At 48.2% G+C, this 57,671-nt stretch carries 49 protein-coding genes and 1 tRNA gene (2 of these 50 cut by a window edge); 34 read left to right on the top strand and 16 right to left on the bottom strand.

Annotation, left to right across the window (positions count from 1 at the left end):
- Positions 1-430: the 3' end of a hypothetical protein gene (locus M0L20_RS09595; RefSeq protein ID WP_248476729.1), read on the top strand. The gene continues 851 nt to the left of window position 1, outside the view; the window shows 430 of its 1,281 coding nt (coding positions 852-1,281); its start codon lies off the left edge, out of view; its stop codon occupies positions 428-430.
- Between the two features lie 29 nt (positions 431-459).
- Here M0L20_RS09595 and M0L20_RS09600 read toward each other — a convergent pair whose 3' ends face one another.
- The 7 genes from M0L20_RS09600 to M0L20_RS09630 all read right to left on the bottom strand — a co-directional run bounded on the left by M0L20_RS09600 (position 460) and on the right by M0L20_RS09630 (position 13,294).
- On the bottom strand, positions 460-1,983 hold the full coding sequence (locus tag M0L20_RS09600) for a GH3 auxin-responsive promoter family protein (protein ID WP_248476731.1): 1,524 nt from the start codon (positions 1,981-1,983) through the stop codon (positions 460-462).
- Between the two features lie 72 nt (positions 1,984-2,055).
- Positions 2,056-2,946: a glycerophosphodiester phosphodiesterase family protein gene (locus tag M0L20_RS09605; protein WP_248476733.1), complete on the bottom strand. Its 891-nt coding sequence runs from the start codon at positions 2,944-2,946 to the stop codon at positions 2,056-2,058.
- Positions 2,947-2,985: 39 nt separating this feature from the next.
- Entirely contained in the window at positions 2,986-6,507 is a 3,522-nt protein-coding gene (locus M0L20_RS09610) for a VCBS repeat-containing protein (protein WP_248476735.1), read from the bottom strand.
- Positions 6,508-6,588: 81 nt separating this feature from the next.
- Complete coding sequence (locus M0L20_RS09615; protein WP_232560689.1) at positions 6,589-8,124, bottom strand: RagB/SusD family nutrient uptake outer membrane protein; 1,536 nt, start codon at positions 8,122-8,124, stop codon at positions 6,589-6,591.
- 23 nt (positions 8,125-8,147) lie between these two features.
- Positions 8,148-11,621, bottom strand: coding sequence for a SusC/RagA family TonB-linked outer membrane protein (locus M0L20_RS09620; RefSeq protein ID WP_248476737.1), 3,474 nt, complete (start codon positions 11,619-11,621; stop codon positions 8,148-8,150).
- Positions 11,614-12,630, bottom strand: a complete 1,017-nt coding sequence (locus tag M0L20_RS09625; RefSeq protein ID WP_248476739.1) for a FecR family protein — start codon at positions 12,628-12,630, stop codon at positions 11,614-11,616. The genes M0L20_RS09620 and M0L20_RS09625 overlap by 8 nt, the downstream gene beginning before the upstream one ends.
- 79 nt (positions 12,631-12,709) lie before the next feature.
- Complete coding sequence (locus tag M0L20_RS09630; RefSeq protein WP_248476741.1) at positions 12,710-13,294, bottom strand: RNA polymerase sigma factor; 585 nt, start codon at positions 13,292-13,294, stop codon at positions 12,710-12,712.
- 168 nt (positions 13,295-13,462) lie between these two features.
- Between M0L20_RS09630 and M0L20_RS09635 the strand changes: the two genes are divergently transcribed.
- From M0L20_RS09635 to M0L20_RS09775, 29 genes are all read left to right on the top strand, one after another.
- Complete coding sequence (locus M0L20_RS09635) at positions 13,463-15,889, top strand: penicillin acylase family protein (protein ID WP_248476742.1); 2,427 nt, start codon at positions 13,463-13,465, stop codon at positions 15,887-15,889.
- 61 nt (positions 15,890-15,950) lie between these two features.
- Positions 15,951-16,313 carry a hypothetical protein gene (locus tag M0L20_RS09640; protein WP_248476744.1) on the top strand — a complete coding sequence of 121 codons (363 nt, stop codon included), beginning with the start codon at positions 15,951-15,953 and terminating at the stop codon, positions 16,311-16,313.
- 56 nt (positions 16,314-16,369) lie between these two features.
- Positions 16,370-16,975: an OmpH/Skp family outer membrane protein gene (locus tag M0L20_RS09645; protein WP_232560695.1), complete on the top strand. Its 606-nt coding sequence runs from the start codon at positions 16,370-16,372 to the stop codon at positions 16,973-16,975.
- 242 nt (positions 16,976-17,217) lie between these two features.
- Entirely contained in the window at positions 17,218-17,679 is a 462-nt protein-coding gene (smpB, locus tag M0L20_RS09650; RefSeq protein ID WP_232560696.1) for an SsrA-binding protein SmpB, read from the top strand.
- 97 nt (positions 17,680-17,776) lie between these two features.
- Positions 17,777-18,292, top strand: a complete 516-nt coding sequence (locus tag M0L20_RS09655) for an HNH endonuclease (protein ID WP_232560697.1) — start codon at positions 17,777-17,779, stop codon at positions 18,290-18,292.
- Positions 18,293-18,551: 259 nt separating this feature from the next.
- Positions 18,552-20,336, top strand: coding sequence for a 30S ribosomal protein S1 (rpsA, locus tag M0L20_RS09660; protein ID WP_248476746.1), 1,785 nt, complete (start codon positions 18,552-18,554; stop codon positions 20,334-20,336).
- 140 nt (positions 20,337-20,476) lie between these two features.
- Positions 20,477-20,547 (top strand) — tRNA-Cys (locus tag M0L20_RS09665).
- A gap of 195 nt (positions 20,548-20,742) precedes the next feature.
- On the top strand, positions 20,743-23,160 hold the full coding sequence (locus M0L20_RS09670) for a PAS domain-containing sensor histidine kinase (protein WP_232560699.1): 2,418 nt from the start codon (positions 20,743-20,745) through the stop codon (positions 23,158-23,160).
- Between the two features lie 445 nt (positions 23,161-23,605).
- On the top strand, positions 23,606-24,904 hold the full coding sequence (locus tag M0L20_RS09675) for a c-type cytochrome (RefSeq protein ID WP_425276919.1): 1,299 nt from the start codon (positions 23,606-23,608) through the stop codon (positions 24,902-24,904).
- An 85-nt stretch (positions 24,905-24,989) separates the two neighbouring features.
- Entirely contained in the window at positions 24,990-28,100 is a 3,111-nt protein-coding gene (locus M0L20_RS09680) for a TAT-variant-translocated molybdopterin oxidoreductase (RefSeq protein WP_248476748.1), read from the top strand.
- Between the two features lie 101 nt (positions 28,101-28,201).
- Positions 28,202-29,632 (top strand): NrfD/PsrC family molybdoenzyme membrane anchor subunit, encoded by a 1,431-nt coding sequence (gene nrfD, locus M0L20_RS09685; protein ID WP_232560702.1) that lies wholly within the window; start codon positions 28,202-28,204, stop codon positions 29,630-29,632.
- A 90-nt stretch (positions 29,633-29,722) separates the two neighbouring features.
- On the top strand, positions 29,723-30,256 hold the full coding sequence (locus M0L20_RS09690; protein ID WP_232560703.1) for a DUF3341 domain-containing protein: 534 nt from the start codon (positions 29,723-29,725) through the stop codon (positions 30,254-30,256).
- Between the two features lie 14 nt (positions 30,257-30,270).
- Entirely contained in the window at positions 30,271-30,879 is a 609-nt protein-coding gene (locus M0L20_RS09695) for a c-type cytochrome (protein ID WP_248476750.1), read from the top strand.
- 88 nt (positions 30,880-30,967) lie between these two features.
- Entirely contained in the window at positions 30,968-32,278 is a 1,311-nt protein-coding gene (locus M0L20_RS09700; protein ID WP_232560705.1) for a quinol:cytochrome C oxidoreductase, read from the top strand.
- Between the two features lie 19 nt (positions 32,279-32,297).
- Positions 32,298-33,419 carry a cytochrome c oxidase subunit II gene (locus M0L20_RS09705; RefSeq protein WP_248476751.1) on the top strand — a complete coding sequence of 374 codons (1,122 nt, stop codon included), beginning with the start codon at positions 32,298-32,300 and terminating at the stop codon, positions 33,417-33,419.
- A gap of 29 nt (positions 33,420-33,448) precedes the next feature.
- Complete coding sequence (locus M0L20_RS09710) at positions 33,449-35,332, top strand: cytochrome c oxidase subunit I (RefSeq protein ID WP_232560707.1); 1,884 nt, start codon at positions 33,449-33,451, stop codon at positions 35,330-35,332.
- Positions 35,307-36,326, top strand: a complete 1,020-nt coding sequence (locus tag M0L20_RS09715) for a COX15/CtaA family protein (RefSeq protein WP_248476753.1) — start codon at positions 35,307-35,309, stop codon at positions 36,324-36,326. Before M0L20_RS09710 ends, M0L20_RS09715 begins: the two co-directional genes overlap by 26 nt.
- A 1-nt stretch (position 36,327) precedes the next feature.
- Entirely contained in the window at positions 36,328-37,206 is an 879-nt protein-coding gene (cyoE, locus tag M0L20_RS09720; protein ID WP_232560709.1) for a heme o synthase, read from the top strand.
- Between the two features lie 6 nt (positions 37,207-37,212).
- A complete protein-coding gene (locus tag M0L20_RS09725) occupies positions 37,213-37,803 on the top strand; it encodes a cytochrome c oxidase subunit 3 (protein ID WP_248476754.1) in 591 nt (196 codons plus the stop codon).
- A gap of 15 nt (positions 37,804-37,818) precedes the next feature.
- Positions 37,819-38,616 (top strand): cytochrome c oxidase subunit 3, encoded by a 798-nt coding sequence (locus M0L20_RS09730; RefSeq protein WP_232560711.1) that lies wholly within the window; start codon positions 37,819-37,821, stop codon positions 38,614-38,616.
- A gap of 12 nt (positions 38,617-38,628) precedes the next feature.
- Positions 38,629-38,952, top strand: a complete 324-nt coding sequence (locus M0L20_RS09735; protein ID WP_232560712.1) for a cytochrome C oxidase subunit IV family protein — start codon at positions 38,629-38,631, stop codon at positions 38,950-38,952.
- Positions 38,953-38,955: 3 nt separating this feature from the next.
- Positions 38,956-39,666, top strand: a complete 711-nt coding sequence (locus tag M0L20_RS09740) for an SCO family protein (RefSeq protein WP_232560713.1) — start codon at positions 38,956-38,958, stop codon at positions 39,664-39,666.
- Positions 39,667-39,678: 12 nt separating this feature from the next.
- Positions 39,679-40,221, top strand: a complete 543-nt coding sequence (locus tag M0L20_RS09745; RefSeq protein ID WP_232560714.1) for a DUF420 domain-containing protein — start codon at positions 39,679-39,681, stop codon at positions 40,219-40,221.
- Between the two features lie 12 nt (positions 40,222-40,233).
- A complete protein-coding gene (locus M0L20_RS09750; protein WP_248476755.1) occupies positions 40,234-40,515 on the top strand; it encodes a hypothetical protein in 282 nt (93 codons plus the stop codon).
- Between the two features lie 52 nt (positions 40,516-40,567).
- Positions 40,568-40,837 carry a DUF983 domain-containing protein gene (locus tag M0L20_RS09755; RefSeq protein ID WP_248476756.1) on the top strand — a complete coding sequence of 90 codons (270 nt, stop codon included), beginning with the start codon at positions 40,568-40,570 and terminating at the stop codon, positions 40,835-40,837.
- Positions 40,838-40,973: 136 nt separating this feature from the next.
- Complete coding sequence (locus M0L20_RS09760; RefSeq protein ID WP_248476757.1) at positions 40,974-41,585, top strand: RNA polymerase sigma factor; 612 nt, start codon at positions 40,974-40,976, stop codon at positions 41,583-41,585.
- Positions 41,554-42,477 (top strand): hypothetical protein, encoded by a 924-nt coding sequence (locus tag M0L20_RS09765; protein ID WP_248476758.1) that lies wholly within the window; start codon positions 41,554-41,556, stop codon positions 42,475-42,477. The genes M0L20_RS09760 and M0L20_RS09765 overlap by 32 nt, the downstream gene beginning before the upstream one ends.
- A complete protein-coding gene (locus M0L20_RS09770; RefSeq protein WP_248476759.1) occupies positions 42,474-43,487 on the top strand; it encodes an outer membrane beta-barrel protein in 1,014 nt (337 codons plus the stop codon). The genes M0L20_RS09765 and M0L20_RS09770 overlap by 4 nt, the downstream gene beginning before the upstream one ends.
- The gene (locus M0L20_RS09775; protein WP_248476761.1) at positions 43,487-44,311 is read left to right on the top strand and encodes an NAD(P)H-binding protein; all 825 of its coding nucleotides are present in this window, start codon (positions 43,487-43,489) and stop codon (positions 44,309-44,311) included. Before M0L20_RS09770 ends, M0L20_RS09775 begins: the two co-directional genes overlap by 1 nt.
- On the opposite strand, the gene M0L20_RS09780 is transcribed toward M0L20_RS09775, so the two are convergent.
- Both M0L20_RS09780 and M0L20_RS09785 read right to left on the bottom strand, forming a co-directional pair.
- Positions 44,306-45,451: a glycosyltransferase family protein gene (locus M0L20_RS09780; RefSeq protein WP_248476763.1), complete on the bottom strand. Its 1,146-nt coding sequence runs from the start codon at positions 45,449-45,451 to the stop codon at positions 44,306-44,308. The genes M0L20_RS09775 and M0L20_RS09780 overlap by 6 nt on opposite strands.
- 26 nt (positions 45,452-45,477) lie before the next feature.
- Positions 45,478-46,275: a UDP-2,3-diacylglucosamine diphosphatase gene (locus M0L20_RS09785; protein WP_248476765.1), complete on the bottom strand. Its 798-nt coding sequence runs from the start codon at positions 46,273-46,275 to the stop codon at positions 45,478-45,480.
- Between the two features lie 112 nt (positions 46,276-46,387).
- On the opposite strand from M0L20_RS09785, the gene M0L20_RS09790 reads away from it, so the two are divergent.
- Complete coding sequence (locus M0L20_RS09790; protein ID WP_248476766.1) at positions 46,388-47,020, top strand: acetyltransferase; 633 nt, start codon at positions 46,388-46,390, stop codon at positions 47,018-47,020.
- A 58-nt stretch (positions 47,021-47,078) separates the two neighbouring features.
- Here M0L20_RS09790 and fcl read toward each other — a convergent pair whose 3' ends face one another.
- Positions 47,079-48,020 carry a GDP-L-fucose synthase gene (gene fcl, locus M0L20_RS09795; protein ID WP_232560724.1) on the bottom strand — a complete coding sequence of 314 codons (942 nt, stop codon included), beginning with the start codon at positions 48,018-48,020 and terminating at the stop codon, positions 47,079-47,081.
- A 61-nt stretch (positions 48,021-48,081) separates the two neighbouring features.
- Here fcl and M0L20_RS09800 point away from each other — a divergent pair, with 61 nt between their 5' ends.
- Complete coding sequence (locus M0L20_RS09800; protein ID WP_248476767.1) at positions 48,082-49,164, top strand: toxin-antitoxin system YwqK family antitoxin; 1,083 nt, start codon at positions 48,082-48,084, stop codon at positions 49,162-49,164.
- Between the two features lie 43 nt (positions 49,165-49,207).
- On the opposite strand, the gene M0L20_RS09805 is transcribed toward M0L20_RS09800, so the two are convergent.
- The 3 genes from M0L20_RS09805 to M0L20_RS09815 all read right to left on the bottom strand — a co-directional run bounded on the left by M0L20_RS09805 (position 49,208) and on the right by M0L20_RS09815 (position 52,406).
- Positions 49,208-50,011, bottom strand: a complete 804-nt coding sequence (locus M0L20_RS09805; RefSeq protein ID WP_248476768.1) for a tetratricopeptide repeat protein — start codon at positions 50,009-50,011, stop codon at positions 49,208-49,210.
- Positions 50,012-50,080: 69 nt separating this feature from the next.
- Positions 50,081-51,496 carry a DEAD/DEAH box helicase gene (locus M0L20_RS09810; protein WP_248476769.1) on the bottom strand — a complete coding sequence of 472 codons (1,416 nt, stop codon included), beginning with the start codon at positions 51,494-51,496 and terminating at the stop codon, positions 50,081-50,083.
- 28 nt (positions 51,497-51,524) lie between these two features.
- The gene (locus tag M0L20_RS09815) at positions 51,525-52,406 is read right to left on the bottom strand and encodes a fructosamine kinase family protein (RefSeq protein WP_248476770.1); all 882 of its coding nucleotides are present in this window, start codon (positions 52,404-52,406) and stop codon (positions 51,525-51,527) included.
- An 88-nt stretch (positions 52,407-52,494) separates the two neighbouring features.
- Between M0L20_RS09815 and M0L20_RS09820 the strand changes: the two genes are divergently transcribed.
- On the top strand, positions 52,495-53,697 hold the full coding sequence (locus M0L20_RS09820; protein WP_248476771.1) for an anhydro-N-acetylmuramic acid kinase: 1,203 nt from the start codon (positions 52,495-52,497) through the stop codon (positions 53,695-53,697).
- An 84-nt stretch (positions 53,698-53,781) separates the two neighbouring features.
- On the opposite strand, the gene mog is transcribed toward M0L20_RS09820, so the two are convergent.
- The 3 genes from mog to M0L20_RS09835 form a co-directional block, all read right to left on the bottom strand.
- Complete coding sequence (gene mog / locus M0L20_RS09825) at positions 53,782-54,306, bottom strand: molybdopterin adenylyltransferase (RefSeq protein ID WP_232560730.1); 525 nt, start codon at positions 54,304-54,306, stop codon at positions 53,782-53,784.
- Between the two features lie 54 nt (positions 54,307-54,360).
- Entirely contained in the window at positions 54,361-56,178 is a 1,818-nt protein-coding gene (locus tag M0L20_RS09830; protein ID WP_232560731.1) for a glycosyltransferase, read from the bottom strand.
- Between the two features lie 90 nt (positions 56,179-56,268).
- On the bottom strand, positions 56,269-57,234 hold the full coding sequence (locus M0L20_RS09835) for an isoaspartyl peptidase/L-asparaginase family protein (protein WP_248476772.1): 966 nt from the start codon (positions 57,232-57,234) through the stop codon (positions 56,269-56,271).
- 80 nt (positions 57,235-57,314) lie between these two features.
- Between M0L20_RS09835 and purU the strand changes: the two genes are divergently transcribed.
- On the top strand, positions 57,315-57,671 hold the 5' end (the start) of the coding sequence (gene purU, locus M0L20_RS09840; protein ID WP_248476774.1) for a formyltetrahydrofolate deformylase. 486 nt of this gene lie beyond the right edge of the window; 357 of the gene's 843 nt are visible here — the first part of the coding sequence; the start codon lies at positions 57,315-57,317; the stop codon falls past the right edge of the window.

Consider the following 57,671-nt stretch of genomic DNA (forward strand, 5'->3'; position numbering starts at 1 on the left):
TCTGATCAGATCATATCAGGGTTGGTCATCGTCACAGCAAGCGTCTACTACGCCAAAGCTGACCACCGGTTTTTTCTCGGTTGATCAGTCGCAGGGTACAGCCGTCGATAGTCTGCGTTGGAAAGATATCGTTTTTGAACCGACGAATACGGGTAGCATTCACACCGCTGATACGCTATTCCGGCAACGGTATCACCGGGCTTATTTCAGCTATTCCTTTGATACCTTAAAACACACAATTGATTTCAAGCGGTCGTCTATGGATACGACGGCGCTGTTTACCATGCAGTACGTAATGCCCGACACGAATCACATCGAGTTGCGTGGAAAAATTCGTAACGATTCAGTAGCAATGACGCTTAGACGCGAGAACCGCCGTTTTCAATTGGCAGAAAAGCAATTTCACTGGCTTTCGGAGGCCAACCGTTAAAAGCGACGAAGCACCAGTAAAATGCTTGCTTACAGGCGGATACTCTGACCAAGAATGTCATCCAGATATTCCCGCGAGTTGGCTAGTCTAGGCACTTTATGCTGTCCACCTAGCTTGCCGCGCTGTTTCATCCAGGCGTAGAATGTGCCGCGCGGAACGACGTGTACGCGGGGCTGTTTCAGGACCATATCGTTATAGCGCTTCGCGTCGTAGTCGGAGTTAACCTCGCGCAATGCCTGATCAAGAAGCTGGTTGAATCGCTGTTGGCTATCAGGCTCTCGCGAAAACTCGATTACCCATTCGTGGCAGCCGTTTGCGCCGTTGCTCATGTACACTGGCCCCGCCGTGTAATCGGCAATAACCGCACCTGTGGCTTCGCAAGCCCGCGTTATGGCGGCTTCTGCATTCTCGACGATGATTTCTTCGCCAAACGCGTTGATGAAATGCTTCGTACGACCACTAACTTTCAGACGATGAGGGTAGAGCGACGTGAAGCGCACGGTGTCGCCGATTCTGTAGCGCCACAAGCCGCCGTTTGTCGAAACGATCAGCGCGTAGTTTTTGTCTAGCTCCACTTCGTCGATGGTCAGGGCTTTGGGAAAAGGCTGATCCGCTTCCTGAATGGGGACGAACTCGTAGAAAATTCCATAATCGAGCATCAGAAGCATTTCACCGATTCGCGACAAATCGTCCTGAATGGCAAAGAACCCTTCCGAAGCGTTGTAAACCTCCTGATACCGAACAGTTGACGAAGGAAAGACCTGCTGTTGAAACAACTCCCGGTAAGGCTGAAAATTTACCGCACCGTGAATCATAACTTCGAAGTTCGGCCACACGTCAAGAATGTTGGATTTACCCGTGCGAGCCAGAATTTTGTCGATCAGCACCAAGCCCCAGGTTGGTGCGCCCAGCATACTCGTCACGTTTTCCTGAGCCGTGACCTCCGCCATACGATCCATTTTGGCTTCCCATTCATCCATGAGCGCAATGTCGATAGACGGTGTGCGGATGAACTGCGCCCAACTTGGCAAGTTTTTCATGACCACGGCGGACACATCGCCAGCGGCACTGTTCGCACTGAATGGATTGGTATGCAGGCTACCACCAATCGAAAGTCCTTTGCCAGCAAAAGTCTGTGTATCTGGATTGTTGGCTACGTAAAGAGCCATCATATCCTTACCGCCTTTGAAGTGGCTTTCATCCAGCGACTCGGTCGTAACCGGAATGAATTTGCTGCGGGCGTTGGTTGTTCCTGACGATTTGGAAAACCAGCGCACCGGCGACGGCCAAAGTACCTTGTTTTCGCCTTTCATTACGCGCTCTATGTAGGGATAGAGATCTTCGTAACTCGAAACAGGGACCTGGCGCTGGAAATCAGCAATCGTCTGAATTGAGCGGTAATCGTACTTTTTGCCCCATTCCGTTCGGCGACCTGCCCGGATGAGTTGCTCAAAAACCCGTTGCTGCACCGGACCTGGGTGTTGCATCATGGCCTCAATGCGCGGTAAACGCCGTTGCAGGAGCCATTTGAGCGTAGTATTGAGGAAGGTCATACCGTTAAAATACACATAAACTAACGTAGACAGCTAGGTTAGAGGTAGAAACTTACAAAAGCATTGGTTGGTTTACAAACGAGCCGCTCGATCAGGGTAATCGGTAATCAAGCCATCAACACCCCACTCTTTCAGCCGTTTCATGTCGCTCAACTGGTTGACCGTCCACGGAATAACACTGATCCCTTGTTCGTGTAGCTGGGCAATCCGGCGCTGGTTCAGTAGTTTGTAGTGAGGACTGTAGATAGCCGGTTTGAAGCCCAACTTCTGTATGTTTTTTTGGGGACTGCGCAGATTCTCGACCAAAGCCGAAAGCCGGACGTTAGGGTATTTGCCCGCATCGATCTGTTGCTTCCAATGGGTCAGGATGGCAAAGTCAAAGCTTTGAATAACAACACGTTCGGCTGGTAAGGTCTGGCTGATGACGGATTCAACAAGGTCGCAGAAAGCGGCTGGTTCTGGCTGGCTTACGTTGTACTCAGACGGAACGCTCTTTAGCTCAATGTTGTAAGAAAATGCCGGTAGATTATGCGCTTTTCTGTAGGCTTCTGCCTGCTCAATAACCTCGCTCAGCAAAGGCTTGTAAGTCTGGATTTTCTGTTGTTCGGGATAGGCGGAGTTACCGTTTGAACCGACGTCGTAGCGCTTGACATCGGCATAATTCATTCGATAAATGAGCAGACTTTTCTGGTCTTTCTTATCAACTGGTTTCCCGTCCGGTGTTATGCTGTAGGCCGCATTGAAGTAGGGTTCATGCGAAACAACCACCCGTCGCTCTTTGCTAATAACTACATCCAGTTCAAGTGTTGTCACGCCCAGTTCCAGCGCTTTGAGAAAGGCCGGAATCGTATTTTCAGGCATCAATCCCCGGCAGCCCCGGTGCCCCTGTACATCAAACGCGGGCGGAGTAGCCGAGGTAAAAAGGGTGGCAATCACGCAACTAAGTAGAACGTTAAAACCCATAGGCCTGATTGGTGGAGTCCCAAAAGTACACTTTCTTTTTTAGTTAGGCTCGCTCGAAACCACTCGTGAGGATTGCGATAGGTAGCCGCCCCCCCAATCAAACTCTACTCTGCGTCTGTTTTTTAAACTGGTAAACACCTCGGTTGGCTTGACTCGCCGGTATCTTGTCTGATCGTTTGTTTGGGTAAAAACGCGAACGGGACCGTTGTTTTGCGTGGCGATGTGACAAAGTTTTCCGTTGGCAAGCAGGACTGTCGCCAGTGCTTTGGCGTCTCCATCGACAACAAAACCTGACTGAGCGGGAGAAAGAGGTTTAAAGTGGCCATGTCCATCGCCTAGCAGACACAGCCCCAATCCGGCATCCTGCCAACCCGACAAAACTTCGTTGGCGTAGTCGTTGCCGATCAGCAGCAGATCCAGGTTACCATCGTGGTTAAGGTCAGTAGAAATAGTGCCGAACACGGGCGAAAATTGAGCCTCTATAGGCAGCGTATGCAGGACAAACGTTCCGTTTCGGTTCTCGATGTAAGCCGATAATGTGAAGGTCGCCCGTTTATGAATGGCTGATTGTTGCTGATCGCTGTCCAGCAGGTCGGCTAATTTTAGCTTGCCGTAAGTAGCGTAGGACGTCATTTTCTTTTTCAACGACGGAACCTGATCGGTTAGCACATCACGCGGGTGAATCGGGTATTCGGTGTCGCCGTTGAAAAAACTCAGGATGGGGTCAAGCGTACCATTCTTGTCATAATCAGCTGCGTAAACTGATACCGGGTGAGAATCGGATGCCTGAAAGCGATTGTTCAGGCCCAAATTGCCCGCTACGTAATCCATGTCGCCATCGTTATCAAAATCACCCGCTGTCAGGCTATTCCAGAAACCGACCGCTTTTTCCAGCGACGGCATGGACGCAGCTGCCAACCGGCGACCTTGCTGATTTTTAAAAACGGTAACAGGCATGAACTCGCCCGCTATTAGTAGGTCCGGCCAGGAATCGTTATCCACATCTGTCCAGAGTGCTGCGCAGATCAATCCGGCCTGACTAAGCCCAGGCGCTAGCTGGTCGGTTACGTCGGTAAATCGAACAGTACCCTTATCGCTATCATTGCGGAGAATGCAGCTCCGGGCCGGTTCGGGGTATCGCTGTGGTTTTATGCGCCCCCCGACAAACAAATCGAGGTCGCCGTCGTGGTCGAAGTCCGTCGCTACGATGCACGATCCGCTTGACGTGGTGTTAGGTAATGATTGAACAGCGGCCCGAAAATTTCCCTTTCCGTCGTTTAGATACAGGCTGTCCTGATAGCGGGCTTCGTTTTGCCCAAACTCGGTGCTACCGTGAACGGCGTACAAATCGAGGTCGCCGTCTTTATCGGCGTCAAACAGCAAAACACCGGTTTCTTCGGGTTCTTTCGCCGGTCGATCTTTACGAGAAAAATGACTTTTGCCAGATGACGTAGCTTGTTGCAGAAAGAAAGTGCCGCCCCGGTGAGCCGGTCCCCCGATGTAAATATCGTCCAGCCCGTTGCCGTCTACATCGCCTACCGCTAAGCCTGGACCAATCTGTGAATGCTTGTGCGCAAGCAAGGTTTGCTGGGCTTTATAATCCACGAAATCGTCTTCCTGATGCTGAAAGAACAAACCGAGTGGTGCAGAAACTTCGGTAAATAAAGCTTTCTCGACAGGCTGTAACTGCATAAACGTGGCTGGTTGCGCGGTGGCCGAACGTTCGTCGAGGGTGACCGTTTTGTTGGTCAATATATTTTTGAGTAGCTGACCGGTACCAGATGGCCATAGTATTTTTAGCGAATCGATTCGCTGGGCTTTGCCTAACCCCACATGAACGCCCGATTCCATCGACGATTGATAACCACGCTGTCGGGTGTATTCGGTGTAGCGAACTGTCCCGTTTGTCCAGATGGCGATTTTAGCGCCTAAGCCTTCCCGATTACCCGGCTTCCCCGCTAGTTTTAGTTTTAAAAAACGATTGGTTGACGAGTCGGTGGCGTTTTCGATGGTCCTGTTGCGATAAATGAAAGCCGGATCGTTAATGTTATTCATCACCAGATCCAGATCGCCGTCATTATCGAAATCGGCGTAGGCCGTACCGTTCGTAAACGACGGTTCATTCAGCCCCCAATCACCAGCAACGTTCGCAAAATGGAGGCCATCGCCTTTGTTGTGGAACAGGAAATTTGGTTTGTAAACGGGTTCCAAATCCTCGATTCGCTTCAAAAGTTGCGCACGTCGGTCGGCATCTGTACCAAATGTCCCAGCATCCCGGTTGTAGCTCGTGAAGTCTAGGTCAGTGATGTCTTTGCGGTAGCCGTTTGTGATCAGCAAATCACAAAGTCCGTCGTTGTCCAGATCGGCAAAAAGCGCACTCCAGCTCCAATCGGTTGCGGCTGTACCCGTCAGGTAGCCGATATCACTGAAAAGAGGTAGCGCCCCCGCTTTATCGGATGCATATCCCCGATTGAGTTGAAGGACATTACGAACGTACTGCGTCTGATAACCCAGCCGTTGCGCCATCTGAAAACGGTCGTACGGAATGGTCGAAAACATGGTTTTCTGCCGTAAGTTATCGTCGGGAAGCATATCGACTACGGCCAGATCATTCAGACCGTCGTTGTTGATGTCAGCTATATCAACACCCATGCTATTATGACTCTGGTGCTTGAGCGTTTTCGCTATCCGGTTGGTAAACGTGCCGTTTTGATTGTTGACGAGCCAGACGTCGTTGGACTGGAAATCATTGGCGACATAAATGTCAGACCAGCCGTCTGCGTTTATGTCGTTGATCACGACGCCTAGTCCCCAGCCTTCGTGTAGTAAACCTGCCTGCGCCGAAACATCGGTAAAATGCGGGACAGCCGGACCAGAGCCTACCTTGCTCGAAGAACCATCGTTGCGAAATAGCTTGTCCCGACTTTTGGCCGAGCCGTCGTTGCGGGGGCCTATCACGTTGTTTCGGTTAAACGCTTCCAGCGCATTGGTCAGTAGAAAAACGTCAAGGTCACCATCGCGGTCGTAATCCAGGAAAGTCGCCTGCGTCGAGTAGCTGGAGTCGGCTAATCCCGCTGTTTGTGCGGTTTCCCGAAAACGGGGATTGCCATTGGCGTCATTGCCCAAATTAAGAAACAGCAGATTAGGAACGGCCCGGTCCCGATTGGGATGAACCGTCGAGACGTAAATATCCTGCCGACCGTCCTGGTTTATATCGGCCACGGCTACCCCCGTACACCAGGATGTAGTGCCGACACCCGCTTGTTTCGTAATGTCTTCGAACGTAAAGCTTCCTTTGTTAAGATACAGCTTGCTCGACACCTGATTGCCCGCAAAAAAAACATCACTCAGCCCGTCACCGTTAAAATCGCCGACGCCAACGCCCCCACCATTGTAGATGTATTCGAACTCCAGTACGTTCAACGAGTCACTTTCCGTAATGGTATTGGCAAAATCGATACCCGTCTGATTGGCGTCTAAGCGCTCAAACCGGGGTGTTTGACGGGTGCAGCCAGCGAGTGTAACGACAAGTAAGAGAGTTCGTGTGAGCAATGAGCGCATAGTCGACAGGCAAAATCCCCGGCATAGCAACGAAGGCCAGCCGGGGATCGTATTGGATACTTTTATCTAGTGAAACAACGCTTAATAGCCCGGATTCTGATCTTTTTGCGAGAGCTTACTGTTGTTGTCCAACTCCTGTTGTGGAATCGGTAGCAACTCCTGCTTGCCTTTAGCGAAGTAAGAAATGGGCTCGGTTTTAAGCTTGTTCTGAGCCCGCCAACGCAAAAGGTCGCGGTTCCGGATTTGCTCACCGCCCTGTTCGACCCGCTTCTCGTGAACAATCGCCCGGAACACTTCATCCTTGCTATTCACCGGGTAGTTCGTGGTCGGATAGGCGGGCATGGCTACGCTTTTACGCGCCCGGACCTGGTTAAGCAAGGCAATAGCGTTCGCTGTGCTGCCCGTTTCGTTTTCGGCTTCAGCCATCATCAGCAGCACCTCCGCGTAACGGATAATTCGCATATTGATTCCTGACGTATAGAACGTTTCGTTGTTTTTATACATCGCCGTGTACTTGCGCCAGCTTATCTTTTGCGCCGTTCCGTTGAAATTGGACGTGTTACCCTGCACCTGCGACTCCATCAGCGTATTAGCGCCGTTGTTATACGTATCACCGATGAAATAAAAATTGTATTTCAAGCGGGGGTCCGTTTTGGCGTCGCCTTTAGCGGTGTTTTCAAATTCGCCGATCAGGCCATCGGATGGAATCAGGTTGCGCCAGCCAATGGCCGAGTACTCCTGGCTTCGCGTCATCGTTTCGTTAGCTCCGCCATCATTGCCGTCGCCATCCCAGTTGAAGTCGCCAATTTTAGAGAACCCAATTTCAAAAATAGATTCCGAATTAAATTCCGTCTCTTCAATGAAATTGTCGTTGTACTCGTCGGTCAGCTTATACAAGCCTGAGCTAATGATCTGCTGAAGCTGGGTTTTTGCATTGGCATAATCGCCTTTTTGCATGTACACCCGGGCGAGTAGTGCCTGAGCCGCTCCCTTCGTTGCCCGACCGAGATCGGCTCCGCTAAAGCTAGCAGGAAGATCGGCCTGAATAGCCTGTAAGTCGGTGATGAGCAAATTATAGATCTCATCGACCGTTGCTCTTGCCTTCGTTCCGGAGGTACTCTCGACGTATTCGGTGTAAAGCGGAACCCCGCCCCAAAGCGTCACCAGATCGAAATACGACAAGGCACGGAGAAATTTAGCCTCTGCAATGGCGCGCTTGGTTAGTGTCGGATTATCCGTAACGGAGGTCCCTTTATTGATGACCACGTTGGCCCGGTGTACGGCCCGGTAAAGGCCGTTCCAGACGGAGAAGGCAACGCCATTACCGGGGTTCTGAGCCCCAATCAGAATCTGGTTGCGGGGCGCTTCCAGCTGTCCACCACCCGTTGCTACGTCGTCCGAGCGTAGATCATGGACAAAAAACCATTCACGGCCCGTCAAATTGGCGCTTTGCCAGATGGCGTAAACGGAATTGACACCCTTGACAAGTTCGTCGGCGTTTTTAAAATAAGTCTCGGTTGTGAACTGGTTTGGATTGACTTTGTCGAGGTTGTCTGTACTACACCCGAAAAACAATCCAATCGCCACTATACCTGTAGTCCAGTATGTAGGTTTCATAGTTGCTGCGTTTTTCTGTTCCGTTAAAAGCCAAGTTGTAAGCCGACCATAAAGGTGCGTGCCTGCGGAAACTGACCGTAATCGATACCGTTTGTTAATGTCGGGTTGGCGTTGCTGGTGCGTGATCCGACTTCTGGGTCGTAACCCGTGTACTTCGTAAACGTCAGCAGATTTGTCGCTGCGACGTAAACCCGCGCCCGGCTGACCGTACCGCGTGAGAACGATTGCAAGGCTGCGGCTGGTATGGAATAGCCAAGGCTGAAATTCTTCAGGCGCAGGTACGACCCGTCTTCGATAAAGCGGTCCGAGGTGCGGGAGTTCGCGTTCGGATCGCCGTCAACAGCGCGGGGAACATCGGTGTTGGTGTTTGTTGGTGTCCAGGCCCGAAGCACATCGGTTCCGGCATTGAACAACCGCAGCATTCCCTGCTCAAGCACTTTTACACCGTTGTAAATTTTATTGCCCTGAACTCCCTGGAAAAAGAGCGACGCATCGAAGCCCAGATAATTGGCGCTCAGGTTTAATCCATAAGTAAATTTCGGCAAAAAGCTACCCAGATTGATCCGGTCATTCGCGTCGATCACACCGTCGTTGTTGGCATCCACGAACCGAAGATCACCCGGCTTCGCGTTGGGTTGCGAAGGAGCCGTTCTAACCTCATCCGCTGTCTGGAAAATACCCGCTACTTTCCAGCCGTAGAAATACTGAATTGGCTGACCCGCTTCGGTACGCGTAATGTCGAATCCACCGTAATCGGCGTTGGAGCCGTTGAGCAGCGGTGAAATCGTTGGTCCCAGACTTAAGACTTTGTTGCTTATGAAACTGATGTTACCTGACGCGTTGAACCGGAAGGCACCTTTGGTTTTGTTATAGCCCAGTTGTGCTTCGAAGCCGTTGTTTCGCATACTACCCACGTTCACAATCGGTGATTGTGAATAGCCGATGGATGGCGCAATCGGTTGGTTCAGAATCAGTCCGTCCGTGTTGCGGCTGTACACTTCGGCTGATAAGGTAATGCTGTTGTTCAACAAGCCCAGATCCAATCCGAAGTTGCTCATCTTAGTCACCTCCCAGCGCAGGTCGGTATTGCCCAGTCGGTCGAAATAAGATCCCTGCGCCCGGTTACCACCCAGAATCGAGTTGGTGTTCTGCGATACGGTTACCTGCCACGAGTAATCACCGATGCCGTTAAAGCCCATTGTGCCGTAGCTAGCCCGCACTTTCAACTCCGAAATGGTCGGTATATTTTTCATGAACGGTTCTTCGCTGATGCGCCATCCTGCCGAAACTGATGGGAAGTTGCCCCACTTGTTGCCCGGCGCAAACCGCGATGAACCATCCCGCCGGAACGACGCACCAAACAGGTATTTACCGGCAAATTCGTAATTGAGTCGGCCCAGGTAAGAGATGAGTACGCTTTCAGAACGGGTTCCGCTCAAACCCACGCTGGTACTGATCAGGGCATTCAATTCGCGAATGTCGTTCGACGCTGCCTGACCCGTACCATTAATATCGAGGAACCGGCTGCCTTGCCGTTCGGCGACAGCTACGGCGTTGATGCTATGCTTGCCAAAAGTTTTTTCGTAGCTCAGCTGGTTCGAGATCAGTGGTGATACAAACGTTGAGCGTTGGTCGGTCAAACTGGCCAGCGCCCGGGCGTTAAAGCTTTCATTATAGATCGGTAAGAAGGAATACGTCCGGGCGGTTACGTAGTCGATACCACCCCGCAGCCGGTAGGTCAGTCCTTCGATAAGCTTCACGTCGATGTAAGCGCTTCCCAGAAATTTCATCCGCTGGGTGTTGCTTTGATCCTGTAAAGCGGCCCGAACTGGGTTCTGTGGGTCCGATGCATCGGAGCCGTCGGGACCCCGGTATCCGCCCAGTAGATTCGGATCTTCAATCGGCATGTAAGGTGTCATCCGGATCATATTCTGCACCTGCGTCCGGCCACCAGCGCTTACTTCATTCAGCTTGTCATCGTAGGAAATAGTCAGGTTCTGACCGAACGAAAAGCGCTTGCTGATGGTATGGTCGGAGTTGATGCGGAAATTACCCCGTTTGTATCCCGTACCGATCATAATACCCTGCTGGTTGAAATAACCGACGGACGAGTAAAACCGTGACCGTTCATTACCACCCGATAGCTGAAGGCTATGTTGTGTAATCGGAGCACTGCGAAACACGGCTTTCTGCCAATCGGTATCCGTTTGCGCGTAAGTCTGCGTTGCACCGGTATAAATAGGCTGGTTCAGATTGGCGAATCGGGTAGGAATTGGCTGGCCCGCGTTTGTACGCAATGCCGTACCGTATTGGATGTACTCGTCGCGGTTGAGCAGGTCCAGTTCGCGCCAGGTACTCTGCGTACCTACGTAGCCATCGTAATTGACGTGTAGTTTTCCGTCAGCGGCTCCTTTTTTCGTTGTAACAATGATAACGCCGTTAGCGGCCCGCGATCCGTAGATGGCTGCCGACGATGCGTCTTTCAGTACATCAACCGACTCGATGTCGCGGGTGTCGAAATTGTTTAGATCACTGGTAGGAAATCCGTCAATGACATACAGCGGATTAGCTGCGTAGTTGATCGAGCCTATCCCCCGGATGCGGACAATGGGTGTTTCTCCCGGCGAGCCGTTGGCTACCACCGTTACGCCTGGTACGCGGCCCTGAATTGCCTGCTCGACACTCGGCACGGGTAGCTGGGTAACTTCCTGCGCTGATACAGACGAAATCGCGCCCGTAACGGAAGCCCGCTTTTGCGTGCCGTAGCCAACGACGACAACTTCGCTGAGCGCTTTAACATCATCCTGTAGCGTTATATTGACCCGGCTGCGGTTGGCTACCGCCACTTCCTGCGATGCATAACCGACAAAGCTAAATACGAGTGTCGCATTGTTGGCTGCGTTCAGGGTGTACTCGCCATTGGCGTTCGTTGTCGTACCCCGGCTAGTTCCTTTCACGATGACACTGACACCGGGTATTCCTTGTCCGTTTTTGTCGATGACCCGGCCACTGATGTCGGCCAGGGGTTGGCTCGATGTCATCGACCAGCCGCTACGCTCTAATCGCTCAAGGGTGCGGTCGGGCAGGTTCACGGGTGACGATGGCTGATCGACCTCGGCTGGACTCTCGATTTGTTTGATTTTGTTGAGAAACCGGTGATTTTTCTCTTTCTCCCATACGATGGCGTAAAAGTTAGGCTGGACCTTGCGATACGTCAGCCCTTTATCCGTCAGTAAGTTAGTGAGTTCGGTTTCCAGATTTGGGCTTCGACGGCCCACCAGCTGAACTTTTGTGTCAACCAGATTGGTCGGATAGATAAACGAAACTCCGTAGTGCTGCTCTAACTCAGCCAGGGCGCTTCGGAGTGTGATAAAACGAGTATCAGTGCTTCTGCTCTGATACATGGCAAATCGGTCGCTGGAGGCCAGTAATTGGGCGCGTACTGGCAAGATCCCGGCCAGCAACAACGATCCGAGGACAGTTAGTTGTTTATTCATGTTGGGATAGGTTGGTTCGCTGAATAATAATCCGATTTTTTTGTTGAGTAATGCGCAGGTCGAATACTGTTGATAATCCATTCAAAATGGTTTGCATCGACTGGTTAGGAATCGTTCCGGACAAGGTCTGACGCTGTAGGTCCGGATCGGCAATCAGTACCGTCGCTCCATAGGTGTCTTTGAGCATCTGGGCTACTTCCTGCAAACTGGTTCCTTCGAACTTTAGCTTCCCCGTTTGCCAGGCCGATTGAGCCGCTGCGTCAACCCGTTTGCGGTAATACTCCTTTGTTTTGACGTCCGTATAAATCAAGTCGCCCGGTTTCATGACCAGTTTATTCTGCCTGGGATTGCCTACATCGAGCTGAATTTTTCCGGTGTTCAGTACCACTTTTGCCCGGCTTTCGCGGGCTAGTACGTTGAATTGCGTACCGAGTACTTCAACGTTCAGCTTATTTGGTAGATGGACAATAAAGCGCTCGTGATTCGACTTATGGGTGACCTGAAAAAAGCCTTCGCCATTGAGCCAGACTTCGCGCGTTTGACCGCTTTTCCAGTGAGGTGCATACCGTAGGCTACTGTTGCCATTAAGCGTTACAAGCGAACCATCTGATAGTGTAAAGCGAGTTGTTTTACCGAACGCGGTTTGCTGGAACAAGTCAGCGGGATATAGTTGCCGGTAACCAAAGAAAGCAGCTGTTGCCAGTAGCAAAGAACCAACGAAAATCGCGGCCCATTGCATGGGTTGACGGAGCCAGTTTATCCGTCGGATTACCGGTCTGTGCTCGGTCGAGGCAGCGGCCAATCGATGCCGAATTGTACTCAGCATCTGGTCCGCATCGGGTGCCGGAATAGTGGGAGGGGCGTGCCAGTCCGCGTTGCTGAACTGATTGTTGAGCCGCCGAACCAGATAGGACTGCCCGGCCTCGGTGTCAAACCAGGCCAGCACCTGTTTCGCTTCGTCGGCCGTTACCCGATTGGCGAAATACTGCTCAAGTAGCGCTTCATTCATGAGTATAGGAATGCCAGTATGCTTCCTATACACCACTCGAAGAGAAAAGTATTATTAGAAACGGAAAAATATTTCTATTTTAATTAATAAAAACAGCCAGCCATGTGATCATAGCTTCAATTCCGGCGTGTTGGCGTAAATAATCGCGCAGAAATCGGCAGGCGTGGTAATACTGCACTTTGGCTGTGTTGCTAGAGATTTGCAGTTGAGAGGCTACTTCCTCGTTGGTCAGTCCTTTTTCGGAGCGTAGAATAAATACCTGTCGCCGTTGCGCCGAAAGTTGTCGTAAGCCCGCCAGCACTACCGATCCGTATTCGCTCAGCGTCAACGTCTCTTCCGTTGAAGTATCCACATCGGGTCGGGTGGCCTGATGACTGAGATGCCGTAGAATAGCCCGTTTTTCGTCACGAATCGTATTAATCATTTGATGACGCATAGCTGTTGCGAGATAGTTTCTTACCGATTGAGAGGGGTCTAAATGTTCCCGGTTTATCCATAATTTCAGGTAAACGTCCTGAAGTGCGTCTTTCGCCAGGGCCGGGTCTTTTACGTACTGTATAGCTATACTGTATAGAAAATGGTAATATCGCCGAAACAAAGTTTCGAACGCAGCCTCGTCATGCTGTTTCAAGCGAAGCGTTAATTCCGTATCCGTCAGTTCCATAGATTTTATGTAGGAGCAGTGCGAACGGTTACACGTAGAAGGAGCAGACAACGTGTTCTATTTACAAATGTAACAAGAATTGTCCCGACAGGAAAAGAATATTTTTTATTTGTTCAATCCAATAGTGATCTTGCAATACCATTTTTTCGCTTGGTCTATTAAATCTTCATGCGCTATCTAAAGCCTATCTTAGTTTCAACAATTACCCTACTTTTTGTTTGGCTATTAAATCGTTCGTGGGGTAGCATTCCCGCTTTCGGACCATTACTAAGTCCCTTTGTTGGATTTTGGCAAAATGCGGAGTCTGTTTCCGGTACGGACGAAGAAATTAAGCTGGAAGGGACCAAAGCACCTGTTACCGTTGTCTATGATGACATGGCGGTTCCGCACGTGTTCGCTCAGAATGACTACGACGTTTATTTCGCCCAAGGGTACGTTACGGCTCGTGATCGACTTTGGCAGATGGAATTTCAGACTCATGCCGCTTCGGGCCGATTAGCTGAAGTCGTGGGTGAGCGGGCTTTGCCGCTTGATCGCTTCAATCGGGAAATTGGTATGGTATACGGTGCCGAGCAGGCGTTGAAAGCCATGATGAGCAATCCTGTATCGAAGCAGATTGTTGAAGCGTACACGGCTGGGGTTAACGCTTGGATTTCGACGCTCAAACCAGCTGATTACCCAATCGAATACAAGTTACTTGGCTACTCGCCCGAACCCTGGTCAACCTTAAAATGTGCTTTACTGCTCAAGGCCATGACCAGCACACTGGCCAGCGGAGCCGATGATCTGCAAATGAGCAATGTCAGAAAACTGTTCGGCTCGGCGGTTACGAGTGATCTTTTTCCGGATTATCCTGATCACGAGGACCCAATTATTCCCCCTGGTACTAAATGGGACTTTAAACCGCTACCGGTCCCTAAAACACCCGATTCGTCAGGGGTAAACAATTCATTAGCGCTTAACTGGCCCGCTCACGATCCGGCCATTGGTAGCAATAACTGGGCGGTAGGATCACAGAAATCAGCTACCGGCTATCCGATTTTAGCGAATGATCCTCACCTGACACTTAGCTTACCGTCTATCTGGTACCAGATTCAGCTCATTTCGCCGACGATGAATGCCTGTGGCGTGTCGCTGCCGGGGTCGCCCGCCGTGATTATTGGTTTCAACAAAGACATCGCCTGGGGAGTAACGAACGTTGGTGCTGATGTGCTGGACTTTTACAAAATCCGTTTTCGGGATGCCAGCAAGCAGGAATATTTGCACGGTGGCACATGGAAACCGATTCGGCAACGGCTCGAAGTCATCAAGGTGAAAGGTCAGGCCGATGTGATCGATACAGTCTATTACACGCATCATGGACCAATCGTGAATCAAAGTGGTCAGAAAGGATTCCGCGCGAATATACCGTCGGGGTATGCCGCCCGCTGGATCGCTCACGAACCGACCAACGAAATTCAGTGCTATTACCTGCTTAACCGCGCGAAAAATTACACGGATTATGTACAGTCACTGGCTTACTACGGTGCGCCGGCACAAAACTTTATTTTTGCCGATGTTCACAAAGACATTGCTATTTCGCCCAATGGTAAGTTTCCGCTGAAATGGAAAGAGCAGGGTAAATATTTGCTCGATGGTACCAATCCCGCTCACGACTGGCAGGGATGGATTCCTCCGGCCCAAAACCCCCGCGTACTAAATCCGCCAAGAGGCTTTGTCAGTTCGGCCAATCAGTCGTCAACCGATCCGAGTTATCCGTATTACATCAACTGGCAATTTGCTCCTGCGGAGCGTGGAATTCGCATCAACCAGCGGCTGACGGCTATGCAGCGCGTCACAACGGATAGCATGCGTCGTTTACAGAACGATGTGTATAACCTGCGGGCGTCGATGGCCCTGCCTACGTTGCTGCCTTTGCTGGACATGTCAGCGTTAAGCGGTGATTACGCCAAAGCGTTAGCCACGTTAAAAAGCTGGAATTATCAGAACGACACCAGTTCCGTTGGCGCGACGATCTTCACGGAGTGGAACCGGCAGTTAAGCGACGCCATCTGGAAGGACGAATTTGACCGGGGCGATACTTTGCTCACGCGCTTCCCGAGCTTCGACCGGACGCTACGCATGATCCAGAAAGAGCCTAAAGCACACTGGTTCGATAATGTGCATACGGCCGCCCGCGAAACGCTATCGGATGTGCTGACGAGTAGTTTCCGCTCTACCTGTGATACGCTTCAGAAAAAGCATGGCGCTATTGGTTCTTCCTGGTCCTGGGCGACCCACAAAGCTACGGCTATCCGGCATTTGGTACCCGGTTTGGACGCATTCAGCGTCTTAAACGTACAGACTGGGGGAGGGAGTGGCATCGTTAATGCAACCACGGAGCGCACGGGTCCTTCGTGGCGGATGGTTGTTGAATTAGGGCCAACCCCAAAAGCATATGGTATCTATCCGGGCGGTCAGTCAGGAAATCCGGGCAGTCCACTTTATCAGAACATGATCGAAACATGGCGTCGAGGACAGTTGACCGAGCTGGTCTACCTTCAATCGGCACAGGACAAAAATGCCCGGATTAAACGAAAGCTAACGCTTAAATAGCCTTGTTGACAGGCACACTAAGTTCACATTCTTAACTCCCAGCGGTTCCCATACTATTTTCATGATTCAAATTCTGTTAATTGCGCTGCTTAGTTTGCTGGCTCAGCTCGTACTTCCCTGGTGGAGCCTGGCCATCATCGCCTTTTTGGTTTGCTTTTGGCGTAGCGAGCGAGCCGGACGAGCTTTCTTTTATGGTTTTGCGGGCGTCGCCCTGGTCTGGCTGGCCTATGCATTACTGATTCACCTGCGTACTGATGGTGTTTTTACGGGACGAATGAGCCAACTGATTTTTCGGACAAACAACGCGGGCCTGCCACTGCTAGCTACAGTGCTTGTTGGCGGCTTAGTGGGTGGTCTGGCTGGACTTTCCGGTTTCTTTGTTCGACAAGTGACCGGAAATCAACCCGTAAAGCATACTTCGTAACTTGTAAAACCCCTACATTTGTAAGATAAACTTGCAACTAACCAATCCATTTTACTGTGAAGAATGCTTCATTGATTCTAAATGTCGTCCTGACAATTGCCGTAGCTGTTCTGTATTACCTGCACTTTAAAGATCGTCAGCCCGAAACCACTTCGACGGCAGCCGTGCCTGCCGAAGCAAAAGGAAAAGCCATCGTATACGTGAATGTCGATTCGTTGCTGACTAAATATGAGTATTTCAAAGACACGCAGAAAGTGCTGGAAAGCAAACGTTTTCAATTAGAGAATGACCTGACTGCCAAAGGCCGTAACCTGCAAAACAAAGTAGCGTTCTTTCAGCAGCGGGCAGCTACCATGACCCAGGAGCAGGGCCGCGCTACAGAAGCGTCGCTTCAGAAAGAGCAACAGGATATCCTGGCTTATCGTGAGCGGGCCGCCCAAAACCTGGCTGTCGAAGAACAGAACAAAAACAAGGAATTGTACGACCAGATCTACGACTACCTGAAAAAAGAAAACGCGAAGAATAAATACGAGTTCGTGTTGGGTTATACCAAAGGCGGTGGAATCCTTTTCGCTGATCCATCAAGTGATCAAACCAGCCGTATACTGGCGGGATTAAACCAAGAATATAAGACGAAGCAGGATAAGCCAGCGAAAAAATAAGCAAGCATAGCTCGTTACAAAGCGTCGGTTAACAGACTATTTGTTTGTCGACCGACGCTTTTTGTTCGTGAATAGGGTAGAAGAGGGCCTCGCAAAGACAATTTTCGTACGCAAACAAACCTCTGTTCTGTTTCGTGTGTTCTTGACCTTACCGGGTTATTTTCGACCTGCTAGTAGTTGTTTATTTGGATTACTAAAGGCTAAAGCCTGCTTTTAGGCATCACAATTATATATAGTATTGCATGGCCTCCGCTTCTATTGTTAAACAGGTTGATATTCGAAACCGCCGGGCGTCGTTTGAATATTCATTCTTAGAAACCTACACCGCCGGTATCGTACTGACTGGTACAGAAATCAAGTCGGTACGGCAGGGGAAAGTGAACTTGCAGGACGCTTACTGTCTGATTCATGGCGACGAATTATTTATTCGTCAGATGAATATCTCGCTCTACAGTGAAGGGACGCATTATAATCACGAGCCGTTACGGGACCGAAAACTGCTGTTGACCAAGCGGGAAATAAGGCGGCTGAACGAAAAGCTAAAGGATCAGGGACTTACGATTGTTCCCGTTCGGATGTTTACCAGCGAGCGTGGGTTCGCTAAAATTGAAATTGCGCTCGCCAAGGGTAAGAAACTGTACGATAAGCGCGATAGCATCAAAGAGCGCGATGTAACCCGAGAGATGCAACGAGAACGCTATTAAGTTTACGTTTCTGGGCATCTACTAAATTTTCCACAACTCTTGTCGTTATGTGGATAACTCTGTAACTTGCTACCGTACAGAGGCATCTAAACGCGACATGGGCAGGAAAGTATTAGTCTTAAATCAAGATTACAGTGCACTCAGCATCTGCTCCGTTCCAAAAGCATTTTTGCTGGTTTATTTAGACAAAGCCGAACTCATCGCCGAATCTGAGCAATTTATGCTACGAACCGTTTCGGCCGAGTTCCCGATGCCGTCGGTTATCCGGTTACATCGGTACGTTAGTCTGCCCTACAAAGGCGTTATGCTTACGAGGCAGAATATTTTTAAGCGCGACGGCCACAATTGCCAATACTGCGGAACGACCGAAGACCTGACACTCGACCACGTTCTGCCCAAATCACGCGGTGGAAAAACAAGCTGGGACAATCTGGCTACCGCCTGCAAACGGTGTAACTCGCGAAAAGGCGATTATACTCCCGAAGAAGCAAACATGAAGCTTCGTCAAAAACCTTTCAAGCCCACTTTTTTAGTTTTCCTACGCGAATTTTCCGGGTCTCTTGAACAAAGCTGGATGCCCTTTTTGAGCAAAAAAGGAAAGGCTTTTCAGTAAGATAACGATATACGAAGAAGAAGGAAACGGCCCGTCCTAAGTGTTCCGCGAAATGCGAACCTCTTGGGCGGGCCGTTTCCTTCTTCTTTTTTGCTTTTTCTTGCTCAATTTCAAAGAGTTTTACCTGCCGAGAAACTTTTTCCACAAAGCAATTGCTATCTTTGAGTCCTTTTTTAAAGGTACCATTTTATAAAACCAAAAGTCAGTCCGCCGTTGACCCACGGACTGATGTACCGAGTGGGTCAGGAAAACTTTTTTTATGAGCAAAACGCAGCAACGCGAACTGCCGGCATTTGATTGGGACCGGGCAGACAACAAAGGATTCGGAAGTGGCTATTCGGATGCGGAGCGCAACCGGATGTTAGAACTGTACGACAATACCCTGTCGGAAGTTAAAGAAAAAGAAGTCGTTATGGGAACCGTCGTTGGGATCACAGACCGTGAGGTACTGCTCAACATCGGCTTCAAGTCGGACGGATTGGTTCCAGCTTCCGAATTCCGGGATATGCCGGACCTGAAGATGGGTGATGAAATTGAAGTTTACGTAGAAAATCAGGAAGACCCGAACGGCCAGCTGGTATTATCGCGTAAAAAAGCGAAAGTGATTACCGCATGGCAGAAAATCCAGAAGGCTCTGGACGAAGACCTCGTTATCGATGGCTTCGTGAAGCGCCGGACAAAGGGTGGTCTGATCGTTGATATTTTCAGTATTGAAGCTTTCTTGCCAGGTTCGCAGATCGACGTGAAGCCGATTCGTGACTTCGACATCTTTGTCGGCAAGAAAATGGAGGTTAAAGTCGTGAAGATCAACTATGCAAACGATAACGTTGTCGTTTCGCACAAAGTACTGATCGAGAAAGACCTCGAAGCACAACGCGCTCAAATCCTGAACAACCTCGAAAAAGGTCAGGTTCTGGAAGGCGTGATCAAAAACATGACCAACTTTGGTGTGTTCATCGATCTTGGTGGTGTCGATGGTCTGTTGCACATCACGGATATCTCGTGGGGCCGCATCAGTCATCCATCCGAAGTACTGCACCTCGACCAGAAGGTCAACGTGGTTGTTCTGGATTTCGACGAGGACAAAAAGCGTATCTCGCTGGGCATGAAGCAACTTCAGGCTCATCCTTGGGATGCTCTGGAAGAAAACATCGAAGTAGGATCGAAAGTAAAAGGCAAGATCGTGAACGTAGCCGACTACGGTGCGTTCCTCGAAATCATGCCGGGTGTAGAAGGTCTGATCCACGTTTCAGAAATGTCGTGGTCGCAGCACCTGCGTAACCCACAGGAGTTCCTGAAAGTTGGTGACGAAGTAGAAGCTGTTGTGCTGACACTCGACCGCGCTGACCGCAAAATGTCGCTGGGTATCAAGCAACTGACCGAAGATCCTTGGACTCGTCCAGAACTTCGTACGAAGTATGCCATTGGCACCAAGCACAAAGGCGTGGTTCGTAACCTGACCAACTTCGGCTTGTTCCTCGAACTGGAAGAAGGCATCGATGGTCTGGTACACGTATCGGATCTGTCGTGGACGAAGAAAGTGAAACATCCTTCTGACTTCATCAAGGTTGGTGAAGAACTTGAAGTGATTGTTCTTGAACTGGACATCGAAAACCGTCGTCTGGCTCTGGGTCACAAGCAACTCGAAGAGAACCCATGGGATACGTTCGAAACCGTATTCGCCGTTGGTACGATTCACCGGTGTACGATCATCAGCAAGAACGATAAGATGGCAACGCTCGAACTGCCTTACGGCATCGAAGGCTTCTCTTCATTGAAAAATCTTGCTAAAGAAGACGGTACATTTGCTGAAGTAGGCGAAACGCTTGATTTCAAAGTAACCGAATTCTCGAAAGACGAAAAGCGGATCATGCTGTCGCACACGAAATCATGGCAGGAGAAGAATGAGCCAGTGAAAGAGCAGAAGCCTAAAGCTGCTACTGCTAAACCAGCTTCTACTTCAAACCAGTCTGACCGTGGTGCAACCTTAGGAGACCTCGACGCGCTGGCGGCTCTGAAAGAGCAGCTAGAAGGTCGTAACTAGTCTTCTCGTATAGATTTACGATGAAAATCCTCTGGGCCGAAAGGTTCAGGGGATTTTTTTGCAACACTCTTTTCAAAATAAGAGATAAAATCGTATGTTTGCACTCCCGAATCCGGCATACAGATCAATTCGGGCTATAAGGTTCCGTGGCCGAGTGGCTAGGCAGAGGTCTGCAAAACCTCGTACAGCGGTTCGAATCCGCTCGGAACCTCACCAAAAAAAGGCTAATCAATACTGGTTAGCCTTTTTTTGTGGCCTTTGCTCAACAAAATGAGTTATAGCGTCAAGTCTTCTTTATCAACAGATCAATTATTTTACTGAGTATCTCAAATCATTCATACGATGGCGATAGATTGCGGCTTTTTCTGCTATCTTAACTGATAGACGTTACGGATGTAATTCACTGATGGGCAACTATAAAAACGTTGAGGAAGAGCTGGTCGCTTTACGAGAAGAGCTTGATCGGGTAAGAAAACAGACGAGTGCAGCCCTAGAAGCGGTTGGCATTGGTCTGTGGACGATGTTTCCTCAACAAAACCGTGTCCTTTGGGACGAACAATGCCAGCGAATCTATAATTGGCCTCACGCGTCCGTCAGGCTGGATGAGTTTATGTCCCGAATCGATCCGCAGGATTTGATACGGATGCAGGCAATACTGGCGGAGCCGCCAAGTCGACAAACGGGTAAGCCCACAACTATTGATTACCGAATCACTAGTCCGGTCGACGAGAAAGTTCGCTGGATTCGTATTACAGGCCGGGTAACGATGCAGGCATCCGGAACAGCGGACTATTTTTCGGGCACGGCCCAGGACATTACTGACGAAAAACGCAGGGAAGCTACGCTACAGACTGTCGAGCAGCGATTTCAAATGGCCTTCTCCAATGCTTCGGTCGGCGTGGTTATTCTGGATACGCACAGCAGAATACAGCTTATCAACAAAGCATTTGCTGACTTGGTAGGCTACGATCAGGAAGAGCTACACGATCAGCATTTTCAAGCAATCAGTCATCCAGACGATGTACAGGAAAATATTTTCTTAGCGCAGCAACTGTTAGCGGAAGAAGCGAATTCGTACGTATTCAATAAACGTTATATTCGTAAAGACGGCTCTATTGTATGGGCTCAGGTGAGTTCAGCCTTAATTCGGGATCAGGATGGAAAACCCGATAGCTTCATTACGATTGTACAGGACATCACGACTGAGCTACAGGCACAGGCGGAACAGAAAAAGCTACTCTCCTTATTACAATCCAGCGAAGAAAGCCTACGGGATGCCATTGAACTTGCGGAACTAAGCACCTTTGAGATAGATCCGGCTAAGGATGTACTTCTGCTTTCCGAACGGGCTAGAGATTGGCTGGGATTCTCGCACGATGAAAGAATTACCCTTACGCAGGTGCTTGATACGATGCGAGACCGCAATTCGGTCGAAGTGTCCTTGAATCAAGCTTTTTCTAAAGATGTAGGTACAACAACCGATATTGAGCTATGGGCCATTAACCGGCAAACGGGACAAGAACGGCTGTATCTGGCTCAGGGACGCGTGGTCAGACGAAGTCCGAACGATGCAGATCTAGTCATACGTGGTATTGCTAAAGACATAACAACCCAAAAACAGTACGCACGGGAGCTGGAGCAACAAGTGCAAGGGCGTACTCAGGCGCTTCAGCAAGCTACGGTACTTGTAGAGCAGCAAGCCGATCAACTCCGGTTCGTTACCGACAGCGCCCTGACTGCTATTGCGCTTTACTCGATTGTTCGTGACGAAAAGACTGCAACCGTCATTGACCTGCGTTACGTGTTGATTAACCAGATGGCTTCACGCATGACGGGCATACCCGTAGACCGCCTGATCGGTAAAACGATGTCAGAAGTGTTTCCTGGTATGAAAGGCAGCAAGGCTTGGCACCTTTATTTAGAATTAGCGGAAACCGGGACCCCGCTGCGTTATCACAATCACTACACGCAGGATGGCTACGATATCTGGTATCAGGTCCAGGGAGTCCGCCAAGGCGACTTTTTAGTCTTGTCATTTCTCGACATCACCGAACTAAAGCAGACCCAACTTCAGCTTGAAGGACTAAATAAAGATCTCTTAACCGCAAACGATAACCTGCAACAGTTCGCATTTATCGCGTCACATGATTTGCAGGAGCCACTGCGCAAGGTGCAACAGTTCGGCGACCTATTGAAAAATCAGTACAGTACTGAATTAGGCGATGGCGTAACGTATCTTGAACGAATGCAACTCGCTGCCCAGCGGATGTCTATCCTGATTAAAGATCTCTTGACTTTTTCGCGGATTACGACCAAAACCCAAACCACTACGGAAATACCTTTGGAACGGGTGATAAGCCGTGTAGTCGAAGACTTGGACATCGCTATTCAAGATGCTGATGCAACGGTACAGATCGATTCATTGCCAGTTATAAAAGGGGATGAGTCTCAGCTACGACAACTCTTTCAGAACTTACTATCAAACTCTCTGAAGTTTCGCCGACCGGATGTAAAGCCGGATATCCATATAAGTGCGCAGCGCATAGCCGCATCTGATTTGCCGTCAACCATCAACATGATTCGGCAGTCAGCTAGCTATCAACTAATTAGTATTAGTGATAATGGAATTGGGTTTGATGAAAAATACCTTGATCGTATTTTTCAGGTTTTCCAGCGTCTGCACGGCAAAAATCAATATGATGGTACCGGCATAGGATTGGCTATTGTTCAAAAGGTAGTTTCCAACCATGGGGGGACAATTACCGCTACGAGCCAACTCGGTCAGGGTAGCACGTTTCAGGTATTTCTGCCCTATGAATCTTGAAATTCAGTATTAAGAACAGGCTGAACGAATAGCGAAGATGTGGGCGAATAATCTGACCGCTATGCTCGTCTTTAGCTAGCTAAGTTTATCCTCTTCCGATGAAAAGAGCAGTTGGCTAATAGTCAATAAGTTATTTTCAACAAATAAAGACCGCCCATGTTTACAACTTACTCGAGCGGTTTAAATAATCGTTGTAGCCTTTCTGACTGACATTCTTGAAAGAATCGTGAAATAGCTTTTTTGCCGAATAGCTCGTTTGATTATTTGCCCAAATCGCCAATGGGCAGTACGATCCTTCTTAATTAGAAACAATATAAATAAAATTGAGAATGCAAAATAACTAAACGTCTGCTTTTGCCTATACAGCATTCGTGTAGTACTTTTGTGGACCTATGAAAGGTCAGTGGTGATTATGTTGATCAACTTAATGAATAGATGTCTAACAATGAGTCGTTTGTCTAAGTTTTGCGGGGCCATGGCCCTGTCACTGGCGCTGTTATTTAACGGCGGTCAGCTAAAGGCGCAGGACTCATCTGCAACTGCGGGCGGTGGTGCGGCTGCGGCTGCACCTGCTTCTGGGGGTGGTGGTGATGCTGAAAAAGGAAAAAGTCTGTTTACTAACAACTGTGCACAGTGCCACGCAGTAACAGATGAGAAAGTAGTTGGCCCGGGCTTAAAAGGTATTGAAGAGCGGGCTCCAAGCAAAGATTGGCTTCACAAATGGATACGTAATTCATCCGCTGTGATTGCATCTGGTGATGCGTATGCTAACCAAGTATTCAACGCCAATGGTAAAGTACAGATGTCGAGCTTCCCCAATTTGTCGGATGCTGACATCGATGGAATTCTAGCTTATATTGACCAAGCTAATAAACCTGCAACAGCGGGACCTACAAGCACACCAGGTAACGCAAACACGGCAGGCGTAAGTCAGCCGGGTGGAGCAACCGCTGGTAGTCCTTCTGAGCTGTTTACAGTAGTACTTGTTGCTTTACTTGTAGTGATGTTGCTCGTTCTGGGCGTCCTGCTGGTAATCGTAACGATCCTGTCGAAAGCCGTAACGCCGGTAACTGTCGATGGAACACAAACTACTTCATCATTTGGACAGCGTTTGAAAGACGGTTTGTCTAGCGCTTTCAATAACTCGACACTTCGCTCGATTGTAATCTGGTTGTTTATCTTGGTTGCTACGAAAGAAACATTCGATGGCGCTTACAGCATCGGTATTCAACAAGGTTACGCACCTAAGCAGCCAATCGCTTATTCGCACAAGCTGCATGCAGGTCAGTACAAGATCGATTGTAACTACTGTCACACAGGAGTTAATAAGGGCAAGAGCGCTACGATTCCGTCGGCTAATATCTGTATGAACTGCCACGGCGTCATCAAGAAAGAGTCTCCGGAAATTCAAAAGATCTACACAGCTATTGAACAGAATCGTCCTATCGAATGGATTCGGGTTCATAACCTGCCTGATCTGGCTTACTTCAACCATGCTCAACACGTAAACGTCGGTAACGTACAGTGCCAGACCTGCCACGGTGAGATTGAAAAAATGGAAGTAGTTGAGCAGCGTTCGTCGCTGACGATGGGCTGGTGTATTGACTGCCACCGCAAGACGGAAGTTAATACGAAAGACAATGCTTACTACGATAAGTTAGTCGCTCTCCACCGGAAAGAAAGCAAAGAGCCGCTCAAAGTGGCTAATATCGGCGGTCTAGAATGTTCTAAATGCCACTATTAATCCACTGGGCCGTATAGACCTGACCGTAATACGTCAGGTTGACCGGCCGGTTCAACCAACAGGTATCTTACCGATTACAACACGCATGGAAGAGAATACGACCAAACGGTATTGGAAAGGGGTTGAAGAATTACGCAACGACGCAACGTTTGTGAAAAACGCTAACAGCGAGTTTGCTAATCCTGATCCGCAAGACTCGCCGAGTGACTTGGAAGGTCTGCTCGGTGGTTCAAACACCCAACGCCGTGATTTCCTGAAAGTAATGGGCTTTGGCATGGCAGCCGTGACTTTGGCAGCCTGCGAAACCCCAGTTCATAAAGCAATTCCGTACATCAACAAACCGGAATTTACATTTCCTTCTATTTCAGACTACTACGCATCAACGTATACCGAAGGCGGTGATTACGCTGCCGTTTTAGTTGAAACACGCGAAGGTCGGCCTATCAAAATCGAAGGTAACCCGCTGTCCAGCATTTCGAAAGGTGGTACCACCGCTCGGGTTCAGGCATCGGTTTTGTCACTATATGATATTGATAAGCTGAAAGGTCCAAAGCGGGGTGAGTCAGATATTGACTGGGCTACAGCAGACCGGGAAATTGTCACTCAGCTGAATTCGGTTGCGTCTCGTGGAGGTGCCATCCGGATTGTTACATCAACGATCCTTAGCCCGGCAACCAAAGCTGTCGTAGCTGATTTCGTTGCCAAATACCCAACGGCACGTCACATCATGTACGATGCCAACTCAGCATTTGGTATTACGCAGGCTAACCAGGCTTCATTTGGTAAGGCTGTTATTCCTTCCTACGATTTTGGCAAAGCGCAAACAATCGTTAGTGTTGGTGCTGACTTCCTCGGTACGTGGATTGCTCCGCTAGAATATGCTCGTCCGTACGCAACGGGACGGAAAATCGGTGCTGTCGGTGGTGGTAAGAAAACCATGTCGCGGCACTATCAGTTCGAAACGGGACTGTCGATGACAGGTGCTAACGCTGATTACCGTACCGCCATCAAACCATCGCAGGAAGGTCTGGTTGTCGCAGCGCTGTATAACAAAGTAGCGGCTAAACTAGGCGGATCAGCGATCAGTACGCCAGCTGTTACTGTTGCTAATCTTGACAAAGCTGCCAACGATCTGGCCCGTTCACGTGGACGCGCACTGGTTGTATCAGGTTCTAACGATCCAAATGTTCAGATCGTTGTGAATGCTCTGAACAATCTGCTGGGTAGCTACGGAACAACAATCGATATCAATACACCGGTTAATTACCGTCAGGGTAATGACCAGCAGATGAATGCTTTTATCGACGAAGTTAAAGGAGGTCGCGTAGGAGCAGTACTTATTTTTGGCGCTAATCCGGTATACGATCATCCTCGTGGTGCTGAGTTAGGTGAAGCGTTGCCTAAAGTTGCCTTGTCCGTGTCATTTGCGGACCGGGCTGATGAAACGGCTTCGTTGGCAAAATACATTGCGCCAGCTCCTCATTATTTGGAGTGCTGGAATGATGCTGAGCCAAAACAGGGTTTCTACAGTCTGATGCAGCCTGCCATCACCAACATTTATAAAACTCGCCAATTTCAATCGAGTCTTTTGACGTGGGCTGGTAAACCAGGTGATTTTCAGACGTATTTAAAAAACTACTGGCGGACAAACCGCTACCCACAAGCATCTGGCTTCAGCTCTTTCGATTCGTTTTGGATTAAGAGCTTACACGACGGTGTATTCGAGCCTAATAAAGGTGCAGCAGTAGCAGGTGGAGCTTCTTTTGCTGGCAACGTAGCACAAGCTGCTGCCGGAATTGCTCAGCGTTACAGACCAACAACAGGCATGGAGCTAGCGCTCTATGAGAAAGTAAGCGTTGGTACAGGTGCAATGGCTAATAACCCCTGGTTACAGGAAATGCCGGATCCTGTTACAAAGGCTTGCTGGGATAACTACGCATCGCTATCGCAGAAGACAGCCAACGATATGGGCCTTGCTCAGAACGACCTGGTAACGGTAAGCGTTGGTGGTAAGTCGATAGAATTACCTGTTCTTGTTCAACCTGGCCAGGCAGACAACACAGTTTCTGTGGCCGTCGGTTATGGTCGCGAGAAAGCTGGTAAGTCGGCAAATGGTGTCGGTAAAAACGCGTTTCCGTTTGTTACTCTAGCCGGTGGCTATGTAACGTATGCTGCTTTCGACGCAAAAGTTGACAAGGCTGGTGGATCGCACGAAATAGCGCAGACGCAGACGCACGAGACCGTAATGGGTCGTAAAGCTGTTCTTCAGGAAGCGATACTCGCTGATTACCAGAAGAACCCGATGGCGGGCCGGTATGAGCCAAGAGTAGCGACATCGGAAGGGCCAAAAGCGCCAACTGATATTACGCTATGGAATGGTTACGGCAAGCCAAACCATTCATGGGGTATGGTCATTGACTTGAACTCATGCATCGGCTGTAATGCGTGCGTAATCGGTTGCCAATCCGAAAACAACGTTGCTGTTGTTGGTCGTCAGGAAGTTATCAACCGTCGTGAAATGCACTGGATTCGGATTGACCGTTACTACAGTAGCGACGCCGATCCAGAAGACGTTAGAGAGTTAGAAGTTGCATCAGCTAACCCTGAAGTAACGTTCCAACCAATGCTGTGTCAGCATTGCAGCAATGCTCCCTGCGAAACGGTATGCCCTGTGTTGGCTACTACCCACAGCACGGAAGGTCTTAACCAAATGACCTACAACCGTTGTGTAGGTACACGTTATTGCGCAAACAACTGTCCTTATAAAGTACGCCGGTTCAACTGGTTCAAGTACTTCGACAACGATAACTTCGATTATAACTTCAATAATGACCTTGGTAAAATGGTCATTAACCCGGACGTAACGGTTCGTTCACGCGGTGTAATCGAAAAATGTTCATTCTGCGTACAACGTATTCAGGAAGGTAAACTGACTGCCAAGAAAGAACGTCGTCGGCCAATGCCTGACGAAATTCAGACAGCTTGTGCACAAGCCTGCCCAACGAATGCGATTATTTTCGGAGATATGAACAATCCGGAGAGTACGATTTCTAAAACACTGGAAACCGAACGGCAAGGTCGTGCTTTCCACGTGCTCGAAGAGATTAACGTAAGACCGCAGATTTCGTACCTTACGAAAATCCGGAACAAAGACGAAGAGCCTAAACAAAAAGCTCGTCAGGAATCAGAGGCATAATGTAACTTACAATTTACGGCCTGTAACTCACGATTTTAAACATCAAGAGAACACAAACTGTAAATCGTACATCGTAAATCGAAAATAAAAAAAGTAAGTATATGTCGCATGTAACATCAGCCGTAAGAACTCCTCTGGTCACCGGTGGTAAGACCTACGCCGACGTGACGGAGGATATCAGCAGACAGGTTGAGGGAAGCCCCACCCGCGAGTGGACGATTGCCTTTACCATCTCGGTGGTTGTGCTACTCTACGGAACCGCCTGCGTGTTCTGGACCTGGTGGGAGGGCCTTGGTGTATGGGGCTTGAATAAAACAGTCGGTTGGGCATGGGACATTACCAACTTCGTGTGGTGGGTTGGTATCGGTCACGCCGGAACGCTGATCTCTGCGATCTTACTACTGTTCCGTCAAAAATGGCGGACGGCTGTAAACCGCGCGGCTGAAGCGATGACCATTTTCGCCGTTATTTGCGCAGCTACGTTCATTCTGATGCACATGGGTCGGCCTTGGCTCGCTTACTGGGCATTACCGCTGCCAAATACATTCGGGTCGTTGTGGGTAAACTTCAAATCTCCACTTGTATGGGACGTATTTGCTATTAGCACATACTTCACTGTATCATTGGTTTTCTGGTACATGGGCTTACTGCCTGACCTAGCTACCATCCGCGACCGGGCTCGCAGCAAAGTATCTCGTTATATTTATGGTGCATTCTCGCTAGGTTGGAACGGTTCCGCTAAAACGTGGGCTCGTTATGAATACATGAGCTTGATCCTGGCTGGTCTGTCTACTCCACTTGTATTGTCTGTACACACCATCGTATCATTTGACTTTGCTACGTCGGTGATTCCAGGATGGCATACAACAATCTTCCCTCCTTACTTCGTAGCTGGTGCTATCTTCTCCGGATTTGCCATGGTGCAAAACCTTGTGTTGATCATCCGGGTCGTATTTAAATTGGAAGATTACATTACGCTTGAGCACATTGAGTCGATGAACAAAGTCATTACGCTAACAGGTTCTATTGTGGGCGTAGCTTACCTGACAGAGTTCTTCATCGCTTGGTATTCTGGAGTTGAATTTGAAAGTTACGCGTTTATCAACCGTGCCACAGGTCCTTACTGGTGGGCTTACTGGGCGATGATGACCTGTAACGTAATCACTCCACAGCTTTTCTGGTCACGGGCTATCCGTCGGAGCATCGTTTGGACATTTACGTTGTCAGTCGTGGTGAACATCGGTATGTGGTTCGAGCGGTTCGTAATTATCGTTACCTCGCTGCACCGTGATTACTTGCCATCGAGCTGGGCTATGTTCCATCCAACCTTGTTCGATATCAGCGATTACATCTTCTCATTCGGTTTGTTTTTTACGTTGTTCTTATTATTTTCCAAGTTCCTACCTGTAGTGAACATGGCCGAAGTAAAGACCGTAATCAAATCGTCGTCGGAAAGACTGCCAGTGTCTGTCTCTGGCGTTGCTAAAGGGGAGCGCGTTGCGAATCCAACATTCAATAAAGACGTAGAGTAAACTAGTTCGAGCTGGGTAACCGGGCGGCTTGATGGTTGTGGTTAACGCTGCAACCATCAAGCTACAAACCTCAAACATTAATCACTGATCATGTCAGACGTAATTGGTAACGGTAAATTTTTGGTAGGCATCTACGATGATGATGATGTTGTACTGACAGCCGTTAAAGATGTTAAAAAAGCGGGTGTACGTATTCATGAAGTGTATTCACCATTCCCAATTCACGGATTGGACGTTGCGCTTGGACACCCACGGTCACGGCTAGGGATTGCCGCTTTTCTATTTGCTCTGTCGGGTACAACAACTGCTCTTTTATTGACCGCTTATACCGAAGGTTTCGACTGGCCAATGATCGTTGGTGGTAAAGATTCGTATTCCCCGGTCATCTATGTACCGATTATATTTGAATTAACGGTATTGTTCTGTGCCTTGGGCATGGTTGCTACCTTTCTTGTATCAAACGGTCTTGGGCCTACGGTTAAACCCTTAATGTATGACCTGAGAACTACTGATAATAAGTTTGCAATGGCTATTGACCTAAGCAAAAACAATATTGGCGAAGGTGATATAGAGCAAATTCTGAGAAAATCAGGAGCTGCTGAAGTTAACATTAAGCAGTTCTAACGGTCCGCATGAGAATGATAACGAAACATATAAGCATAACTGCACTGGCTATCGTTGGGCTACTATTTGCTGGAACATCCTGCAAGCGGAGCCATGATAGTACCGGTCTTGAATTTGCTCCGAACATGTACGATGCTGTTGGCTATGAACCTTATCGTCAGATTCGGCCAAACACCATAAACGTTCGGGAAAACGGTCTGAACATGCGTCTCCCAGCTCGGGGAACGGTTTCAAGGCCAAATTACCATACTACGTTTGATGGAGATAGTGCATCAACTGATTTGATGATTTACAACATCCCAGCCGATAGTATCTCTATTGCTGAGCGTACGTTGACAAACCCAATCCCTCAAACCGAAAAGTCGCTAGCTGACGGTCAGCTAATGTACACTCGGTATTGCTCACATTGCCACGGTGCAACGGGTAAGGGCGATGGACCTGTCGGTAAAGAGTATAAAGGGGTACCTAACTACGCTACCGATGCTTATAAAACAATGAATGATGGACACATCTTTCATGTGATTACGCATGGTAAAGGGCGTATGTGGCCACATGGCTCTCAAATTACCCCTGAAGATCGGTGGAAGATTGTTCAGTACGTACACAAATTGCAACAAGGATAAATTTGAGTATTAGCTTTTGGTTTTCGGTTGTTTGATTGGACAGCCATTGAACTGAAAGCTAATAACCGAAAACTGAAAACTATTAAGAATGGCATCGGCTCACGCAATACCGTCGCTAGACGAAGAATTTGAATTTACTGCGGAATCCAAGCGTCGACTACTTATTGGCATCGGAGCCGGAGTTGCGTTGGTCGCAATTGGCGCGTACTTACTGGCATCGGGTGCTGGTTCTCATGGACATCATGAAGTTGCTCATGCGGCCGGTGTACACGAAGGTGCAGAATCAGGACATCACGCCTATAAATGGACGAATCGGCTTTGGGCAAACGTCTGGCTGAATGCTGTCTATTTTGCTGGAGCTTCCGTGATCGGGATGTTCTTTATTTCCTACAACTATCTGGCTCAGGCTGGCTGGTCATCTGCCTTTAAACGTGTTCCAGAAGCACTGCCTGCTTTTCTACCTTTTACAGGTATAGCTATTCTTCTTGTCTTCTTTGTTGCTGGCCATGATTTGTTCCACTGGACCAATCCTGCATTGTATGACAAGAGCAGTCCAGAATACGATCCGATAATCAGTGGCAAACACGGCTTTCTTAATACGCCATTTTACCTAATCCGTATCGTCCTGTATTTCGCGCTATGGTATGTGCTATGGCGTATGATCCGCAAGTATTCTTTAGACGAAGATCTAAACGGGGGTACTGAATACTACGATAAGAGCATTCGGTTAGGTACAGCTTTCCTCGTGGTTTTTGGCGTAACATCGTCAACCTCGGCCTGGGATTTTGTTATGTCTATCGATACTCACTGGTTTAGTACCATGTTTGGTTGGTATACACTGGCTAGCTGGCACGTTACAGGTTTAGCTATTATTACGCTGACTGTTGTAAACCTAAAGGAACGGGGCTATCTGAAGATAGTAAATGAAAGCCATCTTCAGGATCTAGGTAAATTCATGTTTGCGTTCAGCATTTTCTGGACATATGTGTGGTTCGCTCAGTTCATGCTTTACTATTACGCTAACATTCCAGAGGAAACAATTTACTACCGCGAGCGCTTCAGTGGATTTGGGGGTATTTATAAAGCACCATTCTTTATAAATATACTTCTAAACTTTGTCTTTCCATTTCTCGTTCTAATGACAAGAGATTCTAAGCGGACATATATCTTTCTTAAGATAGCTGCTTGGGGTATTATAATCGGTCATTATTTCGATTTCTATACCAATATTATGCCAGGAACGGTAGGCGAGCACGGTGGTTTTGGACCGATTGAATTCGGTATGATTCTGATTTTTGCCTGTGGGTTCATGTGGTCTATTTCTTCACAGCTTACAAAAGCTAATTTGATTCCAAAGAATCATCCAATGCTAGAGGAAGCCATACACCATGACATCTAATCAATAATCCGCTTACAACATGGTTTACATAGTTGCTATATTATCGGTTATCTTTCTAGGAATGGCTGCTTTGGTCGTTTCTCGGATTGCAACCGTTGTAAAGAATGCAAATGGTCCCGTTGAGGAAGGTCGCATAGGGACGAGTAACCGTATCAACGGTGCCTTGTTCATGATCTTCTTCATTCTTGGAATAATTGGCGTGGTATGGTCTTTCCTATATGCCAAGCAATTCTTCTTGCCAGAGGCTTCCTCTCCGCACGGTCGTCGTACCGATTTCTTGTTCTGGTTGTCGATGGGAATCATCATGGTTGCTTTTGTTATTACAAACGCGCTGTTGTTTTTATTCTCATGGATGTATCAACACAAAGAAGGCCGTAGAGCGGCTTATTATCCAGAAAACCACAAGCTGGAGTTAATCTGGACCGTAGTGCCAGCAATCGTGATGGCTATTCTGGTTTTCACCGGCTGGCGCGCATGGCGTGATATCATGTCTGAAGCTCCAGCAGATGCTCAGGTTTTTGAGATCGTTGGAAAGCAGTTTAACTGGATCGTTCGCTATCCAGGTGTTGATGACAATAAGCTTGGTTCTTACAACTATAAGCTTATCGACAACAACAACGAGACAGGAATTGATTATTCAGATGAATCGTCATTTGATGACTTTGTATCAACTTCTGAATTGCATATCCCAGCGGGCAAACCTGTTTTGTTGAAAATCCGTGCTCGTGATGTGTTGCACAGCGTATTCATTCCTCATCTTCGGGTGAAAATGGATGCTGTACCAGGTATGCCAACCCGTTTCTGGTTCGTTGCTGATAAGACAACCGACGAAATGCGGAACATTACCGGCAACCAGGACTTCGGTTATGAAATCGCTTGTACAGAAGTATGCGGTCAGGGACACTTCTCAATGCGTATTCGTTTAATTGTTGAGGATGAAGCATCGTGGCAAGCATGGTGCAAAGAGCAAAAGCCACTCTTGAGTTCTACTCCGGATCTGGCAGCGCGGATCCCTGCCAATTTGAAAGCGAAAGCAGCGAAGTACTTGCCTGCTGATGGTGCTGCTGCCCCGTCGGACAGTGCAACAGCCTCAACGAAACAGGGCGGTGGTCTGTCAGTAGCCAGTGCTACGATTCGTTAATCTAAAAAAACTTTAATAAACCAAATACAATGGCGACTGTTCCAGCTAACCCGGCAACCGTAGCTCATGCAATTGAGCATGATCACCACGAGCCGCAGAGTTTTTGGCAGACATACATTTTTTCGGAAGATCACAAAACAATTGCCAAGCAATACCTGATTTCTGGGATTCTTTGGTCAATTATTGGGATTAGCTTATCAGTTATGTTCCGGCTTCAGTTAGGTTTTCCTAACATGAAGTTAGAGTTTCTGCGTCCAATCTTAGGTGGCTGGATCAATGAAGCTGGTAAGCTTGACCAAGACTTTTACTTGGCTTTGGTGACCATGCACGGTACCATCATGGTATTTTTCGTGCTAACAGCTGGTTTGAGCGGAACATTCTCAAACTTTCTGATACCGCTTCAAGTTGGTGCTCGTGATATGGCATCAGGGTTTTTGAACATGTTATCATTCTGGTTCTTCTTCTTGGCCGGAGTGTTCATGTTCTGTTCGTTGTTCTTGGAGACGGGACCTGCTGCTGGTGGTTGGGTTGTGTACCCTCCTCTTAGCGCGCTGCCCCAAGCACACAAAGGTTCGGAGCTCGGAATGACGCTTTGGTTGATTGCAATGGCGCTGTTTATTGTATCTCAATTATTAGGAGGTATCAACTACATCACAACCGTAATCAACCTGCGGACACGCGGTATGTCGTTTAGCAAACTGCCGCTGACAATCTGGGCGTTCTTTCTGACAGCTGTTTTAGGTCTGATCTCATTCCCTGTTCTTCTATCAGCGGCTCTGCTTCTGATCTTTGACCGGAGTTTTGGAACAAGTTTCTATTTGTCAGAGATTTATATCAAGGGGGAAGCGCTTCCGAACGTAGGTGGTAGCCCGATCCTGTTCCAACACTTGTTTTGGTTCTTAGGACACCCCGAAGTATACATTGTCTTACTTCCTGCTTTGGGAATGACCTCGGAGATCATTGCAACCAACGCACGTAAGCCAATTTTTGGTTATCGCGCCATGATTGCGTCCATGATGGGTATTGCCTTCCTTGCGTTCATCGTATGGGCACACCATATGTTCGTTTCGGGGATGAACCCATTCCTTGGGTCGGTGTTCATGTTCCTTACTCTGATTATTGCTGTACCATCAGCGGTAAAAGCGTTTAACTACATTACGACTCTCTGGCGTGGTAACATTCGGTTTACCCCGGCTATGTTGTTCTCGATCGGTCTTGTATCGTTCTTTATTTCGGGTGGTTTGACTGGCCTTATCTTGGGTAACTCTGCTCTTGATATTCAGTTGCACGATACGTACTTCGTAGTAGCTCACTTCCACCTTGTGATGGGTGCAGCTTCTGCCTTTGGCTTATTAGCTGGGGTATATCACTGGTTCCCAAAAATGTTTGGCCGTATGATGAATGAGAAGCTTGGTTATATCCACTTCTGGCTTACATTCATTGGTATCTATCTGGTGTTTTTCCCAATGCACTACATTGGTATCGCGGGTTTCCCACGTCGGTATTATGCATTTACGAGCTACGACTTCACGAAAAACATTTTCGCTGATATGAATAGCTTTATCAGTATCGCAGCTATTTTCACCTTCACGGCTCAGTGGGTATTCGTCTATAATTTTGTGTATAGCATTTTCAAAGGTAGAAAAGCGACACAAAACCCGTGGAAGTCAAATACGTTAGAGTGGACTACGCCGATCATTCCAGGTCATGGTAACTGGCCAGGTGAAATTCCCGCAGTTTATCGGTGGCCGTATGATTATAGCAAACCAGGAGCTAAGGATGATTTCATTCCACAAAACGTGCCCTATTCACAAACTCCGGAGTCCAACCTACCTCACGAAAATGAGTTGATCAGTTTGGAAAGAGAGATTGAGGCACAGAATATGAATGATCAATTCAAGCAACCTCATTAATAAAAAAGAACAGCGATTCCAGAGTCTGGTGCTTTTAACAATACTAATCGTCTACCTAGTTGTGTTAGCTGGTGGTATTGTTAGAGGAACAGGTTCTGGAATGGGCTGTCCTGACTGGCCTAAATGCTTCGGCCGTTGGATTCCTCCTACAGAAGCGTCTCAATTACCTTCTAATTACCAAGCCATTTACGGAGCGAAGCTGAAGGGCGAAATTGAGTTCAATGCTGTAAAAACATGGATTGAATATGTAAACAGGTTGCTGGGCGTATTATCCGGCTTCTTTGTTTTTGCTACGTTAATTACTTCATTTCAATACTGGCGGAAAGACAAAGCGATTGTCATTGGTAGTATCGCTGCTTTTCTGCTGATAGGGGCAAATGGCTGGCTTGGTTCACGAGTGGTTGCAACGGAGTTAGCACAATACCTAATTTCCTTTCACCTACTACTAGCGATTTTAGTTGTTCTATCGTTACTCTTTGTCCTCGTTCGCGCAAATCCAGAGCAAGTGAAGTCAATGACGAATGGCCGCAAGGAAAGCCGTGTTGCTTGGCTCTTGCTACTTACCTTGTTTTTGACATTAGGGCAACTCTTACTCGGTACTACTGTTCGGGAGACGCTTGATGAAGCCATAAAACGTCTCGGTTACGGCCAACGGGACAGCTGGATTGACAATTTAGATTGGCGATTTTACGTCCACCGTTCGTTTTCATTAGTGATTCTGGCCTTCCATGTAGCGGTAATTTATCAGCTGCGCAAGCTTGGTAAGAACGGATGGATATCGGCAATCGCCACTTGGTTGATAGTCCTGGTGTTCATAGAAATACTAACGGGCGTTATAATGGCGTATATGGGTGTGCCAGCCGCAGCTCAACCCATTCATTTATTGTTAGCGATTATAATAATAGGTTTGCAATTTGTAGCTTGGTTAATGTGCATGCCGAGGATAGGACTTGCGCAAAAGTCAGCTCAGCCGATCTATGAATTAAAAATATAGTATGGAAAAAACGATTGCTGTAAACGGCGTCAATGCGAAAGCTAAAGCGTATATAGAGTTAATAAAACTAAAGCTTACGCTAGCTGTAGTTTTTTCTGGCGTGTTTGGTTATTGTCTAGCTGTTGATCAAGTAATTTGGTGGAAAGTTGGGGTCTTGGCAATTGCTTCTATTGCAATAACCGGAGCTGCAAATATTATTAACCAGATTATTGAAAAAGATTCCGACAAGGTAATGAAGCGAACAGCCGTCAGACCATTACCAACTGGTCGGCTGTCGGTGAATGAAGCGGCTATATTTGCATTCATACTATTCAGCGTTGGATGTTATTTATTCGTCGAAGTTTTTAACATCAGAGCTGCGGCACTAGCTGTACTATCGTTGCTGTTATACGGCTTTGTCTACACGCCACTTAAGCGGAAAGGTCAGATCGCTGTGTTCATTGGTGCACTACCTGGGGCCTTTCCACCAATGATCGGTTGGGTAGCAGCCACAAACCATTACGGGTGGGCTCCTGGTATCTTATTCGCTATTCAGTTTTTCTGGCAGTTTCCCCATTTCTGGGCGATTGGCTGGCTAGCGTTTGATGAATACAAAAAAGCAGGAATTCAAATGATGCCGGGTAGCGGTAAAAACGCAGACACTGCCTTTCGTATCATGATCTATACCTTGTTCTTAGTGCCCATAGGTTGGTTGCCCTACTTACTCGGTATGACAGGCATAAATTCCGCATTGGTCGCTATGATTGGCGGAATCTTGTTCCTAGCACAAACGTTTCACTTAATGAGGACTTGTACCGATAAAGCGGCTTTACAAATGATGTTTGGCTCTTTATTGTACTTACCTGTTGTACAGATAGTTTACCTGTTAGACAAAGTTTAAGGAACCATGAGTGATTTTGTGAACGAACTTGCTGTGATTGAAGAGCCGGAAGAGACGCTCTCGATGAATCCTAAGAAGTTTATTCTTTGGTTGTTCATCGTTAGTATTATTATGCTCTTTGCCGCAATGACCAGTGCTTATCTGGTACGCCGGGCCGAAGGGAACTGGTTAGAGTATGACATACCTACCGTTTTCTCCTATAGCTCGATTGTACTGGTAGCGAGTAGCCTGACAATGCATTGGGCGTATCTTGCTGCAAAAAAAGATAACTTCGGCGGTCTGAAAATAGCGATAACTATTACTTTTGCACTTGGAATGGCATTTTTATACATGCAATTCCAAGGCTGGGTTGATCTGGTTAAACAGAATGTGTTTTTTGTGGGAAACCCCGCTGGCTCTTTTATGTATGTATTTACAGGGCTACACGCGTTTCACCTGATTTCGGGCTTAGCGGTGTTGGTGTTCGCGCTAATTGCTGCTTTTAAGCTTAGAATTCACGCTAAAAGTTTGAATCAACTAGAAATTGCTGCTACATACTGGCATTTTTTAGACATTTTGTGGTTGTATTTGTTTTTCTTTTTAGTCTATTTTCATTGATAATCTTTTAGACGCATGGCGGCTAGTGTAACGACCGATACCCTGACAACCGACTCGGATCAAGTGTTCGACAAGAAAACCTGGATGGGGGGTGTCGAGCCAATGAAGGCGAGCTACGGCAAGCTGATGATGTGGTTCTTCCTGATTTCTGACACGTTTACGTTCTCAGCTTTGCTGGTAACGTACGGTCTGATACGGTATAGCTATCCAGCTTGGGACCCAGCTATTTATGGAGAGGTGTTCAAATTCTCGAACCTCTATTGGCCAACGCCTGAAAAGGTTTACAACGCAGTGCCGTTTTTGCATGGTGTCGATATGCCCCTGATTTTCGTGGGTATCATGACGTTTATTCTTATTTTCAGTAGCGTAACGATGGTACTAGCTGTTGAGGCTGGTCATCGGATGGACCGCGCTGACGTTGAGAAATACATGCTCTGGACTATTCTTGGTGGTTTTACCTTTTTGGGAAGCCAGGCTTGGGAATGGACGCACTTTATTCATGGAACGGAAACGGGTACAACCATTACAGAAATTGTGAATGGGCAAACTATCCAACGCACAATTTTTGGTGCTAACCTAGTTGAGAACCAGTATGGACCACCAGCTTTCGCTGACTTGTTCTTCTTCATTACTGGTTTTCACGGAACGCACGTACTCAGTGGTGTTATTCTGAACATCTTGATTTTCTATCGGGCTGCAACTGGCTTATACGACCGTCGTGGCCATTACGAAATGGTCGAGAAAGTCGGTCTGTACTGGCACTTTGTCGATCTTGTTTGGGTATTCGTATTCACCTTCTTTTACCTGGTTTAACCATCTTTTACCATGTCTGATCATACACACGGAACCCACGAAGTTGGAGAAATACCACCAGCGCAAACAGGTGTTATTTGGCGGACCTTCTGGATTCTACTTGCCATCACTGCTCTAGAATTTACGTTGGCTTACTTCATGAAAGCTGGCGGCTTTAGAACGTCGATTTTCGTTATCATGACGTTAGTCAAAGCGTTTTACATTGTAGGTGAATTTATGCACCTTAAGCATGAAGTAAAAAGCCTTATCTGGGCAATCGTGCTTCCCGTAATTTTTGTCGTCTGGTTGTTAGTTGCATTATTGAACGAAGGCGGTTCAATTTTCGAACTTCGATAAATTATGACGGCCAATCGAAAAGCCGGGATCCTGCTCGCTACGCTGCTGGTCCCGGCTTTGCTGTATCTATTCCTACGGTTCGGTACCGAAAATCATTACGTTTTGCCTCGTTATTTGCCCAAAATTGATTCGGCAAAAGGAGAGCCTCTAATGGGTAAGGTAACGTTGGCAGATGGCCAGCAGGTTACTGACACGCTATACAATCATATCCCCCCGTTCAGGCTAATCGATCAGGACGGTAAAGTAGTTGACCAATCCATTGTAAAAGGAAAAATTTACGTTGCTGACTTTTTCTTTACGAGATGCGGGACAATCTGTCCGAGAATGTCGTCACAACTTACCCGCGTGCAGGACATCTTTCGCGAAAATCCAAACATCGTCTTTTTATCCCACTCAGTTGATCCGGAGCATGACCGCCCTGAGCAGCTGAAAGCCTACGCCAAAAAGTACGAAGCGATACCTGGGAAGTGGTATTTCCTGACGGGAAGTAAAGAGGAAATCTATGACTTGGCGATGCATGGGTATTACTTACCGGCAGTTGATAAGGGTGTCACCGAAGGGAAACCTGACGAAACTTTTATTCATAGCCAAAAGTTGGTATTAGTAGATAAGGAAGGCATTGTCAGGGGTTTTTACGATGGGACAGACAAGGAAGACGTTGATCGGCTAGTGCTCGAAATTCGTGTCCTTCTGGATATCTACGACAAAGAATAATTCACCGTTATTATGGAAACATTGCAACCGGCTCGGGAGCAAAAAGCCAATCGGGTTATCAATATTTTATCGATAGCTATTCCCGTTGCTGTAGCCATTCTGTTGGGTATTCGTCAAAAGGTTGACTTAGGCGGGTGGACGACGTACCTGCCCCACATAAATGCCGTAATCAATTCGCTAACCGCCGTGCTTTTATTGATGGGGCTTTATTTCATTCGGCAACAGAATGTTGAGGCTCATAAGCGTACGATGTTAGCCGCTTTTACGCTGGGTTCACTCTTCCTGGTGAGCTATGTTCTTTACCACTTAACGAATAATTCGACGCCTTTCGGTGGTCAAGGATGGGTACGTCCGGTTTATTACTTTCTGCTGATTTCGCATATCGTACTGTCTGTCGTTGTGGTCTGGTTTGTGCTGCGGGCTGTGTATTTTGCTTTAAGCGGCCAGATACAGAAGCATAAACAAACCGTGAAATATGCTTTCCCAATCTGGTTATACGTTAGTATTACGGGCGTTGTTGTTTATCTACTGATTAAACCGTATTACGTCCATTAGCTCAAAAAAATTATGAGAAGTTGGAAAGTGTGGTTACTACTAGTTGTATTCGTATCAGTAGCCCCCGACTTAATGGCCCAATGTGCCATGTGTCGTGGAACAGTTGAAAGTACGGTTAGTAATGGGCGTAGTGTTGTAGCTTCGGAACTGAACTTCGGTATCCTCTACCTACTAGTGGTCCCTTATTTGATTGTCAGTGCCATAGGATATCTGTGGTACAGAAATAGCAAGCGTGAGCATGAAAGACGTCTCGAAATTACAGGCCGCGTTAAGCGGGCTTTGTCCCAGATGTAGGAAAGGTAAAATTTTTAAAAAGCCTTTTTACTCGCCAAAGGGATTCGATGAAATGTATGAGCATTGTCCCCACTGTGGATTGCGCTACGAAGTCGAACCGGGCTATTTCATTGGGGCCATGTACGTGAGCTACGCCATATCTGGTGGAGTAGCACTGGTGATTGGCTTCATGCTTTTTTATTTAGGAGGTGATCCTGATGGATGGGTATATGCCGCCGTTGTAGCGCCCGTTATGCTCTTGATTGCACCGGTAAATTTTCGAATATCACGCGTTATTTGGCTACACTACGTAGCCGGTATAAAATACGTAAAGGGGCTGTAATGCCCCTTTTTTGTTGGCTACTACTGACAAAAGATTAGTTGCGACTTCGCTGATCGGCAAAATTTTTTAACAATTTTTAGGACGTATGCAACCAATGCCCTAGTATCGTGCATCTTGTCGATGAACCTAAACTAGTATGCTTCGACTTATACCGTTTTTTACGACCGAATCGCAGATGATTGCTGCGTTGAAGCGGGGCGAAAGCCGCGCTCACAAGGTAGTCTATGAACGGTTTGCGGGTAAAATGCTGGCGGTATGCGTTCGTTATTGTGCAAATCGGGCAGATGCGGAGGAAGTGATGCTGGACGGTTTTATGCGCGTTTTCGAAAAAATAAATCAGTTTAGGGAGGATGGTAGTTTTGAAGGGTGGGTCCGGCGAATCATGGTGACTGAGTCGCTTATGTTTCTTCGCAGAACAAAACAGCTTCGGCAGGAAGTACCCATTGAAGACATTACTGTCGAACCGGATTACGAGTGGGCGGATGCGGCTGTCAATGAAAACGATCTGTTACGCTTGGTAAATCAGTTATCCGAAGGATACCGGACTGTGTTCAACTTATACGCCGTTGAAGGATATAGCCATGCTGAAATAGCCGAGATGTTGGGCATCTCGGAAGGGACGTCTAAGTCGCAGCTAAGTCGTGCCCGGACGTTGTTGCAAATGAGTTTGAAAAAACTGGAACAAGAACCGGGACGCCGGAACCAGAGCGAACATTATGAAAAAACATACCGAAAGACTGCCGATTGATGACCTGTTTGCCCGAAAGCTGGGTAACATGTCATTGCCGCCGAGCTCTGATGGTTTTGAGCGGCTACAGGCGCGTTTGGGGCAGACAACCGAAAAACCAAAAGTTGTCTTCTGGCGAAATCCCGATAGCTACCGCTACATGGCTGCTGCCGCCTGTTTACTACTGGTATGCCTGTTTGGGTGGTTGTATTGGCCGTCTGGCGATCCGGCTCAAACAGACCGTAACTCAGTAGCTAGTAATAAGCGTATTGAAAATCACAAGCTGGAGCAGCCGTCCTCAACACGTATGGGTGGTTCTCAGGAGTCGAGACAAGCAGAAAAGGCCGACAATCCCGTTATAGACGAAACTGCGGCTACGGACCAACTCGCTCAAGCTTCGTCACCGACGAAAGGTCGTAAAGGCATAAGAAACGATAATAGGGAAGTAAACACAGCTAACGCTCCCGTTGAGTTAACTCGTAAATTAACGGGTGGATCTGTTGCTGCACAAACGACCCCTGGCAAGCCTAGTGATAAGATCGACTCTGAGCGGTTAGCAACAAATTCGGCTGCGTCATCACAGCCAACTTCGTCTGATCAACCAATTGTTGCCGCTGTGAAGCCAGCGCCGGCCACTGAGCGCGTTTTGATTGTCACCATTGCTGAGCCTGAAGCACTGGTTGCGGCTCGTCAGGCTGCCAAAACGGCAATCGAAGAAAAGACAGCACTAGCTGCAAACGATAAATCCGAGAAAGAAAACAAATCTCCGAATATCTGGCAACAGGTAAAGCGATTCAAACAGGGCGACGTTTTTGCCCGTGGCGACAAAGATGATAGCGAGAGCGGCTTACTAGGAAAAGCCTATAGCGGGATAAAACACAGTTTCGAAAAAGATAAAGCAGTAAAGCAATGAGAAGTATGCTGAGCTTAGGTGCTCTCCTGGCAATTTTAGTACTTCCGGTATGTGTCGTTTATGCATCTCCGGCGCACACCGCTGACTCGCTGGTTATCCGATTTGCGAATCGGACCCGACTCGTTATTTACGCCCCCGATAAAGCCGGAATACAAGCGTTGTCGAACTACGATTTAAATAAGATCGTGCGGGAGATGAGCATGAAACTTGATTCGGTGCCGGGTGGAGAAACCGCTATTTCGCGGGATGGTGGTCGCTACTTAAAAGATACTGTACTCGTTGTTACAAAGAAAAAAGACGGTGTAACGATTGTTATCAGCGGTAAGAGCGATTCAACCCGATCCGACTCGGCAAAAAACCTTCGGGATTATAAGCGGTCGAGCGTGCGAAGGGGTATAAACTCATGGTCGAGAAGCATCGATTTTCAGATTGGCCTCAACACGTTCATTAGTCAATCTACGCTCGCAGCTTACCCAAGCGACGTGTATTCTTTAAAGCCGATTGGATCGCGTTATTTTGCCGTAGCATTCTCGCAGCGTCCGACCTTCATCAATGGAAAACGGGCGAAGCTGAGCCTGTATTACGCGCTGGAAGGCTCCTGGAACAACTATATGTTTGACAATAACGTCGTAGCTACCAAAGGCCCCTCGCAGCTGGAGTTCGTTCAGTACCCAGAGCAACTCAAGAAAAGTAAACTAACGACTTTTGCGTTACAATTGCCGGTCGTGCCCCGTATAAGCTTTTATAATAGTTCAGGCCGCAAGGTGTTTCATCTGGGTCTAGGCGGTTTTATTGGTTATCGACTCGATAGTTACACGAAAATCAAGCGGCTGAACAACGACAAAGAGCACGAACACGCTAACTTTTACCTCAACAATTTTCGATATGGTCTGGTGGGACATATTGGTATCGTACGGACCAGTTTGTTCGTCAAATACGATCTGAATCCGGTGTTTCAGGAAGGAAAAGGGCCCGACGTGCGTACACTTAGCTTTGGTATATCTTTTTAATGAGTCAGGAAACCGTTTCAATAATCGGCTGCGGCTGGATAGGGCTACCACTAGCCGAACGTTTGGTTAAAACAGGCTACACCGTCAAAGGAAGTACCACATCGGCTGAAAAGATAAGCGTATTGCGTCAGAAAGGTATCGAAGCGCATTTGTTAGCATTAAACCCTGAGCCACAGGGCAACCTATCGGCTTTACTGCAAGCCGATACGCTTATCGTTGACATTCCACCTAAAGCGGGTAAACTGGGCGATGAGCATCATCCGGCGCAAATAGGTCATTTGGTGGAAGCTATCCGACAATCCACACTGAAGCACGTCATTTACGTCAGTTCAACGTCTATCTACCCTGAACTAAATCGAGTCGTGGTTGAAACGGATGTCGTTGAGCCAGCGCAGTCAGCCGCGTCCGCACTGGTAAAGGCTGAACAGTCGATACAAAACCTCCAATCAGGACAAGCGGTAACGATTCTACGCTGCGGTGGCCTGCTGGGATACGATCGAACACCCGGTAGATACGTTGCTGGAAAAACGGTAGATACGGGTGCTGTTCCAGTTAATTACCTACACCGTGATGATGCCGTTGGTATTCTAGAAACTTTAATTCGGCAAAAGATTCGTGGCGTTTATAATGCTGTTGCACCGGAACATCCCAACCGGGAAGCCATCTATCGTAAAAATTGCGAGGAGTTCGGCTTCGAGCAACCCACATTTGTTAAGCCCGAATCGCCGGTAGCCTATAAAGTTATTAGCCCAGACAAGTTGTTGGAAGCTACACAGTATAACTTCCAGTATCCCGATCCGTTGCAGTTTTTTTATCAGTTATGAACGTAAGATGTGGCGCATGCGCGTCCAGAAGAAGCCACCCGATGGTTTACTTTTAGGCATAATGGCCCGGTTCAAAGCCGCTAGGAATAAAAAATAACCCTGTGCGTGCCAGGCTCGGAAACGTTCGCTTACTGTTGAATCGTAGTTGGGAATCGCCTTCAACAGCTGTTCTAAGTCGAAGTGACTGGCCGCAACGCCAACCCCAGCGCGCTGCCCATCGATCGCGTTGCAGGCTTGTTCGAAGTGATTGGGTTGAGGAATCATAAGGGCAGGCTTGCCCAGATACGCGGCTTCGCACACCGATTCAAATCCGGCGGTAGTTATGACCGCTTTGCAACGTGCCATAAATTCCAGAAACCGCTTACCGTCAATCGCATGGTAAGTTAATGTGTCGTCAATCACCTGGTCGGGAGCCGTTACGCCCGAATGAAAGCCATCCATTCGAACCGTCGGATGCTGTAAATGAGCTTTCATCAATTCGCTTCTCAGTCCCGGCTGCGTAACATACGCTAGTAGAAAGTCTCCATCTGTTGGCTTCAGATCGGTCAGCTCCTGACGGAGAAGCGGAGGAACAACCCGTACACGCTGGCTCGGTTCATCCGCTTGCTTATCGAATGATAGAGCCAGTAGTTCCTGGGCACCGAAACAGGTTAATCTCGTGTTGATTTTAAACGCTTGCCGGTAAAACCATTGCCCTTTAGGTCGTTGGAAATTTGAGTGGAAAGCAAAGTATTGATGGGCAATACAAATCATCGGTACGGATGGTCGGAAAAGAGCATAGGTAAGACCACCCAGCATCTCATAGAAGTTGACAACCACGTCCGGGCGCTGCGTTTCTATTGTGTCGCGTACCTGTTGCAAGCTCTGCCAGAAAGGACGCATGGAGCGAATCGCTTGTACGGTAGTTTTAAACGGTTCAAGCGAATTGTTGCCCGCATTGTAAACCAACCCTGGACTAAATAATGGCGTGATCGGTGCTGTGAATTTTTCGCTAAAGAACGCTGGAACTCCTCGTTCAGCGGTTACACCCACCAGCGCGCCAATAACATCATGGCCTGCCGTTTTCAGAATTTGTGCTAATGATAAAGCCTGCGTCAAATGGCCTCGTCCTTCACCCTGTACTAAAAATAAAACACGCATGATTATGGAGTTAATAGCGCTGATGCTTATTGATGAGTCAGTTCGTGCGTTATAGCAGCGGCTTCTGCCTCGTCTTCGTCTTCGGATGTATAGTAAAGCAGGTTCCAGTTGCCATCGTGATCTTCCACGAGCGCACTAAGCGATTCGACCCAATCACCGGAATTCATGTAGATGATACCGTCAAAATTGTGAATGGCTGGCTTGTGAATATGGCCGCAGATAATGCCGTCGCAATGGCGAGCGCGTGCCAGCTCGGTCAATTTCTGTTCATAATCAGAAATGTAGTTGACCGCCTGTTTGATACGCTGCTTAATCTGTTGTGAGAGCGAATAATAAGGTAGGCCCCGCCAGGCTCTATATTGATTGTAAAACTTATTGATCCAAAGCAGAAACGTATATCCCAGATCGCCCAGATAGGCAAGCCACTTCATTTGCGAGGTGATTGAATCGAAGACATCGCCGTGGGTGATGTAAAACTTTTTATCGCCCGAGGCTAGTGTATAGTCTTTGCGGATCGAAAAGTTTTTGCCCACTTTGAGCGGCATAATCTGATCTAAAAAGTCATCGTGATTACCCCGTAGGTAAATGACTTTGGTATCGTAGTGAACGATTTGCTTTAAAACCGTTTTAAAAAAGGCAGTGTGTTTTTTCTTCCAGGTGCCGTACTGTTTCAGTTGCCAGCCATCAATGATGTCGCCGTTGAGGATGAGTTTCTGACAAGAGTAATTTCGCAAAAACTCGGTGGCCTCTCTGGCTTTTGAGCCCTCTGTACCAAGATGAATGTCAGAGAGTACAATTGTGCGGAACTGTGTACTTGATTTCATAGACGAATTTACCCTCCGTCTATGAAATAGAATTTACCCTAGTGTTACCAAATTGCCAACTATAATGAACTCGTAAAGTCTTTATTCACATTGACTTAACACAACACGATAAATGGAGAATCCAGTGCTAATTTTTGGGGCAGGTAGCCTCGGTCTGACCGTTTTAGATTTATTTCAGCGCAACAATGTCGTTGTTTACGGCCTGCTGGACGATAACAAGGAGCTTCACGGAAAAGAGTATGGAGACATATCTGTACTAGGCGAAACCGATGACGACGGGTTCCTGAAACTCATCGGGCAGAAATGCGAAGCCTTTGTTGCCATTAGTGATGGGCGCGTTCGGAAGCGATTGGTAAAAATGCTTAATGAACGACGGAAGGTACAGCCCGTCAATGCTATTCACGATACGGCAATCGTGTCAGCAACGGCTACGATTGGGCATGGTAATCTGATTGCCGCCCGAGTCGTAATCAACCCATTTGCGGAGGTGGGCCAGCATTGTATTATTCAGTCGGGAGTCGTCATTGAAAGTCAGGCCAAGCTAGGTGATTACGTGCAGGTAGGGACCGGCAGTATGATCAACAGTGGCGTGACGGTAGGAGAAGGAGCCTTTATCGGTAGCGGAGCAACGATTGTTGCTGGGGTGACAATCGGCAAAAATGCCCGCATTGGAGCGGGTTCGGTAGTCATAGAGAGCGTCGACGCGGGTGCAACGGTATTTGGGAACCCGGCCAAAGCTTTGTAATGGTTACTGGTTTTACGTCTGCCAGCTAACGAGTGGCAGACGTAAAACTAATCAGCATCTATTCAACGTACAGCACTTCGTTCGCCAGAAAATCCTGGTAAGTACGTTCGATACCTTCGCGAAGTTCGGTTGAGTGTTTCCAGCCCATCGAATGCAGCCGCGAAACATCCATCAGTTTGCGCGGAGTACCATCGGGCTTGTCGGTATTCCAGTGAAGTTCGCCTTCGTAGCCAACGGTCTCCTTAACTAATTCAGCCAGTTCACGAATGGTCACGTCTTCGCCGGTACCGACGTTGACAAACAATTCGTCGTTGTAATGTTCCATCAGATAGAAGCACGCGTCGGCGAGGTCGTCGGCGTGTAGAAACTCCCGTCTTGGCGAGCCAGTGCCCCAAAGTTCAACCGTAGGCTGATCGTTGATCTTCGCTTCGTGAAACTTACGGATCATCGCTGGTAGCACGTGCGAGCCTTGTAGGTCGTAGTTGTCGTTCGGACCATACAGATTCGTAGGCATTGCGGAGATGAAATTTGCCCCGTATTGGCTTCTGTACGCTTCACAAAGCTTAATGCCGGTTATCTTAGCGATAGCGTAAGGTTCATTCGTTGGCTCCAGAAAACCACTCAGCAGATATTCTTCTTTGAGCGGCTGCGGAGCCATTTTTGGGTAGATGCACGACGAACCGAGGAACAATAACTTTTTAACGCCTGTTTCATAAGCGCTATGAATAATATTCGATTCGATCAGTAAGTTATCATACAGAAACTCAGCCCGATAAATATTATTAGCCATGATACCACCTACCTTAGCCGCTGCCAAAAACACGTAGTCCGGTTTTTCTTCGGCAAAGAAAGTAGCTACCGCTGCTTGATTTCTTAAATCCAATTCAGATGAGGTGCGGACAAGTATGTTTTCGTACCCTTCGGCATGTAACTTGCGAACAAGAGCTGAACCGACCATTCCTCGGTGTCCGGCAACGTAAATGCGAGCCTGTTTTTCCACGATCTTTGTTTATATAAATGCCGGATACTCCGGTAATGGATTGACAAAATAATAGTATATAGTGAAGCGTTGCAAACTTAACAAACTTAAGACATCAATCGTTACTCAAATCATGTTTGCACATTCGGTTAAACATCTTGTTCTCCTTGTCTTTTTTGTTGGATCGGGAACAGTATTTGCGCAAACGCAAGTAACACAACCCGCTTCACTGACAACAGCTTCGAAACCGGTGTTGGCTCCTTCCGGAGCGCCTGCTTCGCCTTTTTCTTCGGTTTCATCCGCGCTTGGTCTTCCCTCAATGTCTTCTTTGAAAGAAAAGAAAGACGAGTATATTTCCGACTTGAAAAAGAGCAAAGATGCGCTTGTATCCGATATGATGCCGGACCTTGGTCTAAAGATAAAACATTTAAAGAAGGCTAAATCCGATAACAAAGACAAGAAGAAGGCGGCAAAAAATGAGTATGAGGGCTTAACAATGATAAAAGCCTATACCAAGATGGGTAGCGGAGACCGGACAATTGTTGAGGAGTTCCATATATTAAAAGACAACGATGCCGCAAAACCACTACCTTTTGTTCGGGATGTGTATCGTTATTATCAACGTAGTGGTCGAGTGACCAGCTCAATCATAAAAGATGAGGGGACCGGCTTATTATTGCATGGGCCTTACAAACGGTATCAGAATGGTGATTTGGTTGAAGAAGGCTTTTACTACGCCGGTATGAAAGACGGGCGTTGGGAAAAGTACGATTCACATTTTATACTTACTGACAAGAGCCGTTGGGCGAAGGGGGTGCCGGCTGAATCGAGGCTGACCTACCACGACTCGACGCACCGAAAAATTAAAGAGATTATACCCATCGAGTACGGCAAGGTAAAAGGCACGTATATGGCCTTTCACGAAAATGGACTGCTGGCCGAAGAAGGGAAATACGACAATGGCGTAAAAGTAGGACGCTGGACGGAGTTTTATCCTATTAATCCAAGTGGCCGACGGATGCGTAAAAAACTCACGCAGTATGCCAGCGATCAGTGGGATACCGACTTCGAACCGTTCGTGATCAGTGAGTGGGACGAAAAAGGAAAAATCACCTTCGAGCGGGCAAAAGAAAAAGTTATTCAGGAAGAGGAAACGGAAAACTAATCAACCCTGTAAGCATGAAATGCTGGCCAAAAGCCAGCATTTTTTATTTAAACTTTCCGGTCGGATCGGGTCGTTTCGCGAGCAGATCATTTAGGTAAGCGAGGTCCAGAACCGAAAGGTCGAGACTGTAGGCCTGATGAAATAATTCCCAGGCTTTGTCATAATCGGCCTTCAGGTAATTGACCAGCGATAATTTCTGGTAAGCACCGGCATTTTCCGGACTGATAGCGAGCGAGCGTTGTAAATGTTGCTCTGCTTCGAGAAGGTCGTCCTGAACGGCTTTTATCTGAAAGTGCTTTATCTGAAGCGTAGCCAGATCTGTCATCAAAACGGCATTGCTGTCCGTTACGGCTAACCCCTTCTTGAGCATCCGAATAGCGTCGGGAAGGTTCTCTTTCTGATAACAGACTACGCCTAAACCCCAGTAAGCGTCTGCATTTTTGGCGTCAAGCAGCCAGGCCAGATTAAAGCGATGGGCCGCTGTGTCCAGTTGTCCGCTCTGAATGTAATCCCAGCCGCGTGCTGCAAAGAACTCGCTGGCTTCGGGGCGGCTGGCGAAATTTCGGTCGCAGTCGTTTAGGAAATGAATTTCCTCGTCAATCTGAGCCGCCGTTTTTGCCCGCTCCCCAAAAAGGGGGAGCGTGTTAACGTCCATCGACGATTGCGGAGTGGTATCCGTACTCGTCGATTCCAGCTGTTTTGTCTGCCGTTCTGTAGCGGTTGTCGTGTTGCTTACGGTCTGAACGGAGTTAGGCCGCGCCGACGTTATAAGCCGTTTGGGTTGTGCCAACGATAACATGGGCATCATCACCAAACTCCACTGCACCAGATTCATCCGGACGTTCATACTGACTAATACACGGCTGTTATTATCGTAAAACGAATGGGTAATCCAAGTTAGTACATAGTTTTGGTACTACCGACGGCCTCCTCGTGTACCTGTACGCTTTGCACTACCTGATGTTCCGCCAGATTTGCGGGCTGAGCTGCCAAAACGCGGTCCTGCGGCCTGCGATGCGGCTTTTTTCGAGCTGCCAAGCTTTGCTTTTGCTTTTAGACGATCCTTGCCCGCCGGGGTATTTTTCACCTTTTTTTCGTGAAAGGCGCCTAAAAAAGTTGGATCTTCCTTTCGACGCTGCTCGTCAATCTGGCGCAGCATATCCTGCTGCTCATCGAAAGGTGTTTCCGTGACCTCAACCAACTCGGGCAATGGCTGACGAGGAATGGTCATACGAATGATTTTTTCAATCTTCTGAACGTGATAGTCCTCCGCAATTGTCATGAACGTAATGGCCTCACCCATCTTGTTGGCCCGGCCTGTCCGGCCAATCCGGTGCACGTAATCTTCGTAAATAAGCGGTACGTCAAAATTAATGACGTGACTGACTTCGGCTACATCGATACCCCGCGCAGCAACGTCTGTTGCGACCAGTACCTGGATGTTTCCTTCCTTGAAAGCATCCATCGCATTGATACGCGTATTTTGTCCTTTGTTTGCGTGAATGACCCGAATCTTTTCCGACTCAACAACTTTACGGGCCAGAAACTTGTAAATGTTCTCTGCTGTAGCTTTTGAACGGGCGAAGATGATAACCCGCTGAAATGCATCCTTACTGATCAAATAATCCAGCAAATTAATCTTGGTGCGGAAATTCGGAACTTCGTACAGCACCTGACTGACCATCTCGGCGGTAGATGCCTGGGGTGTTACCTCAATTTTGATAGGAGCTTCCAGAAATTCACCGGAAAGCCGTTCAACGCGCCCGCCGAACGTAGCCGAAAACAGTAGATTCTGGCGTTTGTTGGGAATAACCTCCAGAATGGAACGAATCTGAGGCATGAATCCCATGTCCATCATCTTGTCGGCTTCGTCCAGAATCATCGTCCGGATGTCCTTCGTAACAATCTCCCCCATTCGGTAAAGATCCATGAAGCGACCCGGCGTTGCTACTAGCAGATCAACACCTTTCTGTAACGTCTCGATTTGCGTTTTAGGCCCTAGTCCACCGTAAAGCGCCAAGTGGCGGAGATCAGTGTATTTTCCGAGCTGGCTCACGGCTTCGTTGATCTGCATGACCAGTTCACGCGTTGGAGCCAGAATAAGCGCCCGTGGGTTGGAGCCCTGCGCGTATTTTATCTTCATAAGCAGGGGCAGCAAATAAGCCGCTGTCTTACCGGTTCCCGTCTGCGCTATACCGAGTACGTCGTGGTTCCCTAGGCTCAGCGGAATGGTTTTCTGCTGAATAGGGGTTGGTTCGGTGTAGCCAAGATCGGCGATGGCATTGAGCAACTGTCGGTTAAGCTCAAACTGCTCGAACGATGTAATTTCCATGGGTAAATCAAATGAGTTAGAACGAGCGCTAAAATTGATTTAACACGCGCTCCACACCGCTAACATAACCAGAACCAAACAGATTCACGTGAACAAGTAGCGGATAAAGATTATAAATCGCGACGCGTTCGTTGAAGTTCTCCTCGAGCGGAAAAGCTTCGTCGTAAGCGTCATAAAACCGTTGGGCAAAACCGCCGAACAGCTTCGTAAAAGCCAGCTCAGCTTCCCGAAAGCCGTAATACGTTGCCGGATCGATCAACGCAGGTTGCCCACCTTCGGTAACCATAACATTGCCCGACCATAAATCGCCGTGAAGCAGGGCCGGACGCTCGTTGGGTAATAAGTCGGGCAAGCGGGCCTGCAACCGAAACAACGCGTCATAAGCTTGCTTGGGCAGTAATCCTTTGTACAAGGCCATACCCGCCTGAGGAAGGAGACGCTGCTCAAAAAAGAAATCGCTACCGCTGGCCGTCAACGTATTTGCCTGCGGTAAGGAGCCGATGTAATTGCTGAAACTTAAGCCAAATTTGGGTTGTGTGTGAGAATGCAAGATGGCTAGTGCCTGGCCCAGCGCTTCCCAGTATTTTTTGTCAGGAGTTCCGGGATCAATATAATCCAGAATCAGGTACGACTTGTCGAGTTCCTGCCCAAAACCGACAACCTGCGGAATGTGCAACGCATCCGTCTGACGAAGCAAATCAAGACCACGCGCTTCCGTTTCAAACATATCCTTGCGGTCTGCATGGTTCCACTTGATGAAAAACACACCTTCCGACGAAAATACCTGAGCCGCTGTGTTGATATCACCCCCGGACAGAAACTGCGTTTCAATTACATCTACGGGTTGACCCAATGCCGAGAATAGAATGCTCTCAAAAAATGAAAATTGTTCGTCACCCCAGAAATTCATGCGTTATTCGCGTAACGATAGATTTGCCGTTGAACTCCGTACCGTAAAGTGGTGGTATCTAACGCAAACTATCTGATCAGTAGCTTTTATGAATCAGCAAATTCAACACCTGTACGATATTGCCCGAAAGCCCGAACGGCGGATTATTGGTCTTATGTCGGGTACGTCACTCGATGGACTTGATATCGCACTTTGTCGCATCAAAGGTAGCGGATCAACAACGGCTGTTGTGCTTGAGCAATTTGCCACCGTACCCTACGACGACGACTTTAAAGCGGAGATTCGCACCATTTTTGCCAAACGTGACATCAACTTTGAACGGCTCTGCCTCTTAAATCCGTACATTGGCCGACTGCACGGTCAACTAATTCTCGACTGTCTGCATACCTGGGCAATTGAACCCAGCGAGATAGATGTTGTTGCCAGTCATGGTCAAACGGTTTACCATGCTCCCAAAAGCCAGCACCGCCATGATAAGTTCCCCAACGCCACGCTTCAGATTGGTGATGGCGACCATATTGCCGCGCTAACGGGCGTAATCACCCTCAGCGATTTTCGACAAAAACACATTGCTCTTGGGGGCGAAGGTGCGCCGTTGGCTGTTTATGGCGATTATTTCATGTTTTCCAAAGCGGGTCAAAACCGAATCCTGCTCAACATGGGCGGTATTGCCAATTTTACGTACCTGCCAGCCGACGGTGATGCCAGCAAGGTGTTTACAACCGATACTGGACCGGGCAATACACTGCTTGACGCCTACGCCCGGCGATTGCTCAATCAACCTTATGACGCCGATGGCCGGTTAGCAGCTAGTGGTCAGGTGAATGAGTTACTACTCGATGCGCTGAAAACGAACCCTTTCTTTAACGCTCCTTTTCCAAAAACAACCGGGCCGGAGGTGTTCAATGTGCCCTATGTTGAGGAGGCTCAGCAGCGGAGTCGCACCCGCGATCTGCCAGCAGCGAACCTGATGGCAACGCTGGTTCAGTTTAGCGCCGATACAATTGCCCATGCCATCAGGCGTGTCATCAACGAAGCCGAAATGAGCAATCCGCACGTTTACATGAGCGGAGGAGGGATGCATAATCCGGTCCTGACAGGAGCCATTCAGAAATTACTACCGGACTGTGCTTTTGGGGTTACGAACGACCTTGGTATCAATGGTGATGCTAAAGAAGCGGTATTGTTTGCGGTACTGGCCAACGAGAGTCTCGCGGGCGGGACCACCTCTTTCGGGAATCGGCAAGGCGTTCCAACCGTTTCGATGGGTAAGGTGAGCTTCCCGAAGTGAGCCATCCATACCCATAAAATTCCTCGGAACGACATCCAGTTAGCAATGTCATTCCGAGGAATTCTTGAGGGCAAAAAAGGGTGGCTAACTTTTTGGGCGGAAGACTTTCATTACCGTCTCATCTGTCGTTAGAAAAGGGCCGTTGATCAGGTCAATGCAATACGGTATGGCTGGAAATACGACGGATAAACACTGACCAATAGCGGTCGGTTTGCCCGGTAGGTTCAGGATAAGCGTTTGATTACGAATGCCCGCTGTCTGCCGCGATAAGATTGCCGTAGGAACGTATTTAAGGCTTTCCTGACGCATTAATTCACCAAAACCGGGAAGCATTTTCTGACAAACTGCTTCGGTCGCTTCGGGTGTTACATCACGAAGAGCAGGTCCCGTACCGCCAGTCGTAACAACCAGACAGCAGCCTTCTGTGTCGGCCAGTTCGATCATTGTTGCTTCTAGTTGATCCTGTTCATCAGGAATGACGCGGTAAACGGGTTCCCATTCACAAGTCAGCCATTCGGTCAGTAGCTTCACAACCGCCTTACCGGGAATATCTTCGTAAACACCTGCACTAGCCCGGTCGGATACGTTGATGATACCAATCTTAATCATGGATGCGAATAAAGTGCCGCTGTCGGCAAGCGTAAATGATAGTGCCTACAACGATTAGGGTTTCTTCCGTTTTAAAGCCAGATCGTGCGCCGTGTCATAATAGGAGCGAAGGTTACTCCAGTCGAACACTTCAGCGATGCTTTCGACGCGATTACGCTGAGCAATCCGATCCCGCTGCGCCATCCGCACGAAGCGGAACAACACGTTGGCAAGCTGATCGGCGGCTTCGTTGAAGTTCTGCGTACGCCGGTTAATCACATAAATACCCCGGTTTTCGTAGTCCCGCATGATCTGCATGATGAAATCACCAAAACCCGACTGGTCGCTCGTAACGGTTGGAATACCACGCACAACGCATTCGAGCGGTGTATAACCCCACGGTTCATAATAACTCGGAAACACGCCAAGGTGACAACCGCGTACAAACTGGCTATAGTCCAGACCAAATAAAGGGTTGGTTGACGCGATGAAGTCGGGGTGGTAAACGATTTTAACCCGGTCGTATTCGTTGTTGACCAGATTAGCCCGCTCAATAAACCGCGTCATGTCATCTTCCTGTACCAGATTATGCGTGACAAACGGCGGGAGGTGCTTGGTCTTCCAGCTTTGCACGGTACGCCGTAACCGAAGGCGCCAGTATTCATCAACAAATTTGTTGAGATCGGGCAGCATGTTGTCGGTGTTCGACGCAGCCGCCAGAAACAAGCGTTCGCCAACCTGTTTTTCGATGCTTTCGCACGTTTCTTGAATTTCGTCGAGCAGGGCGCGCGAGTGCAAAACCTCAGGATTGATGGAGGTGTACGGCTGTTTGGTTACCATAAACATAACCACCGTCATATCCATGTTGGCTTCCCGCATCCGGTAGTTGAGCCGGGCCAACGCTTCCAGCGTCAGATCGTACCCTTTGTTCGAAAATTCAAAACGGCCCGACGTAAAGAAATAAAGCGTTTTTTCCAGATCGAATGAGTAGCTCTGGAAGAAATGGCCCATGACGAACTCATGAATTTTGTCTTTGTACCGGACGTGCAAATTCTGGAACTCGTGCGTGGCCGCAAAACGCGTTATGTTTAATCCATTCGGCAGAATCAAATCGGGGTTTCGACCCAGGAAAACCTCGCACTCCCGAGCGGTTACGTCACTAACCGTCGTAAAGACGTGCGCTTGCTGAGCGGCCAATCGCTCGATGGTTGCCTGCGTGTCGATGCCGTAGTGCAGCGCTTCCCGTTTCCAGTCGAAGAAAGGAAGCTTGCCGTAAAAACCCGCTTCGTTCTGGGCCAGATAACGACCGAGCATTGTCGCGTGGGTAGTAAAAACCGTTGCCACTTTGACATTGTCCCGGCGCAGATCAGGCAGACCGGTACTCGCCATCCATTCGTGAAAATGAGCGACGAAATCCACCCGGCGCGCATGATCTTCGGCTAGCAGCGTAATGAACACCCGGACCATTTCGCCAAAAGCAATGGTTTGGTTCACCAGATCTTCTACGTTGAGGGTCGAAAGCTGATGGTTTTGCCAAAGCTGCCCTTTGATGTAGTTTAGCTGCTCAACGCTGATGCTGGACACATCGAAGAGAACAACCCGGGGTCGACCAGTTACCAGCCAGTAACCGTATTCGACGTTGAAGCCCAGCTGCCGCATTTTACGGACAGTCTGACCAATCTCGGTCTCATCAGAGTCTATAATCGGCTCAAATTCGGCGGCTGCCCGTTGGGCAAAATACGGTCCGAGTGCAACATAGTTATCATCCCATTTTTCGACCATCGCCGGTACTTTTGACCGGATGACCGTGTAAATACCGCCGACCTGGTTACAAACCTCCCAGGCTATTTCCAGCAGCAACTTCCGCTTTGATGTTGAGAATACCGATTCCAAATTAGCTGTAGTTTTGGCGTATTGTGATTCGTACAGATTACGTGTTTGGCACTGCAATCAAATACTATAAACAATAATAGACAAAGTTGTTTATTTCAAATATGACGGCGCGTCAATAACCTTTGTCTGCTTATCCTGAGTTATTGTATAGTTAAAGCCAGGTTGGATACTAAATGCACCTGTTTCTCCTTTTTTGTTAACAGCCACGAAGCCTACTTGAATGTCTTTGTAGTCTTGTTTCTTCACAATTCGCAGCGCGGCTTCTTCACAAGCTTGCTGAGGTGTTCGGCCTTGTCGCATCAGTTCAACAACTAGAAAAGAACCGCAGGTCCGCATTACCAATTCGCCAAGACCCGTCGCGCACGCACCACCGATCTCATTATCAACGAATAAGCCTGCGCCGATAATCGGTGAATCGCCCACCCGGCCATTCATTTTGTACGCTAACCCACTCGTCGTACAGGCCCCTGAGATGTTACCCTGAGCGTCGATGGAGAGCATGCCTATCGTATCGTGACGCTCAATATTGGCAATCGGTTTATATTTTGCTGTTTTTAACCACTCGCGCCATTCTTTTTCGGTTTTTGCGGTTAATAAATTTTCTTTTTTAAAACCTTGCGAGAGCGCAAATCGATAAGCACCTTCACCCGCCAGCATAACGTGTGGTGTTTTCTCCATGACCGCCCGGGCTACCGAAATCGGGTGCATGATATGCTCCAGGAAGACAACCGAACCGGCGTTGCCTTTCTCGTCCATGATGCAGGCATCGAGCGTTACGCGCCCGTCGCGGTCGGGACGCCCCCCGTAGCCAACGCTCATATCCTCAGGATCGGCTTCCGGAATACGAACCCCCGCTTCTACGGCGTCGAGGGCACTTCCGCCCCGATCGAGAGCGGCCTGGGCCGCGGCATTTGCCTTGGGTTGCTTCCAGGTCGAGATAACCAGGGGGCCACCTGCCGGAGCTTCATTCGGTGTTGGTGAAACGGTTTTAAACGAGAGGGTTGGAAAGAGGCCAGCCAACGAGCTAACGGACAAGAAACGGCGTCGATTTATCATAATAAGGCTACTTGTGGCCCAAAATAAAGGAATAAACAATTGGCATTTACTACTTTTAGACGATTTCTTACCAACGAACTATGGAAGATCCCCGGAAGCATATTCTGCTGATGGATGGGCCTGATAACAAAGGTCTGATTTATCACGTAACAGGCGTTCTGTTTCGCCACAACCTGAACATCATTCATAATGACGAGTATGTTAGCCCGTCCGGACAGTTCTTCATGCGAACCGAATTTGAAGGAACGTTCGACAACGACGCATTATTGACCGAGCTAAAGACAACGTTACCTGATCCTGGGATTACGTTTCGGCTGAATCCCAAGCGCAAAAAGAATATCGTTGTTCTCGTCACTAAAGAACACCACTGCTTGGGCGAACTACTCATACGGTATGCTTTTGATGAACTGGATGCCGACATTTTAGCCGTAATAAGC

The sequence above is a fragment of the Spirosoma liriopis genome, from assembly GCF_023196085.1.
Taxonomy (GTDB): domain Bacteria; phylum Bacteroidota; class Bacteroidia; order Cytophagales; family Spirosomataceae; genus Spirosoma; species Spirosoma oryzicola.

Excerpts from the sequence above, each read along its gene's own strand:
- M0L20_RS09700 (WP_232560705.1), top strand. The coding sequence starts at position 30,968 with ATGGCATCGGCTCACGCAATACCGTCGCTAGACGAAGAATTTGAATTT.
- M0L20_RS09695 (WP_248476750.1), top strand. The coding sequence starts at position 30,271 with ATGATAACGAAACATATAAGCATAACTGCACTGGCTATCGTTGGGCTA.
- M0L20_RS09810 (WP_248476769.1), bottom strand. The coding sequence starts at position 51,496 with ATGGAAATTACATCGTTCGAGCAGTTTGAGCTTAACCGACAGTTGCTC.
- M0L20_RS09820 (WP_248476771.1), top strand. The coding sequence starts at position 52,495 with ATGAATCAGCAAATTCAACACCTGTACGATATTGCCCGAAAGCCCGAA.
- M0L20_RS09780 (WP_248476763.1), bottom strand. The coding sequence starts at position 45,451 with ATGCGTGTTTTATTTTTAGTACAGGGTGAAGGACGAGGCCATTTGACG.
- M0L20_RS09705 (WP_248476751.1), top strand. The coding sequence starts at position 32,298 with ATGGTTTACATAGTTGCTATATTATCGGTTATCTTTCTAGGAATGGCT.
- M0L20_RS09710 (WP_232560707.1), top strand. The coding sequence starts at position 33,449 with ATGGCGACTGTTCCAGCTAACCCGGCAACCGTAGCTCATGCAATTGAG.
- M0L20_RS09600 (WP_248476731.1), bottom strand. The coding sequence starts at position 1,983 with ATGACCTTCCTCAATACTACGCTCAAATGGCTCCTGCAACGGCGTTTA.
- M0L20_RS09610 (WP_248476735.1), bottom strand. The coding sequence starts at position 6,507 with ATGCGCTCATTGCTCACACGAACTCTCTTACTTGTCGTTACACTCGCT.
- cyoE (WP_232560709.1), top strand. The coding sequence starts at position 36,328 with ATGGAAAAAACGATTGCTGTAAACGGCGTCAATGCGAAAGCTAAAGCG.
- M0L20_RS09640 (WP_248476744.1), top strand. The coding sequence starts at position 15,951 with ATGATTCAAATTCTGTTAATTGCGCTGCTTAGTTTGCTGGCTCAGCTC.
- M0L20_RS09620 (WP_248476737.1), bottom strand. The coding sequence starts at position 11,621 with ATGAATAAACAACTAACTGTCCTCGGATCGTTGTTGCTGGCCGGGATC.
- M0L20_RS09755 (WP_248476756.1), top strand. The coding sequence starts at position 40,568 with ATGTATGAGCATTGTCCCCACTGTGGATTGCGCTACGAAGTCGAACCG.
- M0L20_RS09635 (WP_248476742.1), top strand. The coding sequence starts at position 13,463 with ATGCGCTATCTAAAGCCTATCTTAGTTTCAACAATTACCCTACTTTTT.
- M0L20_RS09835 (WP_248476772.1), bottom strand. The coding sequence starts at position 57,234 with ATGATAAATCGACGCCGTTTCTTGTCCGTTAGCTCGTTGGCTGGCCTC.
- M0L20_RS09735 (WP_232560712.1), top strand. The coding sequence starts at position 38,629 with ATGTCTGATCATACACACGGAACCCACGAAGTTGGAGAAATACCACCA.
- M0L20_RS09725 (WP_248476754.1), top strand. The coding sequence starts at position 37,213 with ATGAGTGATTTTGTGAACGAACTTGCTGTGATTGAAGAGCCGGAAGAG.
- M0L20_RS09715 (WP_248476753.1), top strand. The coding sequence starts at position 35,307 with ATGATCAATTCAAGCAACCTCATTAATAAAAAAGAACAGCGATTCCAG.
- rpsA (WP_248476746.1), top strand. The coding sequence starts at position 18,552 with ATGAGCAAAACGCAGCAACGCGAACTGCCGGCATTTGATTGGGACCGG.
- M0L20_RS09730 (WP_232560711.1), top strand. The coding sequence starts at position 37,819 with ATGGCGGCTAGTGTAACGACCGATACCCTGACAACCGACTCGGATCAA.
- nrfD (WP_232560702.1), top strand. The coding sequence starts at position 28,202 with ATGTCGCATGTAACATCAGCCGTAAGAACTCCTCTGGTCACCGGTGGT.
- M0L20_RS09805 (WP_248476768.1), bottom strand. The coding sequence starts at position 50,011 with ATGAACGTCCGGATGAATCTGGTGCAGTGGAGTTTGGTGATGATGCCC.
- M0L20_RS09670 (WP_232560699.1), top strand. The coding sequence starts at position 20,743 with ATGGGCAACTATAAAAACGTTGAGGAAGAGCTGGTCGCTTTACGAGAA.
- M0L20_RS09630 (WP_248476741.1), bottom strand. The coding sequence starts at position 13,294 with ATGGAACTGACGGATACGGAATTAACGCTTCGCTTGAAACAGCATGAC.
- M0L20_RS09785 (WP_248476765.1), bottom strand. The coding sequence starts at position 46,275 with ATGAAATCAAGTACACAGTTCCGCACAATTGTACTCTCTGACATTCAT.
- mog (WP_232560730.1), bottom strand. The coding sequence starts at position 54,306 with ATGATTAAGATTGGTATCATCAACGTATCCGACCGGGCTAGTGCAGGT.
- M0L20_RS09740 (WP_232560713.1), top strand. The coding sequence starts at position 38,956 with ATGACGGCCAATCGAAAAGCCGGGATCCTGCTCGCTACGCTGCTGGTC.
- smpB (WP_232560696.1), top strand. The coding sequence starts at position 17,218 with ATGGCCTCCGCTTCTATTGTTAAACAGGTTGATATTCGAAACCGCCGG.
- M0L20_RS09690 (WP_232560703.1), top strand. The coding sequence starts at position 29,723 with ATGTCAGACGTAATTGGTAACGGTAAATTTTTGGTAGGCATCTACGAT.
- M0L20_RS09625 (WP_248476739.1), bottom strand. The coding sequence starts at position 12,630 with ATGAATGAAGCGCTACTTGAGCAGTATTTCGCCAATCGGGTAACGGCC.
- M0L20_RS09815 (WP_248476770.1), bottom strand. The coding sequence starts at position 52,406 with ATGAATTTCTGGGGTGACGAACAATTTTCATTTTTTGAGAGCATTCTA.
- M0L20_RS09745 (WP_232560714.1), top strand. The coding sequence starts at position 39,679 with ATGGAAACATTGCAACCGGCTCGGGAGCAAAAAGCCAATCGGGTTATC.
- M0L20_RS09655 (WP_232560697.1), top strand. The coding sequence starts at position 17,777 with ATGGGCAGGAAAGTATTAGTCTTAAATCAAGATTACAGTGCACTCAGC.
- M0L20_RS09750 (WP_248476755.1), top strand. The coding sequence starts at position 40,234 with ATGAGAAGTTGGAAAGTGTGGTTACTACTAGTTGTATTCGTATCAGTA.
- M0L20_RS09605 (WP_248476733.1), bottom strand. The coding sequence starts at position 2,946 with ATGGGTTTTAACGTTCTACTTAGTTGCGTGATTGCCACCCTTTTTACC.
- M0L20_RS09790 (WP_248476766.1), top strand. The coding sequence starts at position 46,388 with ATGGAGAATCCAGTGCTAATTTTTGGGGCAGGTAGCCTCGGTCTGACC.
- M0L20_RS09675 (WP_425276919.1), top strand. The coding sequence starts at position 23,606 with ATGAGTCGTTTGTCTAAGTTTTGCGGGGCCATGGCCCTGTCACTGGCG.
- M0L20_RS09615 (WP_232560689.1), bottom strand. The coding sequence starts at position 8,124 with ATGAAACCTACATACTGGACTACAGGTATAGTGGCGATTGGATTGTTT.
- M0L20_RS09680 (WP_248476748.1), top strand. The coding sequence starts at position 24,990 with ATGGAAGAGAATACGACCAAACGGTATTGGAAAGGGGTTGAAGAATTA.
- M0L20_RS09770 (WP_248476759.1), top strand. The coding sequence starts at position 42,474 with ATGAGAAGTATGCTGAGCTTAGGTGCTCTCCTGGCAATTTTAGTACTT.
- M0L20_RS09765 (WP_248476758.1), top strand. The coding sequence starts at position 41,554 with ATGAAAAAACATACCGAAAGACTGCCGATTGATGACCTGTTTGCCCGA.
- M0L20_RS09775 (WP_248476761.1), top strand. The coding sequence starts at position 43,487 with ATGAGTCAGGAAACCGTTTCAATAATCGGCTGCGGCTGGATAGGGCTA.
- M0L20_RS09760 (WP_248476757.1), top strand. The coding sequence starts at position 40,974 with ATGCTTCGACTTATACCGTTTTTTACGACCGAATCGCAGATGATTGCT.